Source organism: Parafrankia sp. BMG5.11 (genome assembly GCF_004337455.1).
Genome location: NZ_SJXI01000068.1, coordinates 1 through 57,671, shown reverse-complemented (window position 1 = coordinate 57,671; position 57,671 = coordinate 1). Strand labels below are relative to the sequence as shown.

Below are 57,671 nucleotides of genomic sequence, written 5' to 3'. Positions count from 1 at the left end.
CAGCGACTCGCCGAGGGTCACCCACAGCACCCCGCCGCCGAACCGGCGGGCGATCCGCGTGCTGCCGCACACGGCCGCGGCCAGCGTCGTCTTTCCGAAGCCGCCGGCGCCCGCGAGCACGACGGGGCGCGGGACGACCTCGGCGCCGACCGGGGGGTCCGAGGGGGCCGCGGCGTCCGGGGCGCTCGCGGGCGGCAGCAGCCGGCGCAGCACGGCCTCGGTGAGCTCCGGGCGCTCCACCAGCCCCCGGACGGCCGGCACCATCCAGGGGCGGCGCAGCCATCCACCGCCAGGGCCCAGACCCGGGACGAGGACGGGCCGCGGGCCCGGGGGGGCCGGGGGGACGTCGCCGAACCCGGGCAGCGTGCGGGTCGCCCGCCGCTCGCTGTCCCGCAGCTTGACCAGGGCGTCGAGCACGGCGGTCTCCAGCCGGCCGTCCCGGAACCCGGCGACGATGGTGCCGCCGTCCCGCAGCCGCGCCCGGAAGGCCTCCTGCCGCTCGCCGTAGGCGGGGTCGACGAACTCGCGGAAGGGGACCTCCGCGTCGTCCTCGAGGAGGAACACCAGGCGGGGCATGCCCGCCTCGGTGGCCGCCTGGAACTCGAGCTCGGTGTAGGAAAGGTGCGGCAGCTCCCGGACGGGCGACCCGTAGCGGAACCCGATGAGACCGATGTAGACGTCGCTCTCCTGGACCTGCCGGACGCAGAACTCGGCCGGGTTGTCGGCGCGCGCGCCGAAGTACTCCATGTCGACGACACGGTCACCGGCCAGCGCGACGGCGCGCTCGGCGGCGGCCACGAACGACCGGTCCCGCGGGAAACGCCGCAGCTCGGCGGTGTGGCTGAGGAAGATCACCCGGCGACGGTCCGGGCCGCGCGGGTCGCCCGCCCACGGGGCGACCACCCCCGCGGGCCACATCCCGGACTCGCCCCGCAGCTCGACCCGACCCCCCGCCACCACGTCCGGCGCGGCGGGCACGGCGAGGCTGCCGGGCGGTTCGGACGGCAGCCCCTCCGGCACAGACACATCCGGCAAATTACCGGATCACCTCCGGCAGGGCGCGCAGACGCTTCGCCGACGCCGCCCAGGTCGGCGCCGGTCGTCACCCGAAACCACGCGGGTGCCGGAAGAACTCCGTCGATCAGGTAATAAGGACCAGTGGACATCACCCCGGCCGCCGAACCCGCCGCCGCGCCCGCGCTCGCGCCGGACGCCGTACCGGTCGTCCCCGACCTCGACCACGAGGCCATGACGGCCGCGCGCCACCGGCAGGGCCTGCTCACCAAACCGCCGGGCGCCCTGGGCCGCCTCGAGGACCTGTCGGTCTGGATCGCCGGCGCGCAGGGCACCTGCCCGCCGCGGCCGTTGCGCCGGGTCCGGGTGGTGGTCATCGCCGGGGACCACGGCATCGCCACGGCCGGCGTGTCCGCGTTCCCGTCCGAGGTGACCGCGCAGATGGTCGCGAACTTCGCCGCCGGCGGCGCGGCCGTCAACGTGCTGGCCCGCCAGGTCGGCGCGTCGGTGCGGGTGGTGGACGTCGCCGTCGACACCCCCGTGCCCACCACGGCGGGCGGGGCGGACGGCAGCGCGTCTCCCGAGCGGTACCGGGTCCGGCGCGGGAGCGGGCGGATCGACCGGACCGACGCACTCACCGCCGCCGAGGTCGACGCCGCCTTCGCCGTCGGCCGGCTGATCGCCGACGAGGAGATCGACGCCGGCGCCGACCTGCTCGTCCCCGGCGAGATGGGCATCGGCAACACCACGCCCGCCGCCGCCGTGGTGGGCACGCTGCTCGACCGCGAGCCGATCGAGGTCGTCGGCCGCGGCACCGGCATCGACGACGAGCGCTGGATGCTCAAGACGGCCGCGATCCGGGACGCGATGCGCCGCGCCCGGCCGTACGCCGGCAACGCGCGCTCCGTTCTGCGGGTCGCCGGTGGGGCGGATCTCGCCGCGCTCGCCGGCCTCCTCGTCCAGGCCGGGGTGCGGCGCACGCCCGTCGTGCTCGACGGCGTGATCGTCTGCGCGGCGGCGCTGGCCGCCGAGATGATCGCGCCCGGGGCGAAGCGGTGGTGGGTGGCGGGGACCCGTTCCACCGAGCCGGCGCAGCGCCTCGTCCTCGACCACCTCGGGCTGGAGCCGCTCCTGGACGCCGGCCTGCGGCTCGGGGAGGGCACCGGCGCGCTGCTGGCCGTCCCGATGCTGACGGCCGCGCAGGCCACGCTGGCCGAGATGGCGACGTTCGACCAGGCCGGGGTGAGCGCCAAAGAGCCGGCCGCGCCCGACACCGCCGACACCACAGACACCGAGCCGGGTGACCCCGAGCCAGGGGCCCCCGCCAGCTACGAGCCGCCCGCGGTCGACCCGGCCGCCCCCGGGCCGACCGGTTCCGGCATGCCCGGACTCGACCTGGGGATGCTCGGCCTGATCACGCCGGACTCCACCCAGACCGGGCCCACACCTGCCGAACCGGCCGCTGACAGGCCGGGCGCCGATGGGCCGGGCGCGGGCGGCACTGCCGGCAGCGCGCCGTGACCGTCTGATGATCGAGGCGCGCGCGGCCTTCACCCTGCTCACCGTGTTGCCCGTCCGCGGCCCGGAACGCCTGGACCGGACGGTCGCCGGGCGCGCCATGGCCCTCGCCCCGCTGGTCGGCCTGGTGCTCGGATTCGTCAGCGCGCTGCTGGTGGTGACGACGCGCATCGTCACGAAGGTCCCGCACGAGCGCCCCCAGACCATGCTGCCCGCCGTGCTCGGGGTGGCGCTGCTGGCCCTGCTCACCCGCGGCCTGCACCTCGACGGCCTGGCCGACGTGGGGGACGCGTTCGGCGTCCGCGGCGGGCGGGAGCGGGCGCTGGCCGTGATGCGGGAGTCGACGATCGGCGCGTTCGGGGCGATCACCGTCCTGTTCGTCGTCCTCGTCCAGGTGAGCGCGCTCAGCGTCGCGATCACCGCCCACCGGGGGACCGTCTCGATCCTCGTCGCGGCGATGGCCGGCCGCCTCGCGGCCACGCTGTCCTGCGTCGAGGGCATCCCCTCCGCCCGACCGGACGGGCTCGGCGCCCTGGTCGCCGGCTCCGTGCGGCGCCGGGACGCGGTGCTGGCCACGGTGGGCGTCCTCGTCGTCGCGGGACTGGCCGGCCGGCTCGACTACGACGGCGGCGACACCGGCCGGGCCGTCCGCGCGATCATCGCCGTCGCCGTGGGGGTCGCCGTCTCCACCGCGCTACGGCGCTGGCTGGTGCGCCGCTTCGGCGGCATCACGGGGGACACCCTCGGCGCCACGATCGAGATCACGTCCATGGTGACCCTGCTGACGATGGCGTCGACTATCCCGAATCCGGTCCTGCGCTCCCTCGGCCTCGACTAGTACCAAGTCGGACGTAGCTCAGCATCACGGCCGGGTGGAGTTCCGCGGACTTGTGCCGCGGCCCGCAGCTGGTCGGCACCTTGGTGCCAGTGCGACGAAAGCCCGTAGCGATCATCCGGATCGGGCGGCCGCGGAACCGGACCCGAAGTTACCCACCGGTAGATATCGGTGCCCTGACTCCCGGAGGACCTTTCGGGGCCCGCCCAGCAGGATTCGCGCCTCGCGGTACCACTCGCGAAGCGTTGTCCGCCGTGGCCCCTGCGTGACTCACTGGTCGCCACCACCGACGCACAGTCGGCGAGCATCGCCGCGCAGAGTACCGGGCGCGGGCCGAGGAGGACCTGTGAGACTCCGTCCCAGCCATGTTCGGGAACCGATCCCCAACGCAGTCGGGGCCGGGAGCGGGCCGCCCTCCCGGCGGCGCGCGGCGCGCGCGCCGATGGCGGTGGTGCTCACGGGCCTCGCGCTGCTGGCGTTACCGGCCTGCTGGACCGTGCCGGGCGGCGGCCCGGGCGGACCTCCGCCTGACATCGCGGCCGACCTGTCGCAGGAGCTGACCGGTGGGAACGGCCCGTTCATCGGCGCCGCCGTCACGGTGGACCTGGCCCAGGCCGGCTACGTCGAGCACGAGTACGCGGCGGCCGGGACGGCGTCGTCCTACCGCGCCGTGGGCGGGCTCCCCCAGGACGGCCGATGGACGTTCGAACCCGACGGGAGCGCCTCGTACCGCACCCGGGTCCTCGTACGCCGGCCGGCTCAGGCCGCGGAGTTCAGCGGCACTGTGATCGTCGAATGGCTGAACGTCAGCGGCGGGGTGGACGCCGACCCCGAGTGGGCCAACCTGCACGAGGAGATCACCCGGCAGGGCCATGTCTGGGTCGGCGTGTCCGCGCAGCAGATCGGCGTGATCGGCGGCCAGGTTCTCGTGCAGGCCCCCGGCCCCGGCTCGGAGCTCGCCGGCAAGGGACTGAAGGCGATCGATCCGGCCCGGTACGGCTCGCTGGCGCACCCCGGCGACGGGTTCTCGTTCGACATCCTGTCCCAGGTCGCCCGCGGCCTCCGGGCCGGCGCCGCGCTCGACGGCCTGCAGCCGCGGCGGCTGGTCGCCGCGGGCGAGTCCCAGTCGGCGTTCGCGATGGTCACGTACTACAACGGCGTCCAGCCGATCACCGCCGCCTTCGACGGCTTCTACGTGCACAGCCGGGGCGCCTCCGCGCTGCCCCTGGTCGGGCCCGGCCAGGGGGCGGACCTCACCGGCGCGCTGCTCAGCTCCCCGACGACGTTCCGCACCGACCAGACGGCACCCGTGTTCGACGTGCAGACCGAGTCGGACCTGACCGGCATCCTCAACTCCAGCAAGGCCCGGCAGCCCGACAGCGACCGCTTCCGGCTGTGGGAGGTCGCCGGCACCTCACACGCCGACGCGCACCTGCTCGGCGCCAACGCGGCCTCGATCGACTGCGGCGTCCCGATCAACAACGGTCCCCTGCACCTGGTCGCGAAGGCTGCCCTGCGGGGGCTCACCGACTGGCTGGAGACCGGCCGGGCACCGGTCACCGGGCCGCGCGTCGAGCTGACGGAAGGCCTGCTGCCGGGCGTGCGCCGTGACGCGGACGGCATCGCCCTCGGTGGTGTCCGCACACCGCCCGTCGACGTTCCCATCGACGTGCTCTCGGGTGATCCCGGGCCGAAGCTGTCGACGATCTGCCTGCTGCTCGGCTCGACCACGCCACTTCCCGCCGACCGCGTCGCCGAGCTGTACCCGACCCGCGCGGCCTACCAGCAGCGTTACGGCACCAGCGCCGACAAGACCGTCGAGGCCGGATTCGTCCTGCGCGAGGACCGCGCCGCCCTGCTGGACTTCGCCGAGCCGGAACGCGTGACCGGCTGACACCGCTCGTCACCCGCTGAGGCGGGCCGCCGGGCGCCCGGGAGTCCGGCCGCCCGGCGGCTCGCGTCGGCGCGGCCCGCCGGCGTCATCGGGGAGAGGCGGAGACGAACGGCGGGCGGACGACCGTCATCGTCGAGACGCGGCCGCGCACGTCCACGGCCACCTCGTCGCCGGCGGTCACGGAGCGGTCGAGCAGGGCAAGGCCGATGCCCTGCCGCAGGGTCGGGGAGAACGTGCCGCTGGTGACCTCGCCGAGCTCGGCACCGTCCGGGCCGCTCACCCGCATGTGCGGGCGCGGGATGCCGCGGTCGTTCGAGCGCAGCCCCCACAGTGACCGCGCCGGGCCCGCCGCGCGCTCGGCGAGCAGCGCCTCGCGGCCCCAGAACGCCGGCTTGTCCCAGCCGACGGCCCACCCCGACCGGGCCTGCACCGGGCTGATGGACAGGGAGAGATCCTGGCCGTGCAGCGGGTAGCCCATCTCGGTGCGCAGGGTGTCCCGGGCGCCGAGGCCACACGGCAGGCCACCGAGGCCGGTCACCACCGTCAGCAGCTCGTCCCAGAACGGCACCGCGTCCGCCCAGCGCGGCAGGAGCTCGAAGCCCGCCTCGCCGGTGTAGCCGGAGCGGCAGACGATGACGGGCCGCCCCTTCCACTCGGCGTCGGCGAAGCTCATGTAGGCACCGTCGGCGGGCAGGCCGAGCTTGCGCAGCACCTCCGGCGCGGCGGGGCCCTGCACCGCGAGCACCGCGAACTCGGTGTGCAGGTCGGTGACGGCGACGCCGGCGGGCGCCTGCGCGGCGAGCCGCCGGACGACCTCGGCGGTGTTGGCCGCGTTGGGCACGAGGAACACGTTGTCGGCGGCGTAGTAGTAAGCGATCAGGTCGTCGACGACGCCGCCGGTCTCGTCGCAGCACAGCGTGTACTGCGCCTGGCCGGGGCCGACCCGCCTCAGGTCGTTGGTCAGGCAGGTGTTGACGAACTCGGCCGCGCCGGGGCCGGCGACCCGGGCCTTGCCCAGGTGGCTGACGTCGAAGATCCCCACCGCGCCGCGGACGGCCGCGTGCTCGGCGAGCACGCCCCGGCCGGCGTACTCGATCGGCATCTCCCACCCGCCGAAGGCGGCCGTCTTGGCGCCCAGCTCGACGTGCCGTTCGTGCAGCGGGGACCGACGCAGCTCTCCCATACCGGCAGCGTAGCCGCCCGGGACGTCACTTCGGCACGCCGGCGGCGGCCCGGACGGGACCACGTGGCCACGGGCCGGCGGGATGACGGCGCGGTGACGGGGCGATTTCCCGCTGTCCCCTCCGGCCACCGGCAGCCCACCGCCTCGGTGCCACACCAGGCCACAGGTCCCGGGGCCCAATACGCTCGAAGCATGACCGTCACCTCTGCCGCCTCCGCAGCCCTCACCGACCTCGACGTCGACGCCGTCGTGATCGGAATGGCCAAGGGCGACGACGGTCCGGTGCCCCTCGGCGGGACCGGCGCCCTCGACGCGGCGCTCGGCGGCCGGCTGGCCCGGATCCTCTCCGACCTCGGCGCGACCGGAGCCACCGGCGACATCGTCCGCTTCGCCACGCTCGGGACGCTGAAGGCCCCGACCGTGCTCGCGGTCGGCGTCGGGGAGCACGCCGCGTTCACCGCCGGTACCGCCGGAGCGGGTGAGGAAGCGGGCGGTGCCAGCGCCGACACCGACACCGAGACGCTGCGCCGCGCGGCCGGCGCCGCCGTCCGCGCGCTCGCCGGCACCGCCCGGGTCGCCTCGACGCTCGCGCTCGCCACCGGGCGGCCCACCGCGTCCACGCTGCGCGCGGCGGCCGAGGGCTCGCTGCTGGGCGCCTACGCGTTCGACAGCCTGCGCACCTCGCCGAACGGGCCTGCACCCGTGCGCGAGCTGGTCCTGACGGTCGAGGACCCGTCCGACCTGGCGGCGGCCGAGGCCGCACTGGAGCGTGCGACGATCATCGGTGAGGCCGTCACGCTGGTGCGGGACCTGGTGAACACCCCGCCGAGCCACCTCTCGCCGGCCCGGCTGGCCGAGATCGCGGTGGAGCGTGGCGACGCGGCCGGCGTCGAGGTGACGGTGCTCGACGAGGAGGCGCTCGCCGAGGGCGGCTACGGAGGCCTGCTCGGTGTCGGCCAGGGCTCGGCCAACCCGCCGCGGCTGATCCGGCTGCGCTACCAGGGTGCCGCCGGCACCGGGGCGGCCAGGGGCGAGCCGGCCGGCACCGACCTCGCCCTGGTGGGCAAGGGCATCACGTTCGACTCCGGCGGCCTGTCGCTGAAGCCGCCGGTGTCCATGGAGTGGATGAAGAGCGACATGGCCGGCGCGGCCTCCGTGCTCGCGGCCGTCGTCGCGGCCGCACGGCTGGGCCTGGCGCTCAACGTGACCGGCTGGATGCCGTGCGCGGAGAACATGCCCTCCGGCGACGCCATCCGGCCCTCCGACGTGATCACGCTGCGCGGCGGCAAGCGGGTCGAGGTGCTCAACACCGACGCCGAGGGGCGGCTCGTGCTCGGCGACGCGCTGGCCCGCGCGTCCGAGGACACTCCGGCGCTCGTCGTTGACGTCGCCACCCTCACCGGCGCGCAGATCGTCGCGCTGGGCACCCGCACGAGCGGGGTGATGGGCCGCTCCGAGGCGACCGACGCGGTGGTCGCCGCCGCCGGGCGCGCCGGCGAGACGGTATGGCCGATGCCGATGCCGCCGGAGCTGCGCAAGAGCCTCGACTCGGTGGTCGCCGACCTGGCGAACGTGGCGCCGGGCGGGAACCGCGACGCGGGCATGCTGCTCGCCGCCCACTTCCTCGCCGCCTTCGTGCCCGAGGAGATCCCCTGGGCGCACGTCGACATCGCCGGCCCGTCCTGGAACGGCGGCGAGCCCTACGGCTACACGCCCAGAGGCGGTACCGGGGCCATCGTGCGCACCCTCGTCCAGCTCGCCGAGGACAGGGCCGCCACCACCCCGTGACGTGCGGCGCCACCGCCGCGCGCCGCCGCGCGAGAGGCCGGGTGAGAGGCCGGGTGACACGAACGGACGTCGCGTGATGCGGCACAGTCGGCGCAGTCTGTCCAGTCCAACCGCCTCGTCGTGAAAGACTGGGCGGGCCGGAGCGTGTCACCCGGCGGGACGCCCGTCCCGCGGTCGGGTGCCGCCCCGGCGGGGCTCACCGGCCTGGACGACGACCACGCTCCTCCCCGCCGCCAGGCCGTGACCCCACCCGTCCGCAAGTCGACGAAGAAGGGACCCCTCGCGTGGCGGACACAGCGGCCGGTCCCGTCGACCTGGTCGTCCTCGGGGGTGGCAGCGGCGGGTACGCCGCCGCGCTGCGCGCCGCCGAGCTCGGCCTGCGGGTCGTCCTGATCGAGAAGGACAAGCTCGGCGGCACCTGCCTGCACCGCGGCTGCATCCCGACGAAGGCGCTGCTGCACGCGGCGGAGGTCGTCGACACCGTCGCCGCCAGCGAGACCTTCGGCATCCGGGCCACCCTGGACGGCATCGACATGGCCGGGGTCGGCGCATACCGCGACTCGGTGGTCGACGGCCTGTACAAGGGCCTGAGCGGACTGGTCCGGGCCCGGGGCATCGAGGTCGTCACGGGCACCGGCCGGCTGGTGTCCCCGACCGCGGTGACCGTCGGCGACCGGGTGGTCGAGGCCCGGCACGTGCTGCTCGCCACCGGCTCGGCCGCGCGAACGCTGCCCGGCCTCGACCTCGACCACCGGACGGTCATCGACAGCGGGGACGCGCTGGCGCTGGAGCACGTCCCGGGGTCGGTGGTGGTGCTCGGCGGCGGGGCGATCGGCTGCGAGTTCGCGTCGGTCTGGCGTTCGTTCGGCGCCGAGGTGACCATCGTCGAGGCGCTGGGCCATCTCGTCCCGGCCGAGGACGAGGCCAGCTCGAAGCTGCTCGAACGCGCGTTCCGCGCCCGGGGCATCGCCCTGCGCCTCGGGGTGCCTCTCGCGGGCGCGAAGACCACCGACCAGGGCGTGACCGTCGTCCTGGAGGACGGGTCCACCGTCGACGCCGAGCTCCTGCTCGTCGCGGTCGGGCGCGGCCCGGTTTCCGCCGGCCTCGGCCTGGACGAGGTCGGCGTCTCGACGGACCGCGGCCATGTCCTCGTCGACACGCACCTGCGGACGAACATCCCCACGGTCTCGGCCCTCGGGGACGTCCGGCCCGGGCCACAACTGGCCCACGTCGCGTTCGCCGAGGGCATCCTCGCGGCCGAGCTGCTCGCCGGGCTCGACCCGGTACCGGTCGACTACGACAACGTCCCGCGGGTCACCTACTCCCATCCCGAGGTGGCGTCCGTGGGTCTGACCGCGGCCGCCGCCCGGGAACGCCACGGGGAGATCAACACCGCCACGTACCACCTGGCGGGCAACGGAAAGGCACGGATCCTGCGCTCCGCGGGCGCGGTGACCGTGGTCTCGGCTGCGGACGGCCCGGTCGTCGGCGTCCACATGGTGGGCGACCGGGTCGGCGAGCTCATCGCCGAGGCCCAGCTCATCACCAACTGGGAGGCATACCCCGCCGACGTGGCCCAGCTCCTCCACCCGCACCCGACCCTCTCCGAGGCGCTCGGCGAGGCGCACCTCGCTCTCGCCGGCAAGCCACTGCACGTCCACAGCTAGGCACGTCCACAGCTAGCCCGCGGTGCCCGCGTCCGCCCCGCCCGGCCCGACCGGGTGTGGTGGGGAGGGCGCCGGGCGCGACGAAGGAGTCGTTGTCAGCATGTCAGTATCCGTCACGATGCCCCGCCTCGGGGAGAGCGTCTCCGAGGGGACGGTCACCCGCTGGCTGAAGAAGGAAGGCGAGCGGGTCGAGGCCGACGAGCCGCTCCTCGAGGTCAGCACCGACAAGGTCGACACCGAGATCCCCGCGCCGGCCTCCGGCGTGCTCGGCTCGATCAAGGTCGCCGAGGACGAGACCGTCGAGGTCGGCGTCGAGCTGGCTGTCATCGAGGACGGCGCCGCGGGTGCCGGCGCGGCGGCCGCGCCCGCCGAGGCCCCCGCCGCGGCCCCGGAGCCTCCGCCGGCACCCGCCGCCGCCGCGCCGCCCCCGCCGCCTGCTCCCCCCGCTCCGCCGGCGCCGGCGCCGGCGCCCGCTCCCGCGGCGGCACCGCCTCCGCCGCCGGCTCCCGTCACGCCGGTGCCCGCGCAGGCCCCGGTCGCCGCCCCGGACGCCGCCGCCGACGGTCTCGGCCGGTACGTGACGCCGCTGGTCCGCAAGATGGCCGCGGAGCTGGGCGTCGACCTCGGCTCGGTCACCGGCAGCGGCCCGGGTGGACGCATCACCAAGCAGGACATCCAGGACGCGGCGAAGTCCCGCGGCTCCGCGCCGGCCGCGGCTCCCAGCGCCCCCGCCGCTCCGGCTGTGCCGGCCGCTCCCGCCCCGGCGCAGGCGCCCACGGCGCCCGCGGCCGCCCGGCCGGCTCCCGCCGCCGCGCCGACCGCGTCCACCGCGCCCCGTGGCCGCACCGAGAAGCTGACCCGGCTGCGCTCGCTGGTCGCCCGTCGGATGGTCGAGTCGCTGCAGGTCAGCGCGCAGCTCACCACCGTCGTGGAGGCCGACGTCACGCGGATCGCGAAGCTGCGCGAGCGGGCCAAGGCGAACTTCCAGGCCCGCGAGGGCGTGAAGCTGTCGTTCCTGCCGTTCTTCGCGGTGGCCGCGTGCGAGGCACTGCGCGAGCACCCGGGGATCAACTCCAGCATCGACCTGGAGGCGGGCACGGTCACCTACCACGACTCGGAGAACCTCGGCATCGCCGTCGACACCGACCGTGGCCTGGTCGTCCCGGTGATCCACAACGCCAGCGACCTGAACCTCAGCGGGATGGCCCGCAAGATCGACGAGCTGGCCGCGCGGACCCGCGCCAACCAGGTGTCCCCGGACGACCTGGGCGGCGGCACTTTCACGCTGACCAACACCGGCAGCCGCGGCGCCCTGTTCGACACCCCGATCATCAACCAGCCGCAGGTGGCGATCCTGGGCACCGGGTCGGTCGTGAAGCGCCCGGCCGTCGTCACCGATCCCGAGCTCGGCGAGGTGATCGCCATCCGGTCGAAGGTCTACCTGGCCCTCACCTACGACCACCGGATCGTGGATGGCGCCGACGCGGCCCGGTTCCTCACCGCGATCGCCAGCCGTCTCGAGGAAGGCGCCTTCGAGGCCGAGCTCGGGCTGTAGCCACGAGTTCGGCGCTGTAGGCACCAGCAAGGCAGGCAGGCAGGGCCGGCGGCGGTCGGGCGGGTCCACGGGCCCACCCGGCCGCCGCTGTCGTTCGCGGGGAGACACGCCGGGCCTGGTGCGGGAGAACGTGCCGCGCCGGCGCCCGAAACCCGGCCGACCCGTCCGCCCCGCCTGCCCGGTCCGGCGGCCGGCGCGGTCCGGCGGCGCAGGTGGCCGCGGCCGGCTAGGGTGACGTCCGGGCCCCGGGGTCGCCGTGCCACGGACTCCAGGTCCAGGAGGGTCGGATGGGGGTCCCGGACGCATGAAGGTCGCCGTCACCGGCTCGTCCGGGCTGATCGGTTCGGCGTTGCTGCCCGCGCTGCGCGGGGACGGCCACGAGGTCGTCACCCTCGTCCGGCGCCCGCCGCGCGACCCGTCCGAGATCCGCTGGGACCCGGCGGCCGGCACGCTGGACGCCGCCGCCCTGGCCGGCGTGGACGGCGTCGTGAACCTGGCCGGCGCCGGCATCGGCGACCACCGGTGGACCGCCGCCTACAAGCAGACCCTTCGGAGCAGCCGCATCGACGGCACCCGCCTGCTCGCCGAGGCCCTCGCCGGCCTCGACCCGCGCCCGCGGGTCCTGCTCTCCGGCAGCGCCATCGGCTGGTACGGCACGAACGCCGGCTCGGCCGGCGCCGCGCTGGACGAGACGGCCCCGCCCGGCACCGGCTTCCTCGCCGAGCTCGCCCGTGACTGGGAGAACGCGACCACAGCGGCGCAGGAGGCCGGCATCCGGGTCGTCCGGGTGCGCACCGGCATCGTCCTCTCCGGGCGCGGTGGGACCCTCCAACGGCTGCTCCCGATCTTCCGGCGCGGAGCCGGCGGCCGGCTGGGCTCGGGGCGCCAGTGGCTCAGCTGGATCAGCCTGGCCGACACCGTCGACGCGCTGTGCTTCCTCCTGGAGGCCGACGGAGTACGCGGGCCGGTCAACCTGGTGGCGCCCACCCCGGTGACGAACGCGGAGTTCACGTCGGCGCTGGCGCGGACGCTACAGCGCCCGGCCTTCGCCCAGGTACCGCGCTTCGCACTACGCCTGGCCCTGGGCGAGTTCGCCGACGAGGGACCACTCGCCTCCCAGCGGCTCGCGCCGGCCACGCTGGTCGACGCCGGGTTCCGGTTCAACCACTCCGACCTCGCCACGGCACTGGCCGATGCCGTGCACCGCGACGCCTGAACCGGGCCGCCGGGTCCGGCCGCTCGCTCAGCTGGGGGCCGTCTTGACGCTCTCGGCCTGCCGCCAGCCCGCCTCGGTCCGCCACAGGGTGAGATCCTTCGTCTCCGGCGGGCTGGCCGGCTGTTGGGCCAGCACATCGCCCGCCTCGCCGACGAAGTCGTAGGCCCCCACGATCTCGGTGACCCGTAGGACCACCCGGTCGGCTTCCTCCTCACGAACCACGACGTCGACGATCTCGATCCGCACCGGCGTGGAGCGCCCGCGTCGCCGGACCATTTCCCGGATCGATGCCCGGTCCGACTCCAGGACGGCGCTGCCGGGCGCGTCCGCGAGGTCGAGGGCGGTCTCGTCCGCCCGCTCGAAGGCCTTGCTGCGGGCGGCGTTGAGCTCGTCGAGCACGGCTCGCCACACCTGTTCCGGGGTCTGCCCGCTGACGGGGCTCGCGGTCGGGTCCGCGCGGGCGGTGCTCCCGGTGGGCACGGGTTGACGGGTGGCGTCCGACCCGGAGTCATGGGCCAGCAGGAGCGCGGCGATGGCGACGATCACCAGACCGACGCCCGCGAGCACCGGGAACAACACGGGGTGCCGCCGCCGGCCGCCGGCCCGCTCCCCCGCTGCCCGGCGTGCCCTGGCCTCGCGCGGTGCCGGGGAGTGGGTGGTGCCCCGGGCGCGGGCGGGCGCCGCGGCCCGGCCGGCGCGGCGGCGGGTGCCGGCCCGGTCGTGGTTCACCGGTCGCAGCGAGCCCACCAGGTCGGCTGGTTCGGCCGGTGCGGTCCGCCCGTCATGCGGCGGCCGGATGCCCTCGGCGTCGGCCTCCCTGGGCGCCGGGCCGCCCGCGCCGGGCGGCGGTGGCTCCTCGTCCTCGTCCGGGATCACCTGACCGGTCGCGAGGTACAGACCGTAGGGATCATCCCGACCGGCGGGCCGCGGGGTTTCCGGTGGGCCGGCCGCGGAGCCCGGGTCGCCCTCTAAGCCCCGGTCGCCCGTGGCCGGGTCGCCCGGCCATGCCACGTCCTCGGCTGCCGACCACGGGTCCGGGTCGCCGCTGTCGCCGGCCTCGCCCCGGAGACTCTCGTCGGGATCCAGCAGGTCGCCCTGGTCGACCGGAGCGGCGTTCCCGCCGTCCGCGGGCCGGCCGGGCTCCGGGTCGACCTCGACAACCCCTGCTGCCCCGGGTGGCACGTCCGTCATCCGGACGGGAAGCGGCGTGGCGCTGCGGGCCAGCCCGGCCGCGAGCTCGGCGGCCGAGGGGCGGCGACGCGGGTCGTCCACCAGGGCCATCGCGACCGCGACGGCGACCGCGGCGGCGTCGGGCCCCGTCGCCTGGCGCATCGCGCCGAGCAGGAGGTCTGCGAGGTCGTGCACGTCCTCCGAGGCGGACACGCCCGGGTCGGTGAGGGCCGCGATGCCGGCGCCGGTGAGAACCGGCCGCCCGTTCGGCTCGAGGAGAATGTCCAGGGCGGTCAGCCCGCCGTGGTGCAGACCGGCCGCGTGCACCTCGGCCAGCGCCTGCGCCGCGGGTAGGCCGATGGTGACGACCTCGCCCGGGTCGAGCCGACCCCGCGCGCCGAGCAGCCGGGACAGGCTGACCGCCTCGTGCACCGGCTCGGTGGCGACGGCCAGGCCGTCGGGTGTGCGGATCACGTCCACCACGGAGGCCAGGTGCGGATGGCGGATGCCGAGCAGCAGCTGGGCCTCGTCGAAGGCCTCGGCGCGCAGCAGCGAGTCGGCCGGTAACCGAACGTAGCGGATGGTCACGTCCATGCCGAGCCGCTCGATCCGGCCGGCCCAGACCTCGCCGGCGCCGGCGTCGTATCGGCGGCCGTGCAGGAGGATTCCCGGCACGACGGGCTCGCCGCCGTGCCGCCCCAGCCGATCGCCGGAATCGTCGGTGAAGGTCACGAACGTCGACGCTAGGCGGATCCGACCACCTCTGCAGGACTCTTTCCCCTGCTGTGGATAACTTCCTCTCGAGCGGCGGCGGCGCGCCGCCGGGCGCGGACGGGCGCCCCGGGACGCCCCCGGGGCCGGTCAACCAGGAGTCATCTGTGCAGATCCTCGCGACGAGCGGCGGCTTCCGGCCCGACGGGCGGTGGGGCGCCCGGGTCGGACCACTGCTGGATCACGCGATCGAGCTCGCCGCCCCCGCCGGACGTCCCAGGCTGTGCCTGTTGCAGACCGCCCTGGGCGACGACCAGGCCGCCTACGCCCGCGGGTACGCGGCGCTGAGCCGGGACCGGCCGGACGTCGTGGTCTCCCACCTCGCGCTGTTCCCGATGCCCAACGTCGCCGACATCCGGGCCCACCTGCTCGCGCAGGACGTCGTCTGGGTCGGCGGCGGCAGCGTGGCCAACCTGCTGGCCGTGTGGCGGGCGCACGGCCTGGACCGGATCATGCGCGAGGTGTGGGAGGCCGGGGTCGTGCTGGGTGGGGTCTCCGCCGGCTCGCTGTGCTGGCACACCGGCGGCACCACCGACTCGTTCGGCCCCGACCTGTGCCCGGTGACGAACGGGCTGGGCCTGTTGCCGCACAGCAACACCCCGCACTACGACTCCGAGCCTGCGCGCCGGCCGCTCTACCAGCGCCTCGTCGCCGAGGGGACGCTGCCCGCCGGGTGGGCGACCGACGACGGCGCCGGCCTGCACTTCCGCGGCACCGAGCTCGTCGAGGCGGTGGCGGACCGGCCGGACGCCCACGCCTGGCGGGTCAAGCCGGGCCCGGCCGGGACGGCCGTCGAGACCCGGGTCCCGGCCAGGCTCCTCCCCGATCCGCGGACCGCGGCGGACCGGGCGCCGTAGCCGCGGCGATCCGGCTCCTGACAGCTCCCGACGGATCCCCATGTGGCCCTGCTGCCCCGGCCCGCGGGCGTACGCTCGGGACGTGGATGTCCTCCGGTTGGGTGTCGTTCCCTATCGCGAGGCCTGGGAGATGCAGCGGACCCTGGCCGATGACCGCCGCCACGGACGCGGCTCCGACACGCTGATCCTGCTGGAACACCCCGACGTCTACACGGCGGGCCGGCGGACGGGCGCGGGTGACCGCCCGGTCGACGGGACGGAGGTCGTCGACGTCGACCGCGGCGGCGGCATCACCTGGCACGGCCCGGGGCAGCTGGTCGGCTACCCGATCGTGCGGCTCCCGATGCCGCTGGACGTCGTGGCCTACGTACGGGCACTGGAGGCCGGCCTGATGGCGGCCTGCGCCGAGTTCGGTCTCGAGACCCGGCGGGTCGAGGGGCGCACGGGCGTGTGGACATCCGACGGCCTGCGCAAGCTCGCCGCCATCGGGGTCCGGGTGAGCTGGAAGGTCACCAACCACGGTTTCGCGCTGAACTGCGATCCCGCGCTCGCCGCGTTCGGTCGGATCGTCCCGTGCGGGATCTCGGACGCCGGCGTGACCAGCCTGAGCAGGGAGCTGGGCCGGCCGCTGCCGGTGGCCGAGGCCCGCCCGGTGGTCGAACGGCACATGCTCACCGCGCTCGCCGACTACCTGGCCACGGGCCTGGCCGCCGAGGCCGGCCGCCGGCCGGCAGGCGCGGAGGACAGCACGGGCAAGGTGGCCGGCACGGACACGGCGGGCACCGCGGGCAGGGCAGCCACGGCGGGAACGTCCGACACGGATCTGATCGGCGCGGGGCTCGCCGGCGGGAAGGTTCACCGATGACCGCGGTCGCTCCCGAAGGCCGGCCGCTGCTGCGGCTGGAGGCGCGCAACGCGCAGACGCCGATCGAGCGCAAGCCACCGTGGATCCGCACCCGGATGCGCACCGGTCCGGAGTACACCGACGTGCGCAACCTGGTCCGCGGGGCCGGCCTGCACACGGTGTGCGAGGAGGCCGGCTGCCCGAACATCTACGAGTGCTGGGAGGACCGCGAGGCCACCTTCCTGATCGGCGGGGACGTCTGCACCCGCCGCTGCGACTTCTGCCAGATCGACACCGGCCGCCCGGCCCCGCTGGACGTCGACGAGCCGCGCCGGGTGGCCGAGTCGGTCTCGACCATGGGCCTGCGCTACGCCACGGTGACCGGTGTCGCCCGCGACGACCTGCCCGACGGCGGGGCGTGGCTGTACGCCGAGACCGTCCGGCAGATCCACGCCGGGTCGCCGGGCACCGGGGTCGAGGTGCTGATCCCGGACTTCGGCGGCCGTCCCGAGCAGCTCGGCGAGGTCTTCGCCGCCGAGCCGGAGGTGCTCGCGCACAACGTGGAGACGGTTCCGCGGATCTTCCGCCGGATCCGGCCGGGGTTCCGCTACGAGCGCTCGCTGGACGTCCTGACCCAGGCCAGGGCGGCCGGCCTGGTGACCAAGTCGAACCTGATCCTCGGGCTCGGCGAGACCGACGACGAGGTCTCCGAGGCTATGACCGCGCTGCACGAGGCCGGCTGCGACCTGCTCACCGTCACGCAGTACCTGCGGCCGACCCCCCGACATCACCCGGTGGAGCGCTGGGTGCGACCCGAGGAGTTCGTGGAGTGGGAGCGGCGCGCCACCGGCATCGGCTTCGCCGGTGTGCTGTCCGGTCCGCTCGTCCGGTCGTCGTACCGCGCCGGACGCCTGTACCGCCAGGCAGTCACCGTACGTAGTAATACTGCCACTGTAGAGGCTGATCTGCCCGAAAGTGTGTCCGACGACTCTCACGCCAGGTGATGACTCGACTGGTGGCGACTACCGCGAGCGACTAAGCTCGGCTCTGCGTCACACGGCGGTCACGAGATTCGCCGTTGCGCAGGGGTCGTCGCCACCTTGCGGACATCGCGGCGACATCTGCGCCCTTCACACTCGGTGCTGTTCCGGCGGGAGCTCCTCCCGCCTCGGGCGCCACGACCGCGTCGGGAGGTCGTCGACACCGTGTTCCGCTCACTCCTCAGCGCACTCGAGGAACTGACTCTTCTCGTCCTGCCCCATGGCGGGCAGCGCACCGCGCGCCACAACGCCTGGCGCGCCGCCACCGACCTGCACGTCACCACCGGCTACCGCTGGGTCGACCAGATCTCCGTGTCCGCACTCGAACCCTCCCCCGCCCCGCCGCCCGCGCCGCCGGCCCGGGCCACGTTCCCCGTCCCCCGGATCTCGGCGCCACGGGTCTCGCCGGTGCGCTCACGGGCGGCGGCCGCCGCCCGTTCCTGACCTCCGTTACCGGAGCAGTCGCCAGGCACCCCGTTCGAGGCCGTAGGCTCGCGTCTATGGCGCTGCGGAAGAAGCCGGCCGGAGCCGGCGGGGAGCCGGTGCTCGCGGCCGCGGGTGGAAGCGGAACGACGGGTGGCGGGGCCGCCCGCCGGCCGGGTGGAACGGGTGCGGCCGAGTCACGCGCGGGCGCGCGCGGGGGTGCCCAGAAGGCTGGGGACCCGAAGGCGGGCGGGCCGACCGGCGGCGCCCCCAAGGGTGGATCCCCGAAGGCCGGTGGCAAGGCCCGCCGGGCCGGTAGGTCCGACCAGGCTGGCCAGAGCGGTCCGTCCGACCCGCCGGCCAAGGCCGGCCGGAACGCGCGGGCCGCTACACCGCCGCCGCCCGCTGGTGGTGGTGGTGGCGGCCAGCCTGGTGGGGCGCGCGCCAGGCTCGCGCAGATCCGCCTCGTATACAAGATCACCAAGCAGCGTGACCCGCGGGTGCTGTGGCTGAGCCTGCTCGGGCTCGCCGGCCCGATCGCGGTCGGCGTCATCCTCGGGGTCTTCGTCGGCCCGCTGTACGTGTGGCTGCCGATCGCGGTGCTGCTCGGGCTGGTCGTCGCGCTGAACGTGTTCAGCCGGCGCGTCCAGAAGACCGCGTACGCCGAGATGGAGGGCAAGCCGGGCGCCGCCGCCGGCGTCGTCGAGCGGATGCGCGGCGACTGGCGGCTCACCCCCGCCGTCGGCGTGAACCGGCATCAGGATGTGGTCCACCGCGTGGTCTGTCGGGCAGGCGTGATCCTGATCGCGGAGGGTCGCGGGCGCGGCCCGCGCGAGCTGCTCGTCGCGGAGAAGCGCCGCATCCGCAAGATCGTCGGCGAGGCGCCGCTGCTCGACTACGTCGTCGGGAACGGCGAGGGCGAGATCCCACTGCCGAAGCTGCAGAGCACGCTCATGCGGCTGCGCCGCGAGCTGCGCAAGCGCGATGTGGACGCCCTCGATCGCAGGCTGAAGGCCGTCAGCGCCCCGGCGCTGCCGATCCCCAAGGGCCCCATCCCGCGGAACATCCCCCGCGGCGGCCGGCTCCGCTGAGCCCGCACCCCGACTGACCGGGCCCCGACCGTCCGGGGCCCGGTTCGCCGGCCCCGGTGCTGCCGGGGTGCCGTCCCGCCGCCGGCACCGTCCCGCCACGGGGCGGCTGAACCGGCACGGCCGGCACCCCCCGGGCCTACCGGGCCGTCCGGTGGTGCGGCTCGGGGCTCCGCGCGGGCTCAGGTCGTCGGTGAGGTGACCGGGTCGCGCACGACCACCGTTCCGGCGGCGCGGTCGTGGGTGCCACGCAGGTCGCGGTCCCAGATGAAGATCGGGATGAACAGCGCCAGCAGCAGTGTCCGCACGACGATCCAGGGCCAGCTCTGGCGCGCCCCGTCGCGCACCCGGATGACCCGGATGCCCGCCAGCCGCATGCCGATGGTCTGCCCGACGACGGCGACCAGCAGGAGCTCCTCGAGCAGGAACGCTCCGTACACGGCCAAGCCGCGCGCATCCCCCGCGGCGCTGACGCCGACGAGGAACAGGACTCCCACCAGCAGGTTCGCTATCACCGCGTCGACGGCATAGGCGACAAGGCGGGGACCGAACCCCACCACCGAACCGGGGCCCTCCGCCGGGAGCCCGAGTCGGGCTCCGGGTGGTGTGTCCCGAGGCAGCCCGGGCCCTTCCAGCCAACCTCCGAGTGCGCGTCCCACGGCGCAAGCCTATGCGGCGATCCCGCGCCAACCGGGCGATGACGTACCGTCACGAACGCCGTTACGGTAACATCTCGGAAACAACCCGGTGATATCCCCGGTACGCCATGCGGTCACATCACGCAACCGACCGGAGCGTACCCTGTCAGTCCATGGATACCTGACAAACGCTGGAGGGTGGATGTTCACAAACGCCGACGACGTGCTCCGTTATATCCGGGACGAAGGCGTTCAGTTCATTGACGTACGATTCTGTGACCTTCCCGGGGTGATGCAGCACTTCACAATCCCCACGGAGGTTTTCTCCGAGTCGGTCTTCAGCGATGGGCTCATGTTCGACGGATCGTCGATCCGCGGATTCCAGGCGATTCATGAATCTGACATGCTGCTCCTTCCGGACCCTCGGACGGCGTTTGTCGACCCGTTCCGCGAGCACCCCACCCTCGCAATGACGTTCTTCATCCACGACCCGATCACCAAGGAGCAGTACTCGCGCGACCCGCGCAACATCGCCAAGAAGGCCGAGGCCTACCTGCGCGGCACGGGGATCGCCGACACCGCCTACTTCGGCCCCGAGGCCGAGTTCTACATCTTCGACGACGTCCGCTACGACTACAACCCCTACGGGTCGATGCACGCGGTCGACTCGGTGGAGGCCGCGTGGAACACCGCGCGGAAGGAGGAGGGCGGCAACCTCGGATACAAGCCCCGGTTCAAGGGCGGCTACTTCCCCGTGCCGCCGACGGACCACTTCACCGACCTGCGCTCGGAGATGACCCGGGTGCTCTTCGAGGTCGGCATCACCGTCGAGATGCAGCACCACGAGGTCGGCACCGCCGGCCAGGCCGAGATCGACATCAGGTACGACACGCTGCTCAAGACGGCCGACAACCTGATGCTCTACAAGTACGTGATCCGCAACGTGGCGCGCAGCCGCGGCAAGACCGTGACCTTCATGCCCAAGCCCCTCTTCGAGGACAACGGGTCCGGCATGCACACCCACCAGAGCCTGTGGAAGGACGGCGAGCCGCTCTTCTACAGCCCGAACGGGTACGGCGGCCTGTCCGACACCGCGCGCTACTACATCGGCGGACTGCTGCACCACGCGCCGGCCCTGCTCGCGTTCACCAACCCGACCACGAACTCCTACCGGCGGCTCGTGCCCGGCTACGAGGCCCCGGTGAACCTCGTCTACTCGGCGCGCAACCGCTCGGCGTGCTGCCGGATTCCGCTCGGCGGCGACTCGCCGAAGGCGAAGCGGGTCGAGTTCCGGGTGCCGGACCCGAGCTGCAACCCGTACCTGGCGTTCGCAGCGATGCTGATGGCCGGCCTGGACGGCGTGAAGAACAAGATCGACCCGCCGGACCCGATCGACAAGGACCTCTACGAGCTCCCGCCGGACGAGCTCGCCGCCGTTCCGCAGGTGCCCGGCTCACTCGAGAAGGTCCTCGACGCCCTCGAGGCCGACAACGAGTTCCTCCGTGAAGGAAACGTCTTCACCCCCGACCTCATCGAGACCTGGATCGACTACAAGCGGATGAACGAGGTCGACGCCATCCGGCTACGCCCGCACCCGTACGAGTTCAGCCTCTACTACGACATCTAGACCGCGATATCCCTCCCGGTCCGGAGCGGCGCCACCAACGGGGCGGGCGGACTCCCGCCACACCTGGCGAGAGCGGCGCCGGGGGCTTCTCGTATGACCTACGGCCCACCCCCGGCGCCACCCACCCGACAGCCGCTGCGACCTGCGGCTGACCCTTCCCCGAACACCGCCGGCGACGGTGGGCGGATATCAGCTGATGACGGACGGCCCGTGTCCACGAACCCGTGGGCACGGGCCGTCCGTCGTTACGGCAGCTTTTCCGGGGTGGTTCCCGCGAACCGGCGGGTATTCGCTTCCGCGCCGCGACTATGGCCGTGCAGCAACACCCCGGTGACCGAGAATTAACACCCCGGGAACTGATTGGAAACGAGGCCCGACGAAGCTCCGGACGAACCCTGCGTCAGTCGCGGCCGGGGTCGGCCCTCCCCCGGCCGATCACACAGTCGCTCCGTCACGTGCCACGTCAACCACGGGGAGTACGAGTGAGCTCCAAGTCGAAGAGCTATCAGGCCGAGTACATCTGGATCGACGGCACCGAGCCTGAGCCGTTGATGCGGAGCAAGACCCGCATCGTCAAGGGCGGCAAGGAGCCGGAGATCTGGGGCTTCGACGGCTCGAGCACGAACCAGGCCCCGGGTTCGAACTCCGACTGCGTCCTGCAGCCTGTCTTCACCTGCCCGGACCCGCTGCGCGGCGGCGACAACGTGCTCGTGCTGTGTGAGGTCCAGCTGACCGACTTCACCCCGCACCCGACGAACACCCGCGCCGCCGCCCGGGCGGTGGCCGAGAAGTACGCCGACATGTCACCGATGTTCGGCATCGAGCAGGAGTACACGTTCTTCCAGAACGGGCGTCCCCTCGGCTGGCCGGCGGCCGGGTACCCCGAGGCACAGGGCCCGTACTACTGCGGCGTCGGCGGCGAGAAGATGCCCGGCCGGGACATCGTCGAGAAGCACACCCAGGCGTGCCTGGACGCCGGCCTCGCGATCGAGGGCACCAACGCCGAGGTCATGATGGGCCAGTGGGAGTTCCAGATCGGCGTGCTGCCGACCCCCGCGATCGGCGACCACATCTGGGTCGGCCGCTGGCTGCTGCACCGGATCGCCGAGGACTTCGGCGCGTCGGTGTCGTTCGCCGCCAAGCCGATGGCCGGTGACTGGAACGGCGCCGGAGCGCACACCAACTTCTCCACCAAGCAGACCATGGAGAGCTGGGACGCCATCGTCGCCGTCTGCGAGGCGCTGGGCACCCGGGTGATGGAGCACGTCACCCACTACGGTGACGGCATCGAGCTGCGGCTGACCGGCAAGCACGAGACCGCCCCCTGGAACAAGTTCTCCTGGGGCGCCTCGGACCGCGGTGCGTCGATCCGGATCCCGTGGGCCGTCGAGAAGGCCAAGAAGGGCTGGATCGAGGACCGCCGGCCGAACGCCAACATGGACCCGTACGTGGTCTCCTCGCTGATCGTCGACACCTGCTGCAGCGCGCTGGCCGGCGACAAGCCGACCCTGTTCGTGCCGTCGCAGACCGCCGACGCGACCGCCAAGGTCTGACCGCCAGGCCGCGTGCGGCCTGGCGTCACACGACAGGTCCGTGGCCTCCGGCGACCCGCCGGGGGCTACGGACCTGATTGCCGAGATCAGCGCAGCCCGCTGACCGCGCCCACATCGCCCGCCGGCTGAAACGGAGCGATACGGACGACCGCCTCGTTGAAATCGAGGGTGGCACCGCAACCGGTGGGCACCGCGGGGGTGTCGACGATGAGTTCGATGGTTCTGCTTGGCACAAAGGACTTCCACTTGATCAGATCCCGGCTTCGGGCCGCGTCCAGATCAAGATCGTCCTCTGTCACGAGGCCAGCGGCGCCCGCGAAGACTGCGTAGTGGACCTGTAGGCCGCCGCAGCGCCCCTGGTCCCCGGTCAGCTCTGGTAGAGCGCTGAACGCATGGGCGACAGCCCCGTCAGAGACAGTGAAGATCGTCTCGGCGCGGATGCGCCCAGGAGTCAGGTCGTAGGCCAAGTCGTACGAGACGCCTTCGAACAGCCCCACAACGGCCGAGGCTCGAAGGCGATCCACACGGTCTCCCGTTCGGGCCATCGCCTGCAGGTGCTCCTGCGGAGTACGCGGACCGACCGTCTCGAAGGCGATCATTCTCGCCATAGCGATGATCAGGACGGCGGCCCGCAGGCCCGCTCTGGCTCGCCAGCCGAGACGCGGTGGGCGGGCAGGCCCCGGTCCGGGCACGGCCGTCGACGGCTGCATAACCCCGCGACCTGTCGGCGGTGGCGCTGACGATTGCCGCGCGGCCGAGACCACGTTGGCCGCGGCCGTTCGCCGGGCCAGTTCCCGGGTGAGCATTTCAACCTGATGGCGCAGGACTTCTTTCTGTCCGTACGCCTCTCGGGCGCGACTCTCAGCGGTTTCGGCCCGGCGGGTGGCCTCGACCTGGCGGGTGAGAGCCGTGACGATCTCGCCCCGCTGACGCTCGACGACGGCTTCCAGCTCGATGAGGCGATGACGTAGTCCGTCTGCGATCGCCTCCGCAGCCGCCTCAAGGGCCTGTGCCGGCGCCCCGGCAGTGTCCTCGGGTAACCGGGTGGGTGCGTCTGCCCTCGGCGCTGGCAGCAACCCGCTTACGGCCCCCGGCCGGCGGCGAGCCGGGTCCGGTCGGAGATCCGCCTCGGTACTGCCCGCATCCCCGGTGCCCGCCAGGTCGTAATGCCCCTGTCGCAGCTGGTCGACCGCGCGCCGTACGGCGGCGAGCTGACGGGCGAACCCACCGGCCGCCAGCACCTCCTCGACAAGTTTTTCCTCGTCCGGTCTCAGCGGCCATCTTCGTCTCGCCCGTGAACCTACAGACCAGTGGACGTATTCGACACGCGCAATCCACAGGACCTTCTCTCGGACCGGTTCCGGCTGAAGGAGAAGATAACGCTCGGCATCTTCCCAGCGAAGCGGAACCTCTCCTCTGAATTGCCTGTTCGCCCGGGTCCTGCCGGCCGGCGTCTGGTCCAGCGAACATTTGTACAGCGGCGTCCCAAAACATTTTTTGAGCAGGTGGAAGAAATCCAGAAGCTCCCTGTGGTCCGGCTCGACGCCCACGGCGACCCGCGGAACACGACCGCCCTTGGAGGCCCTGCCGTCACGCACGTTCCGACTCCTTGACCATCTCGTTGCAACAGGTCAGAAGCACTGCAGGGCAGCCGGTCTCCGGGTTCCTCCGCATCGCTGACACCGCGGTAACAACCCCTTGCAACATCGTCGCAACTCCCGTCTCAATTCGAGTTTCGTCGCCACAGAAACGCATCTTCACGTCCGCTAGTTGTTTCTATTGCCAGGAGCGTTCCCGGACAGTCTTATGGATGCCGGCATACCGACGGTACGCGGGTACCTAAGAGAGGGAACAGCATGCCCCATCCCAACCGTGACTACACGCAGCTGAGCGCGCCGCTCGCTCCAATGGCACTCACGGCGCTCGCCACGCATTTCCTCGGAGTCAGCCCCGAGACGGCGGCGATCGCCAGCTACGCCCTTTGTCTGTGCGTGTCCGCTTCCTGCGTCCCTGGTCGCCCGACCAGTTCCTCAAGACGTCCCCGCCGCCGGAACGCGCCGCGGGCCCGCGGCGGCCGCCACCGGCTCCGTCGCCGTCGCCGTCGCCGCCCCCGCGGAGCCAGTCAGCCGTGAGCGATGTGCTGCTCGCGGGCGAAGACGTCCTCCACCACCGAGCGGGCGCGGGCAGCGGCGCGGCGGTAGTCACCGGGCAGTTCGCCCACCGCCTCCGCCGGGTAGCCCAGCGCGCGGGCGACCCGCTCGAGACCGGGCGGGCCAGCCGGGAGCAGGTCCCCGGCCTGGCCGGAGGTGAGCATGATCCCGTTGCGGACCCGGGACGCGAGCGTCCAGGCGGCGTCCAGGGCGGCGAGCTCGCCCGCGGTGACCAGGCCCGCGCGGGCCGCGGCGCGCAGGGCGTCCCGGGTGGCGGTGGTACGCAGGTCCGGCAGCCGCCAGGCGTGGCCGAGCTGGAGGATCTGCACCGTCCACTCGACGTCGGTCAGCCCGCCCGGGCCGAACTTCACGTGCAGGGCGCGGTCGGCGCCGCGGGGGATGCGTTCCCGTTCCATCCGCCCGCGCAGCCGCACGGTCTCGGCGATCGTGCCGGCGGGCAGCCCGCGCGGATGGCGGACCCGGTCGACGAGCCGGCAGAAGCGGCCCGCGAGCTCCGCGTCGCCGGCCAGCGGCTGGGCGCGCAGCAGGGCCTGAGCCTCCCACGCCAGCGACCACCGGTCGTAGTACGACGCGTAGCCCTCCAGCGTGCGGGACAGCGGCCCGCTGCGTCCCTCCGGGCGCAGCGCGGCGTCGAGCGTGAGCCGCGGGTCCGGCCCTGGCAGCGCGAGCAGGCGGTGCAGCTCACCGATGATCTCGGCGGCGAGCCGGGCCGCGCGCGCCTCGCCGACCCCGGGCTCCGCCTCGTGGACGAAGAGCACGTCGGCGTCGCTGCCGTAGGACAGCTCCCCACCGCCGAGCCGGCCCATCGCGACGACGGCCAGCCGGACGGGCAGCCCGTCCGAGCCACCGCTGACGCCGGCGACCTGGCGGCGCGCGGTCAGCAGGGCGGCCTCGATCGTGGCCGCGGCGGCGTCCGAGAGGGCCCGGCCGACCGCGCCGACGTCGAGCAGGCCCAGCAGGTCCGCGCAGGCCACCCGGACCAGTTCCACCCGGCGCACCGCCCGGGCCCGACCGACCGCGTCCTCGGCGTCGGGGTTGCGGTGCGCGACCGCGAGCAGAGTGCGTACCAGCGCCTCCCGCGGCACCGGGCGCAGCTCCTCCTCGGTGCGCAGCAGCCGCACCGACTCCGGCGCCCGGGCCATCAGGTCGGCGACGTAGCGGCTGGTGGCCAGCACCCGGGCGAGTCGGTCGGCGGCGCCGGCGGAGTCCCGCAGCAGCCGCAGGTACCAGGGGGTGCGCCCGAGCGCCTCGCTGACCTGCCGGTACGCCAGCAGCCCGGCGTCGGGCTCAGGGGCGTCGGCGAACGCGGGCAGCATCGCCGGCAGCAGGTGCCGCTGGATGGCCGCCGTGCGGCTCACGCCGTTCGTCAGCGCCTCGATGTGACGCAGGGAGCGGGCCGGGTTGGCGAAGCCGAGCGCGGCCAGCCGGTCGGCGGCCTCCTGCGGGGTCAGCCGCATCTCCTCCGCGGACAGCCGGGCCACGGCCTCCAGCAGCGGCTGGTAGAAGAGCTTCTCGTGCAGGGAACGGACGAAGCGGGCCACCCGGCGGTGCTCCGCCTCCAGCTCGGTGGCGCCCGGCAGGCCCATGCACCGGGCCAGCCAGCGCAGCTCCCCGGGATCGCGCGGCAGCGTGTGCAGCCGGCGCAGCCGCTGTAGTTGCAGCCGGTGCTCGGCCGCGCGCAGGAACCGGTAGGCGTCGGCGAGCCCGGCGGCGTCGCGGCGGCCGACGTACCCGCCGCGCGCCAGCCCGTCGAGGGCGTCCAGGGTGGACGCGACCTGGAGCTTGGCGTCCGCCCGGCCGTGCACCAGTTGCAGCAGCTGCACCGCGAACTCGACGTCGCGCAGCCCGCCGGGGCCGAGCTTGAGGTTGCGGTCGGCCTCGGAGCGTGACAGCGAACGCTCCACCCGCCGCCGCATGGCCCGGATGTCGGCGACGAACCCGGGGCGGGAGGCCGCCGTCCACACCATCGGGGCGACCATCGCGGCGAACCGCCGGCCGAGCTCGGTGTCACCGGCGATCGGGCGGGCCTTGAGCAGGGCCTGGAACTCCCAGGTCCGGGCCCAGCGCCGGTAGTAGGCCCGATGGCTGTCGAGGGTGCGCACCAGCGCGCCGTGCCGCCCCTCCGGGCGGAGGTTGACGTCCACCTGGAACAGCTCGCCGGCCGCGGTCGGCGTGCCGCAGACCCGGACGACCCCCTCGGCGAGCCGCGTCGCGGTGCGCAGCACCGCCTCCAGACCCGGCGCCGCCTCCGGCATCCGCGCCTGCACAGTCTCAGTCCCAGCCGCCGTCTCAGTCCCAGCCGCCGCCTTCGGCGTCAGTACCGGCTCGGCCACGAACAGGACGTCGACGTCGCTGACGTAGTTCAACTCGCACCCGCCGCACTTGCCCATCCCGATCACGGCGAGGCGGACGGGGACGTCGCCAGGCCCGAGCCCGGCGCGGGCCACGGCGAGGGCGGCGTCGAGGGCGGCCCCGGCGAGGGCGGCGAGCTCGGCGGTGGCGTCGTCGAGGGTCACCGCCCCGGTGAGGTCCCGCGCGGCCAGGACGAGCAGGGCGCGCCGGTAGGCCAGGCGCAGCGCGTCCAGCACGTCCGGGCCGGCGCCGCGGGCGCGGGGCTCGACGGCGCCCGGGTCCGCGCCGACGGCCCGCAGCAGCCTGCCGCGGGCCGCCACCGGATCGACCGGGCCGGTCATCGCCTCGTCGGAGTCCAGGATCGCCCAGTCCCCGGGGTGCGCGACGAGATGATCACCCAGTGCGGAGCTCGCGCCCAGCACCGCGACCAGCCGGCGGCGCAGGCCCGCCCGGCTGGCGAGCGCGGTCAGCAGCCGCGCGCCCGCCAGCGTGTCCTGGGCGTCCGGCGTGTCCTGGGCGTTCAATGCGTCCAGCAGCCGGTCGAGGCAACGCAGCGCCCGGTCGGGATCGGCGGCGGCAGCGAGCTCGCCGACGACGGCGCTCACCGCGAACCCGCCCGCGCCGTCATCCACCGGCAGCAGCCCGATCCGCCGCATGGTCGCGGCGACCCGCTCGACGTCGGAGAAGCCGAGCCGGGCAAGCTGCGCGGCGGCCGTGTGGCGCCGCCGGTCAGCGGCCGGGACGGTCATCTGACGGGAACGGTCAGCCGGCCGGGCGCGGTCACCCGGTGGGGTACGGACGTCTGGTGGGGCATGGGCGCGTCTTCCGGAGGAGCGGCGGCCCGCGGCCGCCGGCTCCTCACAGGGTCGGGAGGTACCGGTCGATCTCGAACGGCGTGACCTGCCTGCGGTACTCGATCCACTCCGAGCGCTTGTTGCGCAGGAAGAAGTCGAACAGCTCGTCACCGAGGGTCTCCCGGACGAGCGAGGACGTCTCCATGGTCGCGATCGCCTCGGCGAGGGACCCGGGCAGCGCGGTGATGCCGCGCTCCCGGCGCTGCGCGTCCGTCAGCGTCCACACGTCGTCGGCCGCCGGTGCCGGGAGGTCGTACCCGCCCTGTACCCCGCGCAGGCCGGCGGCGAGCATCAGCGCGAAGGTCAGGTACGGGTTGCAGGCGCTGTCCGGTGACCGGAACTCGACCCGGGCCGCGTTGGACTTGTTGAGCTTGTACAGCGGCACCCGGATGAGCGCCGAGCGGTTGTTGTGGCCCCAGCAGACGTAGGCGGGCGCCTCCATCAGCTCACCGGCACGCTGGTCGCCGACCAGCCGCTTGTAGGAGTTCACCCACTGGTTGGTGACCGCGGTGATCTCGGCCGCGTGCACCAGCAGCCCGGCGATGAACGCCTTGGCCACCTTGGAGAGCTGGTACTCGTCGGTCGGGTCGTGGAAGGCGTTGCGGTCGCCCTCGAACAGGCTCATGTGGGTGTGCATGCCGGACCCGGCCTGGTCGCTGAACGGCTTGGGCATGAACGTCGCGTAGATGCCCTGGCGCAGCGCCACCTCCTTCATCACCTGCCGGAAGGTCATGATGTTGTCGGCGATGGTGAGCGCGTCGGCGTAGCGCAGGTCGATCTCCTGCTGGCCCGGCGCGACCTCGTGGTGGCTGAACTCCACCGAGATCCCGAGCCGCTCCAGCACGCCGATGGCCTGCTGGCGGAAGTCGTGGCTGATGTCGTTCGGGGTCAGGTCGAAGTAGCCCGACTCGTCCACCGGCGGCGGCATCGGGCCACCGCGCGTCGGCGGGTGCTTGAGCAGGAAGAACTCGATCTCGGGGTGGGTGTAGAAGGTGAACCCGGCGTCGGCCGCCCTCGCCAGCGTGCGGCGCAGCACCCAGCGGGAGTCCGCGACCGCGGGCGTCCCGTCCGGCATGACCAGGTCACAGAACATGCGGGCGGTCATCGGGTGCTCGCCGCGCCACGGCAGCACCTGGAAGGTCGACGGGTCGGGCCGGGCGAGCATGTCCGCCTCGTGCACCCGCGCGAAGCCCTCGATCGCGGAGCCGTCGAAGCCGATGCCCTCGGCGAGCGCGCCCTCCAGCTCGGCCGGCGCGATCTCGACCGACTTCAGCACCCCCAGGACGTCGGTGAACCAGAGCCGGACGAACCGGATGTCGCGTTCCTCGAGGGTGCGAAGAACGAATTCCTGTTGTTTGTCCATGAGCCCTCCGCGCTGAGGTGTGGACTCGTCGGCACGGCTCCCCGAGTCAACTTCCGGTGATCTTCCCCCGGATGCGCCGCCGCCCGATACTCCGAGCCGGGGCGCGGCGCCCCCGGGTACTTTGACCCGAGAGTAGCGACTGATCCGACCCGACGCGCCTGACGTTACAGCGAAGTTGCGCCGCCGCAACCGCTCGTACCCACCCCCGCCGCGACACCGCCGGGCCGGGGCATCGCGGCCTACGCTGCCTGTATGGCCCAGTTGCGGATCGCCCTCGCCCAGGTGGACACCACCGTCGGAGACCTGGACGGCAACGCGGAGCTGGTCAGCTCCTGGACCAAGCAGGCACTCGCCCGCAGCGCGCACCTGGTCGTGTTCGGCGAGATGACGCTGACCGGCTACCCGGCCGAGGATCTCGTCCTGCGCCGCTCCTTCGTGGCCGCCTCCGCCGCCGCCCTCGAGCGCCTGGCGGTCCGGCTCGCAGAGGAGGGCGCCGGCGAGATCGCCGTCGTCGTCGGCTACCTCGACGCCTCCCCGACCCCGGCGCCGGCGGTCGGACGTCCGGCCGGGGAGCCGCAGAACTGCGTCGCCGTGCTGTGGCAGGGCAGGGTCGCGGCCCGCTCGGCCAAGCACCACCTGCCCAACTACGGGGTGTTCGACGAGTTCCGCTACTTCGTGCCGGGCACCACGTTCCCGGTGTTCCGGCTGCACGGCGTCGACGTCGGCCTGACCGTCTGCGAGGACCTCTGGCAGGAGGGCGGCCCGGTCGCGGTGGCCCGCGAGGTCGGGGTCGGGCTGCTGCTGTGTATCAACGGGTCACCGTACGAGCAGGGCAAGTCCTACCACCGGGACGAGCTGTGCGCGCGCCGCGCCCGCGAGGCCGGCGCGACGCTGGCGTACGTCAACCTGGTCGGCGGCCAGGACGAGCTGGTCTTCGACGGCGACTCGCTGGTCGTCGACGCCGGCGGCGAGGTCCTCGCCCGGGCGCCGGTCTTCGCCGAGACCCTGCTCACCGTCGATCTCGATCTGCCCGAAGGCGCCGGCACCGGCGTGGGCCCGGAGACGGGCCCGGACGGGCCGGTGGACGCCGGCGACGGCACCACGATGGCCGTCAGCCGCGTCGTGCTCGCCGCCGATCCGCTGCCGGCCTGGGAGCCGCGCCCGGCGACGGTCGCCGACCGGCCCGACCCCGCCGGCGAGCTGTACGCCGCCGTCGTCACCGGGACCCGCGACTACGTCCGCAAGAACGGCTTCCGCTCGGTGGCGCTCGGGCTCTCCGGCGGCATCGACTCGGCCCTGGTGGCCACGATCGCGGTGGACGCCCTGGGCCCGGACGCCGTGCACACCGTGGCCATGCCGTCGGCGCACTCGTCCCAGGGCTCGCTGGACGACGCCGCCGAGCTCGCCCGCCGGCAGCGGACCCGGCACAGCGTCGTCCCCATCGAGCCGACCGTGGCCGCCTTCCACGCCGCGCTCGCGGCCGCGGGCGGCCTGCACGGGCTGGCCGCGGAGAACCTGCAGGCGCGGGTCCGTGGGACGCTGCTGATGGCGCTGTCGAACGAGCACGGCCACCTGGTTCTGACGACGGGGAACAAGAGCGAGCTGGCCACCGGCTTCTCCACCCTCTACGGCGACAGCGCCGGCGGGTTCGCCCCGATCAAGGACGTCTCGAAGACCAACGTGTGGGCGCTGGCCCGCTGGCGCAACGCGCGGGCGGTCGCCCGCGGCGAGGTCCCGCCCATCCCGGAGGAGATCATCGTCAAGCCGCCGTCGGCGGAGCTCGCCCCCGGCCAGCTCGACTCCGACCGCCTCCCGGACTATTCGGTCCTCGACGCCGTGCTCGACGACTACGTCAGCCACGACCTCGGCCGGGCCGAGCTGACGGCGGCGGGCCACGCCCCGGCGACGGTCGACCGGGTGATCCGCCTGGTCGACCTCGCCGAGTACAAGCGCCGGCAGAACCCGCCCGGGCCGAAGGTGACGTCCAAGGCGTTCGGCCGCGACCGCCGGCTGCCGATCACCTCTCGCTGGCGCGAGCGCGACCACTCTGCGGGCTGACCGCCGGGCGGCCCCGCCCGCGGACGGCCTGACCGCGGGCGGGGTGGGCCGTGCTCAGACCTGGATACGACGCTCGACGGCGTCGAGGATCTCCGCGACGGCCTCGTCCACCGGCACGCCGTTGCGCTGCGTGCCGTCCCGGAAGCGGAAGGACACCGCGCCCTTGGCGACGTCCTCGTCGCCGGCGAGCAGCATGAAGGGCACCTTCTGCTTCTGGGCGGTGCGGATCTTCTTCTGCATCCGGTCGTCGGAGGAGTCGACCTCGACGCGGATGCCCCGCTGCCGCAGCTTCGCCGCCACGTCGGTCAGATACGGCACGTGCTCGTCGGTGATCGGGATGCCCACCACCTGCACGGGAGCCAGCCACGGCGGCAGCGCGCCGGCGTAGTGCTCCAGCAGGATCGCGAAGAACCGCTCGATCGTCCCGAACAGCGCCCGGTGGATCATGAACGGGCGCTGGCGGGTGCCGTCCGCCGCCTGGTAGGTCATGTCGAAGCGCTGCGGGAGCTGGAAGTCGACCTGGATGGTGGACAGCTGCCAGGTGCGCCCGATCGCGTCCCGGGCCTGCACGGAGATCTTCGGCCCGTAGAACGCGCCGCCGCCCTCGTCCATGACGAGCTCGAGGTCCTGCTTGGAGGCGGCCTCACGCAGCAGCTCGGTCGCCTCCTCCCACTCCTCGTCGCTGCCGATCGCCTTGCCCGGCGGACGGGTCGACAGCTCGAGGTAGAAGTCCTCCAGGCCGTAGTCGCGCAGCAGGCCGAGCACGAACTTCAGGACGGTGTCGAGCTCGGTGGGCAGCTGCTCGCGGGCGCAGAACAGGTGCGCGTCGTCCTGGGTGAGGCCGCGGACCCGGGTCAGGCCGTGCACGACCCCGGACTTCTCGTACCGGTAGACGGTGCCGAACTCGAACAGCCGCAGCGGCAGCTCCCGGTACGACCGGCCGCGCGACCGGAAGATCAGGATGTGCATCGGGCAGTTCATCGGCTTGAGGTAGTAGTCCGCCCCACCGTCGAGCTGCATGGGCGGGTACATGCCGTCGGCGAACCAGTCGAGGTGCCCGGAGATCTCGTAGAGATCCGACTTGGTGATGTGCGGGGTGTTGACGAACTCGTACCCGGCCTCGATGTGCCGGCGCCGCGAGTAGTCCTCCATCACGGTGCGGATCGCGCCGCCCTTGGGGTGGAACACGGCCAGGCCGGGCCCGATCTCGGTCGGGAACGAGAACAGGTCGAGCTCGGCGCCCAGCCGGCGGTGGTCGCGCTTCTCCGCCTCGGCCAGCCGGTGCTGGTAGGCCTTGAGCGCGTCGCGGGACTCCCAGGCAGTGCCGTAGATGCGCTGCAGCTGCGGGTTGCGCTCGCTGCCCCGCCAGTACGCCGCCGCCGAGCGCTGGACCGCGAACGCGGGGATGTGCCGGGTGGTGGGCACGTGCGGCCCGCGGCACAGGTCCTTCCAGCACAGCTCGCCGGACTTCGGGTCGAGGTTGTCGTAGATGGTGAGCTCGCCCTCGCCCACCTCGACCCCGGCCTCGGCGTCGTCGCCCGCGCTGGACTTCAGCCCGATCAGCTCGATCTTGTACGGCTCGTCGGCGAGCTCGGCGCGCGCCTCGTCCTCGGAGACGACCCGCCGGGCGAAGCGCTGACCGGCCTTGATGATCTCCTGGGCGCGCTTCTCGACGGCCTTGAGATCCTCCGGGGTGAACGGGCGCTCGACGTCGAAGTCGTAGTAGAAGCCGTCCTGGATCGGCGGGCCGATGCCGAGCCGGGCCTTGGGGAACAGGTTCTGCACCGCCTGTGCCACCACGTGGGCGCAGGAGTGGCGGACGATGGCCCGCCCGTCCGGCGAGTCGACGGTGATCGGCTCGACGACGTCACCGGCGGCGAGCGGATGGGAGAGGTCACGCTGGAGACCACCCACGCGGGCCGCGATCACCGACCGCTCCCCGTCGAAGAGCTCGGCGGCCGTAGTCCCCGTCCGCACCACCCGCTCCTCGGCCTGCTGACCTCGCTGGACGGTTACGCGGACGTCGGACACCGGTTTCTCCTGCTGCGTTGGACGAACGACCGGGGCGTGCCTGTGACCGCCCCTGATCACGGATCGGCTGGTTCTCGGGGATCTGCGAATCTCGGGTTCTCTGGTTGTCGGGCCGGCTGGGCCGCGTGCCGGCCTCGAACCGCCGGTACCGGGCGCGTGGCCGCGATGCGGGCCAGGTCGTGCGGTTGCCAGGTCGTCCCGACCGCCGATGCTACTCGCGCGCTCCGGGCACCCCAACGGAATTACACGCACAGTGACACATCGGCCCTCGCCGGGCAGGCGGGCCGGCGACCACCCGGTGGGCGGACGGCTGCCGCCGGTGGGCGGGGACCGGTCAGCAGAGGCGGATACCACCCAGGGCGGTGTCCACGATCTGGCCGATCCGGGTGCCGCTGACCTCGTGGCTCCCGCTGGTGTACTGGCGGTAGGAGACCGGGCCGACGAGCATGTCCGTCACCAGGTCGATGTCCAGGTCGGCCAGGAGCTCACCGTCGGCCACCCCGCGCCGCAGGACGCTTGCCACCCGCTCCCGCGACGGGACGATCACCTGCTGGCGGTAGGTCTCGAACAACTCCGGGTGGGTCTCCTTCTCCGCCAGCAGGCGCGGCATGATCCGCCCCGACAGCGTCTGGATGCTGTGCCGGCGCACCGAGTTGAGCGCGGCGACGAGGTCGTCGCGCAGCGAGCCGGTGTCGTGCGGCTCGTAGGGCTCCGCCAGCGTCGCCAGCGCGTCGGCGACCAGGGCACCCTTCGTCGGCCAGCGCCGGTAGACGGTGCCCTTGCCCACCCCGGCCGCGGCCGCGACCGCCTCCATCGACAGCCCACCGAACCCGCTGGTGGCCAGCTCGGTCAGCGTCGCCTGGATGATCGCGGTGTCGCAGCGGGTGTCCCGCGGACGCCCCGGCGGGCGCACCACCCCTGAGGGCGCGGGCGCCGGCCGGCCCCCGGGCGCCGCCCCGCGCACGTGTGTGACGGCCATCAGACCGCCCGGCCCGACGGTGGTGGCGGCCCAGGCCGGTCGCCGTACTGGTCCATCCGCATGCCCTACGCCACCCGCGCCTTCGTCACGCCACCCACGGACCGTGGACCGTGGACCGTCCCAGTCGGGTCTGCCCGCCCGGTGCCCCTGGGCACCCAGCGGCCCGGGGCACCCGTGGCCCCGGGCATGGCGACCCGGGCACCCGGTGACTCCGGGCACACTGTGCCGGCACGTTTCCCCGCCCGCGGCTCACAAGATCGGACAGTACGTCCGCGCGATGCCACACGCATCCGTTTGCGATTGCAGCGCGCCTGTGCATGATGCGCCACCGCAGGTCAACACACCAGCTCCGACACTCCACACAAACAATGGAGACCATCCGGACACGCTCGGCATGCGCCGCCGCCGGGCCCAGGGAGGGCACGCGAGGGTGACAGCCCGGCCCCACCCCGTGGGCCGCGATGTCACCCTCGGGCCGGTGCCCCACGGCAGGGCTCCGCGCGAAGGCGGATCGGTGGCAGCATGGGGGCACGCCGGGACGCGATCCCGCGCCCGGACGGATCACCGGGAGATCGCATGACTTCATCGATCGGCAAGCCCCGCTCATCCAGCGGCCCCGCCACGCCCGGAACGGAGCCGGCGGCGACGCTCTACGGCGCGCCGACCACGCCCCGAACCGGTGGCCAGGCGCCCGCCACACCGACCACCATCCGGCCCGCCAGCCACAGCCGGACCACAGTCCGCGACATCCGCGCGGCCAAGGACCGCGGCCAGCGGTGGGCCATGCTCACCGCCTACGACGTGATCACCGCCGGGATCTTCGACGAGGCCGGCATCCCGGTCCTCCTCGTCGGGGACTCCGCGGCAAACACCGTCTACGGCTACGAGACCACCGTCCCGATCACCGTGGACGAGCTGGTCCCGCTGGTCCGCGCGGTGGTGCGCGGCGCGCCACACGCGATGGTCATCGCCGACCTGCCGTTCGGCTCCTACCAGGCGAGCCCCGAGCAGGCGCTGACGACCGCGACCCGCTTCCTCAAGGAGGGCGGGGCACACGCGGTCAAGCTCGAGGGCGGCGCGCGGGTGCTGCCCCAGGTCGAGGCGCTGGTGGCCGCCGGCATCCCGGTGATGGGCCACCTCGGCCTGACCCCGCAGAGCGTCCACGCCTTCGGCGGCTACCGGGTACAGGGCCGCGACGGCGCCGGTGAGGTCCTGCTCGCCGACGCGCTGGGCCTGCAGGAGGCGGGCGCGTTCGCCGTCGTGCTGGAGGTCGTCCCCGCCGACCTGGCCGCCCGGGTGACCAAGGAGCTGCTGATCTCCACGGTGGGGATCGGCGCCGGCGCCGACTGCGACGCGCAGGTCCTCGTCTGGCAGGACATGGCCGGCCTGACCGGCGGCCAGGCGCCCCGCTTCGTCAGGCGGTTCGCCGACCTGCGCACGGCGCTCACCGACGCCGCGGCCGCGTTCCGTGACGAGGTGTCGAGCGGCCTCTACCCGACTGTCGAGCACAGCTACTGACCTCCGGCGGGGCGGCGGGCCCGCACCCGGGGCCCACCGCCCCGCCGTTCGTCCCGCCGCCCATCCCGCTGTCCCGCGACGTTCGTCGGCCGCCGCCGTCCCGCCGTCCCGGTTTCGCCGTTAGGGCCGGGGGGCCGCGGCGAGCGCGGTGGACAGCTCCGCGCGGGCCTCGACCAGCGACGGCCCGTACCAGGTGAGGAGCCGACCGGAGACGCACACCGCGGGCGCGACGAACGCCTCCGGCCCGTCCGACGGGCTGAACGCGTACGGCTCGTCGGGCAGCACCACGAGATCATGTGCGGGCAGCGTGTCGAGATCCACCCGCGGGTAGCGCTCGTCCGCCCCGGCGAGGGCGTTGTCGACCCCGAGCCGGGCCAGCAGGTCACCGGCGAACGTGTCGCGGCCGAGCGCCATCCACGGCCGGCGCCAGATCGGGACGACGGCGCGCCGGCGCGGGCCGTCGCTCGGCGCCGCCCAGACCCGCTCCGCCGTCTCCAGCCAGCTGGGACGGGGCAGCAGGCAGGCCAGGCGCAGCAGGCGGTCGAGGCTGCGCAGGGCCGCGGGCACGGTGGTCGGCGCCGTCACCCAGACGGCGAGCCCGGCCGCCCGCAGCGCGTCCAGGTCCGGCTGCCGGTTCTCCTCGGCGTTGGCGCAGACGACGTCCGGCGCCAGCGCCACGATCGCCGCGATGTCCGGGTTCTTCGTGCCGCGCACCCGCGTCACGGCCAGGTCCGCCGGCCGGGAGCACCAGTCGGTGGCCCCCACCAGCAGGCCGGGCGCCGTCGCCGCGACGGACTCGGTCAGGCTCGGCACCAGGGAGACCACGCGCCGGACCACAGCGGGGACGTCCACCCGCTCACCCAGATCGTCGACCGGCACGGGGTGGACGCCCGCTCAGACGTCGGTGACGCGCAGGCCGGCGTGCGCCTTGTAGCGGCGGTTGACCGAGATGAGGTTGGCGGTGAACGCCTCGACCTGGCCGGCGTTGCGCAGCTTGCCGGCGTAGATGCCGCGCATCCCGGTGATCCGGTTCGCCAGCGCGATCACCGTGTCGGTCGCGGAGCGGTCGTCGCCGATGACCAGGATGTCGGTGTCGATCGACTCGACGGACTCGTCCATGAGCAGGACGGCCGACACGTGGTGGAAGGCGCCGACGACGGTGCTGTCCGCCAGCACGGCGGCGGCCTGCTGCGCGGCGCTGCCCTCGGCGACGGGCAGCGCGAACGCGCCACCCTTGTCGAAGCCCATCGGGTTCACGCAGTCGATCACGATCTTGCCGGCCAGCTGCTTGCGCAGGTCGGCCAGCAGCTCGCCGTGCCCCTCCCACGGGACGGCGACGATCACGACGTCGGCCCGCTCGGCGACGTCGGCGTTGTCGCCGCCGGAGATGTTCCGCCCGGACGCGGCCAGCTTCGCGGCCGCCTCCCGGCCGCGCTCGGCCGAGCGCGACCCGACGAGGACCTGGTGACCCGCCATCGCGAAGCGGACGGCGAGCCCGCCGCCCTGCGGCCCCGAACCGCCGAGGATGCCGATCACGAGCGAGGAGACGTCCGGAAGAGGCGTCGATGCTGAGCTCACCAGGCCATCCTGCCCGAAACCCGCTCCACGTGCCGACCACCGTCACACCCTGTGACTCCGCTCCCAGTTCGGGGTTCGCGACCCGACGAGCGCCGGCCCGCGGTGGGCTGCCAGGGAGAGGCGGGTTACCAGGGAGAGGCGGTGGGCGGACCGGGGAGCACGCGGTATCGGCATGAGGGGTTCCCCACCCGAGGGTTGCCGGTGACCTCGACCGTCAGATACCACGAAGGCCCCACGCAGCACACAGGGGCACACAACGGCCGACGGAAGGACATTTACCCCCACCCCCTCGCGGGGCCACCCACCCGATAGGGGACTATGAAGAAACAACGGGGTAGCTACGATCGTGATCATTGATGTGAGCTGGACTGATCCCCGGCTCGGGCAGGCGGCACCGACGCCTCCGGCGGAGCATCGCGATCGGCGAAGGAGCAGCACGAGTGGCGGATCTTCATCGAACTCTGACCACGACGCGGAGCACCGACGACCTGACGCAACGTGAGGATCCGTACGCTTCGGGGAGCCCCGGACGTGCGTTCGTCCCAGATGGGCCGTACCGTTCCCAATCACACGTAACAAGCAGATCTTCGGCAGGCAGATCTTACGAGTCAGGCGAGAGAGGTCGAGCAATGGCGGACGTGTCGGTTCGCTTCGCGATGACGAACGACAGCGAAGTGGTGCTGAACCTGTCGCTGCCGCAGGCACTGCGCCTGATGGAAGCGATCGCGCGCAAGGTGGGCGAGACTCTCGCCGAGCGCAGCAACCAGTCGGTGGGCGGGGTCGGCGGCGTCCCCTCGCCCGCGCCCTCCAACGGAATGCCGAGCCTGGGGCCGTACACGCCGTCCTGAAACGGCTCGCACCGTCCCGAACGAAGGCCGTCCTGAACAGGGACGCTCTGGCAGCAGGCCGGTCCGGAAGCAGGCCGGTCGACCTCACGGGTCGCCCGGGGTCATCGTCGCGCGCGTCGGTCACCCATGGGCGGCCGACCGTTCAAAGGGCACCCGACAACTCAGAGGGCATCCGACAACGGGGTGCCCGTCACGGGGTGCCGGCGGCAGGGCGCGGAGGAAAGACCTGGTCCGCACCGGGTGCCACCAGGCCGGCGTCCGCCGCGGCCAGGCCGGGGCCCGGCACGGCGCCGCCCGTGCCCGGCGCGGACGGATACCCGAACCCGGGCGAGCGTCGCAGGGCCCGCGGGTGGGACGACGCGTACACCTCACGCAGATGGTCCATCGTGACCAGCGTGTAGATCTGGGTCGTGCTGACCGAGGCATGCCCCAGCAGCTCCTGCACCACCCGGACATCCGCGCCGCCGTCGAGCAGGTGGGTCGCGAACGAGTGCCGCAGCACGTGCGGCGACGCTCCGGGAACGCCGGCCGCGTTCGCCGCCGCGCGCAGCGCCGACCACGCGCTCTGCCGGGACAGCCGGTTCCCCCGGCGCGAGACGAAGACCGCCGCCCCCGAACACTCGGTGACCAGATGCGGCCGTCCGCGCCGCAGGTAGCGTTCCAGCGCGGTCACCGCGTACCGGCCGAGCGGGACGACCCTGTCCCGCCCGCCCTTGCCCCGCAGCCGCACCGCGGACCGGTCCAGGTCGAGATCGTCCAGGTCCAGCCCGACGGCCTCGGAGATCCGCGCGCCCGTCCCGTAGAGCAGTTCGAGCAGGGCCGCGGAGCGCAGCCGCCGGGCCAGCTCCGCCGGGTCGCCGCCGGAGACCTCCGCGTACTCCGGGCCGCCGGCCACCGCGGCGGCGATGACCGCGCTCACCTGGTCGACGGTGAGCGCCCGCGGCAGCCGCCTGGGCGGCACCGGCGGCCGGACCGGACGGGCCACGTCCTCGCTGACGTCGCCCTCCTGCGCGGCGAACCGGTGCAGCGACCGGACCGCGACCAGCATCCGGGCCACCGACGCCGGGGCGAGCGGCGGATGGGTCTCGTCGCCCTCCCGCAGGGCGGCGGCGAACTCCGCGATCTGCGCCTCCCCCACCGCCGCCAGCGAGGTGATCCCGCCGGCCGCCAGGTGCTCGCGGTAGCGGCGCAGGTCACGGCGGTAGGCCAGCACCGAGTTCCGGGCCAGCCCGCGCTCGCCGTCGACGTGGTCCAGGTAACGCTCGATGACCTGGACCGGGCCGGCCGGATCGCCCGGCGGCCCACCCCGGCGGGCGTCGCCGCCTTCCACCGTGGTCATCATCGAACTGATATTAGGACGTGGCTGCGACGGTTCGCCGTTGCCCGTCCCACGGCGCCGTCGAGCGTCTATCGTGACAGCTTGTGCGGACGGGCATTGTATTGTCACGTTTCGCCGCACGTCGGGGGTACACCATCGCCACCACCTCGATAGCCGGCCCGGTTCGCGCCGGATCGGCCCGCGCGGCCTCGGTCTGCGCGGCCTCGCTCCTGGCGGGGTCGGTCCTCGCCGGCTGCGGAGGCGCGGGCCCCTCGGGTGGGGCACCGCCGCCCGCACGTCCCGGCTCCGCCACGGTCGGCGGCCCGGTGAGCCCCGGCCCCGCCGGCGGCCCGGGCACCGCGGCGGCCACCGGCACCTCGGCACCGACCACCACCACCGGCGGGCCGGCCGGCGGTGCGGCCGACCCGTCCGACGACTCCCCCGCCGCGGCCGGCCGGGTCGTCGAGGCCTACTACCGCGAGATCAACGCCGCCGCCCGCGGCGGGCGGGTCGCCGACGTCTCGGCGACCGCGCTGCCGGGCTGCCAGACCTGCACCCTGGACGTCGGCATGACCCGCCGCCTCGACCAGCTCGGGCTGCGCGCGGCCCAGGAGCCCTACGAGATCACCGGGCTGGCCGCCGGCGAACGCATCGGCACCGTCGTCGACGTTCGCTTCATCGCCACGACCCGACAGGTCCACCTGCTCGACCCGGCGGGCCGCGACGCCGGCACGGAACCGGCCGTGCCCACCCGCACCGCGACGGCCCGCCTCGCGCTGACCGGCCCCGGCTGGCGCGTCCAGACCATCACCTACGCCGCGGGGTAGCCGTGAGTCACCGCCGCGGCCACCTGGCCGCCCTCGCCGCACTGGTCGCGGCCGCGCTGCTCGCCCTCGGCGGAGCCGGTCCCGGCCCGCTGTCCGCGCCGGGATCTCCCGCCTGGGCCGCCCCCGTGCCCGGTCCGGAGACGGCGGCGCAGGTCCCGTGCACCGGAGCGCGGTGGGGCAGCTGCGACACCCGGGCCACGGACAACGGCTACCAGTACCGCTACCGCGGCGGGTACCTCGAGCGGGTACCGCTCGGCGGCGCCACCGGCGGGGGTGGTGGCGGCGGCTGTGGCGACGACTGTCCGCCCGACCCGGACGCGCTGTGCGCGCTGCTGACCGGCGTCGGCCCCGCCCCGGAGATGACCGCGGCGGAACGCGCCGAGTACGACGCGCTCGTCGCGAACTGCGGCCCGGTGCTCTACGACCCCGACGGCATCGCCGTCGCCGACATCGCCGCGCAGCTCGCCGACTACCTGCGCGAGGAGCTGCTGCCCACCCCGGACGTAGTGATCCAGCCGGTCGGGAACAGCTTCGCGAACCTACCGACGATCATGCACACGGCGGTGCCCGACGCGTTCACCTTCGACGTCGCCGAACCCGTCCTGGCCACGATCAGCGCGAACCCGCACTACGTCTGGGACTTCGGCGACGGCGAGACCGGCCCGGACGCGCCCGGCCGCCCCTACGACCCGGCGATCTCCCCCCGCGACCACCCGGACGCCTACGTCGCCCACGCCTACCACCGCCCGGGCACCTACCAGGTGACCCTCACCGTGACCTGGGACGGCTTCTTCACCGTGCCCGGGGTGGCGCAGGCGTTCCCGCTGGCGGACGTCGTCCTCGCCGCGGCCGAGCCAATCACCATCGAGGAGGCCGGCGGCGTGCTCGTCGACAACGACTGAGCCCCGTACACCGGTACTGTCGACGGGCGCCGATCAGCCGCTCGCGGCGGGCCGGGCCGACCATTCCGAGCCGAGCGGGCGCAACCGCTCGTACCCGTCCACCCGGGCGCGGTAGGTCGCCAGCAGGCCGATCACCGCCATCCCGTTGGTGATCTCGCCACGCATCACCCGGTCCACCGCCTCCGACAGGTCGACGCGGGTGATGTCCATCTCGGCCTCCTCGTGGACGCCGACATGCCGCTCGGCCGCCGGGATCTCCACCAGGTCACGGGCCAGGAACAGCCGGAAGGCCTCGTCGGTCATCCCCGGCGAGGCGTAGACGTCGACGAGCAGGTCGAGACGGCCCGGCCGCAGGCCCGCCTCCTCGGCGAGCTCCCGTGCGGCCGCGACGGACGCCGGCTCGCCGGGGACGTCGAGGATGCCCGCGGGCAGCTCCCACAGCTGGCCGCCCACCGGGTGCCGGTACTGGCGGACCATCACCACCCGCTCCTGGTCGTCCAGGGCGACGACGCCGACCGCGCCCGGGTGCACCACCACGTCCCGCTGGGACGTGTCACCGTCGGGCATCCGCACCATGTCACGGCGAACGGCGATGACCCGCCCGCGGTAGGCGACGGAGCTGTCCGCCACCTCGTAGGTGTGCACGGCACCGCTCATGGGGAAACCAGCTCTCCGTCGCTCACACCGGCCGCCGCGGCCGGCCCCGTGGACCCACCGGGCAATGCGGCACCCACGGCACCACCGGTACCCGCGGCACCGCTGGCACCGGCGGTCGTGCCGGCGCCGGTCGCCACGCTCTGCTCCGCACGGCCCCGGCGGGCCCGCCCACCGGCCGACCGGGCACCGTTGCCCGCCCGCGCACCGGCCGCGTCACCGTCACCCGACCCGATCATGTCACCATCGGCGGGCCCGCCACCCGCGACGCCGCCGCCCCCGACGCCACCGTCCGGGATGTCGACGGGCAGCCGGCCCCGGCGCCGGTCGGCGTGGGCCACGGCGGCGGCGGCGAGCCCGCGGAACAGCGGGTGCGCGCGCGTCGGCCGCGACCGGAACTCCGGGTGCGCCTGCGTCCCCACGTAGAACGGGTGGACGTCGGCCGGCAGCTCGACGACCTCGACCAGGCGGCCGTCCGGCGAGGTGCCGGAGAACACCAGCCCGGCGGCAGTCAGCCGCTCCCGGTAGGAGTTGTTGACCTCGTAGCGGTGCCGGTGGCGCTCGAGCACCTCCGGCTCGCCGTACTCCCGGCGGGCGACGGTCCCCGCGCCCAGCGCGCACGGGTACAGGCCGAGCCGCATCGTGCCGCCCATGTCCCGCTTGCCGGCGACCACGTCGTGCTGGTCGGCCATCGTGGAGATCACCGGGTGGGCGGTCTCCGGGTCGAACTCGGTGGAGTTCGACCCGGCCAGCCCGGCCAGCGAACGGCCGGCCTCGATCACCATGCACTGCAGGCCCAGGCAGATCCCCAGCGTGGGAATGCCATGCTCGCGGGCGTGCCGCAGCACCTCGATCTTGCCCTCGATGCCGCGGATCCCGAACCCGCCCGGAACGATGATCCCGTCCACGCCTTCCAGCGCGTGCGCGGCGGCGGCGGGCGAGGTGAACTCGTCCGACCCGATCCAGCGGATGTCCGCGCGGGCGTCGACGGCGAACGCGCCGGCGCGCAGCGCCTCGGTCACCGACAGGTAGGCGTCGGGCAGGTCGACGTACTTGCCGACGATCGCCACCGTGGCGGTGTTCGAGGGATGGTGCACCCGGCGGAGCAGGGTGTCCCACTCCGTCCAGTCGACGTCCCGGAAGCTGAGGCCGAGCCGGCGCACGACGTAGGCGTCGAGGCCCTCCTTGTGCAGCACCTTCGGGATGTCGTAGATCGAGCCGGCGTCCGGTGCGCCGACGACCGCCTCGTCGTCGACGTCGCACATCATGGCGATCTTACGCTTGAGCGCGTCGGGCAGCGGCCGGTCGGAGCGGCAGACCACCGCGTCCGGCTGCAGGCCGATGCTGCGCAGCGCCGCGACCGAGTGCTGGGTCGGCTTGGTCTTCAGCTCACCCGACGGCGCGAGGTACGGGACGAGGCTGACGTGCACCGTCAGCGCGTTGTCCCGGCCGACCTCGTGCCGGACCTGGCGGATCGCCTCCAGGTAGGGCAGCGACTCGATGTCGCCGACGGTGCCACCCACCTCGGTGATCACCACGTCCACCGAATCGGTGGCCAGCCGGCGGATCCGGCCCTTGATCTCGTCGGTGATGTGCGGGACGACCTGCACCGTCTCACCGAGGTACCCGCCGCGCCGCTCGCGGGCGATGACCGCCGAGTACACCTGCCCGGTGGTCACGTTCGCGCTGCCGTCGAGGTCGACGTCGAGGAAGCGTTCGTAGTGCCCGATGTCCAGGTCGGTCTCGGCGCCGTCATTGGTGACGAACACCTCGCCGTGCTGGAACGGGTTCATCGTTCCCGGATCAACGTTCAGATACGGGTCGAGCTTCTGCATCGTGACCCGCAGACCGCGGGCCTTGAGTAGACGGCCGAGGCTGGACGCCGTCAGTCCCTTACCGAGACTGGACGCCACACCTCCCGTCACGAACACGTGCTTGGTCACATGCGCCTGCGCCACGCGGAACCCCCGTGGTCACGCCGCCGGTCCGGCCCCGGCGCCTCCACGGGTCTTCACGGTAACACCGTGCCGAGCAGGCCAACGCCCCGCCCCGCCGCCGGCCACCCGGCTCGCCGGGGCCGGGCGGTCACGGCTGGGCGAGGGCGGCCTTGTCGGCGGCGGCGGCGGCGAGCAGCTCCTCGGCGTGGCCGCGGGCCAGCGAGCTCTCCTCCTGGCCGGCCAGCATCCGCGACAGCTCCCGGACCCGCCCGGGGCCGTCGAGCGCCACCACGCCGCTGCGGGTCACCGAACCGTCATCGGCCTTGCGCACGACCAGGTGCCGGTCGGCGAACGCGGCGACCTGCGGCAGATGGGTGATGCAGATGACCTGGTGGGTGCGGGCGAGCCGGGCGAGGCGGCGGCCGATCTCGACCGCGGCGCGCCCGCCCACTCCGGCGTCGACCTCGTCGAAGACCATCGTCGCCCCGGCGTCGGCCGCCGCGAGCACCACCTCGATCGCCAGCATCACCCGGGAGAGCTCGCCGCCCGAGGCGCCCTTCTCGACCGGCCGGGCCGGCGCGCCCGGGTGCGGAACCAGGCGAAGCTCGACGTCGTCGATCCCGCTCGGCCCGTAGGCCAGCGTCCGGCCGCCGACAGGCAGACCGTTCGGGTCGTCGCGGTGCCCGACCGCCGCCTCCACCCGGGCCCGCGGCATGGCGAGGCCGGCCAGCTCGGCGGCGACCGCCGCGCCGAACCGCTCGGCGGCGGCGGAGCGCGCCGCGCTGATCCGCTCGGCCAGGCCGGCGAGCTCCGCGGTCAGCTCGGCGCGCTCGGCGGCCAGCGCGCCTGTCTGGTCGCCGTCGGCGTCGAGCTCGAGCAGGCGACGCCCGGCGGTGTCGGCCCACCGCAGCACGCCGTCGACGTCCGTGCCGTGCGCGCGGGCCAGTGCGGTCAGCGCCGCCTTGCGTTCCTGCGCCTGAGCGAGCCGCTCCGGGTCGGACTCCACCCCGGCGGCGTAGGAGGCCAGGTCGGCGGCCACGTCGGTCAGCAGGCTCGACAGCTCCGTCAACCGGCCCGCCAGTTCCTCCAGTGCCGGGTCGAGCGCGGCGTCGCCGGCCACGATCCGGCGGGCGGAGCCGACCAGCTCGGCGGCGGCGGGGACGTCCTCACCGGTCGCGGGGTCGCTGACCAGCGCGCCGTGCGCCGAACGCGCCACCCGCAGCAGGGTCTCGGAATGTTCCAGCCGGCGCAGCTCCGCGTCGAGCGCGACATCCTCGCCGGGCTGCGGCGCGACCCGTTCGACGTCGGCCAGGCCGAGCCGGAGCAGCTCCGCCTCCTGCGCCCGCTCCCGCGACCGCCCGGTGATGTCGGCCAGCCGGGCGCGGACCTTCGCCAGCCGCGCGTACACCTGCCCGTACCGGACGAGCGGCTCGGCGACGGAGGCGCCGGCGAACCGGTCGAGCGCGTCGCGCTGGGTCGCGGGACGGCGCAGCCGCTGCGCCTCGGACTGCCCGTGCACGGCGATCACGTTCTCGGTGATCTCCGCGAGGACACTCGCGGGCACCGAACGCCCCGCGAGCTGGGCCCGCGAGCGGCCCTCGGCGCTCAGCGTGCGGCCCATGATGATGACGTCCTCGTCGACGTCGCCGTCGAGCTCGCGGACACGCTTGGCGAGCCCGGAGTCGGCCGGCACGACGAGCCGGGCCTCGACGAAGGCACGCCCGGCCAGCGGGGAGACCAGCGCGTAGTCGGCGCGGCCCCCGGTCAGCAGGCCGAGCCCCTGCACGATCATGGTCTTGCCGGCGCCGGTCTCGCCGCTGACCACCGTCAGCCCCGGCGCCAGGTCGAGGACGGCGTCATCGATGACCCCGAGGCCACGGATGCGAATCTCCTCGAGCACGCCCCGAACTCTAGCGTCACCCCCACCACGGACGGCACCCGGAAATCGGGGAGATCGGAGCCGTGCCACCGATTCCGGTCACGTCACCACGCCGGCCCCGCTCGCCCCGCCACTTCTCCGCCCGCCGCGTCCTCCCAGCTCAGCGGGCCGAAACCCCGGCAGCCCCGGCCGGCTCAGCGCCCCGAGCGGCCGCGCCACCCCACCACCGGCAGGTCGAACTTGGCCACCAGCCGATCGGTGAACGGACGTGGCCTGATTACCGCCAGCCGCACCGGGCGCCGGCCCCGCACCACCTCCACCCGCGACAGCTCGGGGACGTCGACCAGTCGCCGCCCGTCGCAGTAGAGCACCGCCGGGACGTCCGGCAGCACCTCGATGGCCACGGTCGACGTCGGGGTGAGCACCAGCGGCCGGGCGAACAGCGCGTGCGCGCTGATCGGCACCACCAGCAGCGACTCCACCCCCGGCCACATCACCGGGCCGCCCGCCGAGAACGCGTACGCGGTCGACCCGGTCGGCGTCGAGCAGATCACGCCGTCACAGCCCCAGCGCGACAGCGGCCGCCCGTCGATCTCCAGGACACACTCGAGCATCCGGGCCCGCCCGGCCTTCTCCAGCGACATCTCGTTGAGCGCCCAGCCGGTGTAGATGAGCTCGCCACGGTGGCGCACCGTCACGTCGACGGTCATCCGCTCCTCGACCGAGTACTCCTTGCGGACGACGTGCTCGACGGTGGCCTCCAGCGCGTCGGGCTCCGCCTCGGCCAGGAAGCCCACGTGCCCGAGGTTGACCCCGAGCAGCGGGATGTCCGCCGAGCGGGCGAACTCGGCGCCGCGCAGCAGGCTGCCGTCACCACCGAGCACGAGCACCAGCTCGGCGCCGACCGCGGCGTCGGTGTCCCCCGTGACCACGTTCGGCGCCGACAGGTCGAGCAGCTCGGCCTCGTCCCGCAGGACCCGCGGGGAGACACCGGCGGCCACGAGCATCTCCAGCACGCGCTGCGCGCTCTCCCGTACAACGGAACGGCGCGGGTGGCTGACGACGAGTACCTCGCGGGTCATCGGCCGGTCCTTTCGCCGTCGGCTCGGGCGTCCTGGCCGGCGTCCTGGGACGACGGCGGCGGCGCTGGGGCGGGGGCCGCCGTGCTCGCGGGCCCCGCCTCGATCGCAGCGGTGATCATCGCCTCGACCTCGCCGGAGGTCGGGCGGACGTCCGCGCGCAGCCAGGCGAGGTACTCGACGTTGCCGGCGGGTCCCGGCAGCGGGCTGGCCGCCACGCCGCGCGCCCCCAGCCCGAGCCCCTCGGCGGCGGTCACGACGGTGCGCACCGCCCGGGCGTGCAGGGCCACATCACGGACCACACCACCGGAGCCGAGAAGCTCCCGGCCCACCTCGAACTGCGGCTTGACCAGCAGGACGAAGTCGGCGTCCGGCGCGGCGCACGCGCGCAGCGCGGGCAGCACCAGGACCAGCGAGATGAACGAGAGGTCGCCCACGACCAGCTCCACCGGCTCGCCGACCTGCTCGGGCGTGAGGTTGCGGACGTTCGTCCGGTCCAGCACGCGCACCCGCGGATCGGAGCGCAGCCGCCAGACAAGCTGCCCGTATCCGACGTCGACGGCCACGACCCGCGCCGCGCCGTACCTGAGGAGCACGTCGGTGAACCCGCCGGTCGACGCACCGGCGTCGAGGCACCGCCGCCCGGCGACCACGAGCGCCGGCGGCCCCGCCACCGCCGCGGGCGAACCAGGCCGAGCCGGCACATCAGGCTGGCCGGGCCCGCCAGACAGGCCGGGCGTCCCGGGCGCCGGGACGCCGAACGCCTCGAACGCGCCGACCAGCTTGTGCGCTCCCCGGGAGGCATAGCCGGGGTCGTCGTCCACGGCGAGCACGATCGACGTCGCCCCGTCGACGACCGTCGCCGGCTTCGTCGCGGTGACGCCGCCGACCCGCACGCGGCCCGCGGCGATCGCCTCGACCGCCCGTTCCCGGGAGGAGACGAGCCGGCGACGGACAAGCTCCGCGTCCAGACGGATCCTGCGGGCCACCGGTGATCCCGCCCGTCTCACCGAGGTGCCCGGGCGCCGCCCGGGCCGGGGCCCGGAGCAGGACGCGGACCGGGGCCCGGAGCAGCGCGCGGCCCGGGATCCGGGCCGGCGGTCGGACCGGGCGACGGCGCCGCGCCCGGGCCGCGCGACGAGCCGCCCGCGAGATCCTCTAACGATTCCTCCAGCAGCCGGTGCACGTCCTCGAACGTCTCCAGGTGCTCGGCGGCCGGCCGACCGGGGAGCGTGGCGAGCCGCGCGAGCGCCGCGCTCAGCTCGGCGGACAGTTCGTCGGTGTTCACCGAACCAGCCTCTCGCATTCCGGGGGGCGTCCGTGCCCGGCCGCGGCATCACCTGGCGGGCACGTGGCTGCCCTCACATCCGCCGGCGTCCCGCCGGGGGCGGCACGCACACGCTAGTGTCGCTGACGGCCGGATCCGCCGTACCCGGAGGATCCATTACGGCACGGACGACGGGTGCTGCGGGCGCAGGAGGTGACCGTCCAGCATGGCGGACAGACTGCAGTGCGAGGCAGCACTGCGAGCCCTCGCCGACCGGCTCGACGAGCTCACACGCGAGCGCCGGCCGCCGCGTACCCCGGACCGGGTGATCGTGTGCCGGATCCCGGACCTGCGGACCACGTTCTCCGGCCAGCTCCGCGACGGCTGCCTGCGCGACATCGGCGAGGGCGAGCTGCCGGGGGCCCAGATCACCCTCACCCTGAGCAGCGACGACCTGCTCGCCGTGACCGACGGCACCCTTTCGGTGACGACGGCGTGGGCCAGCGGCCGGCTCAAGGTCGACGCGAGCGTCCGCGACCTCCTGCGGGTCCGCTCCCTGCTCTGACCGTGCCGGCTCCGGCTGGGCCGGCTCCGGCTGGGCCCTGCTTCTGATGGGCTCCTGTCCCGACCGGGCCCGCGGGTCGCCGGGACGTCGTCAGCGCGCGGCCGGCGCGCGCAGGTCCTCGCAGCCCGGCGGCCGATCAGTGGCCAGGGCCTCGACCGGACGGCCCTCGTCCGCTGCCGCCCAGACCAGCGCGCACGCGGCCCGCAGCGCGTCCAGCCCGTCGTCCGGCCCGGCGTCCAGCCCGTCGCTCCCGGGGTCGGCCTGGTGCCAGCGCAGGGTGCCGCCGTTCAGGTCGCACGTCCACCCGCCGCACCGGGATGAGCCGTCCCGGGCGAGCGCGGCGGGCTGGGGGCGCAGCAGCCCGCGCAGGTCGGCGGCGAGGAAGGTCGGCCGGTGCCGCGCGGGCGCGCCGAGCAGCTCCGCGGGCCCGGTGACACCGGTGAACACCAGCAGAGTCGGCGTGCCGGCGCGGAAACCCGCCTCGATGTCGGTGTCCAGCCGGTCGCCGACGATGATCGGATCACACGCGCCGCTGCGCCGCACCGACTCCGCGTGCATCGCGAACTCCGGTTTCCCGGTCACCTCTGGCTCCGCGCCCGTCGCGGCCCGGACGAAGGCCACCAGCGCCCCGTTACCGGGCGCCAGGCCACGCTCCGTCGGCACCGTCAGGTCGGTGTTGCTCGCGACCCACCACGCCCCCGCCCGGATCGCCAGCACCGCCTCGGCCAGCCGGGCATAGTTGATCTCCGGATCGAAGCCCTGGACCACGGCGGCCGGCTCGTCCGCGGCCGACCCGGTCGGGACCAGGCCCTCCGCGCGCACCGCCTCCCGGAGCCCGACACCTCCGGCGACCAGGACCACCGCCCCGGCCGGTAGCCGTTCGGCGAGCACGTGCGCCGCCGCCTGCGCCGAGGTGACGACCTCCGACGGTTCGGCTGGCACGCCGAAACCCGTCAGCCGCGCGGCGACGGTCTCCGGGGTCCGCAGCGCGTTGTTCGTCACGTAGACGGTGCGCATCCCCTGCCGGCCCGCGGCCTCGATGGCCGCCGCGGCGTGCGGCACAGCCCGCTCGCCGCGGTTCACCACCCCGTCGAGATCCATCAGCGCGACGTCGAACATCGCCGCCAGTGGACGGCTCATGCCGGCGAGCACGGACCGCGCCGTGCCCGCCGCCTCTCGGGGGACCGTCACGCGCGGTTCAGAGCGGCCCGCGCCCCGCGCAGGGCGACCCCGTAGTGCGCCAGATCGGGCCGCATCGCCACCGCGAGCGCAAGATGCTCGACGGCGGAGCGCAGGTCGCCGGTGCGGCGCGCGGCCATCCCGAGGCCGAACTGGGCGTAGTCGTCGGTCGGATGGCGGTCGACGATCCAGGCGAAGGTCCGCAGGGCGTCGTCGTACTGCCCGGCCTCGAACTGCGCCCGGCCCAGCGCCTCCCGCACACTCGGGGACGCCGGCTCCGCCGCGACGGCATGCGCGAGGAGCTGCACCGCCGCGTTCGCGTCACCGTGCCCGAGCAGCGCCATCCCGCGGGTGTACCAGTCGTAGACCTCGCCGGCCGGCGAGCGGACCGACTCGGCCTGCCGCCGCTCACCGCCACTACCGCCGCCGCCGACGACGCCATTGCCATTGCCATCAGCGTTGCCATTGCCGTCAGCGTTGCCATTGCCGTCAGCGTTGCCATTGCCGTTCGGAACGCCGAATTCCTCCGTCATGGCACCTCCACGTCGTCCGGACCGCCACGGCCGTGGCCACCGCGGCGGCGGCATCAGCACCACCGGGACGCCGCACCGGGCCGCGCCGGGCAGTCACCGGTCGCGGCCGAAGCCCGACCGGCACCGCCCATGACCGGCACCGGCGACCGGCCGTCATCCGGCCGGCCCCCCGGCCGACGTCCTCGGCGACCCAGGTGGGGTGGAGGCGTCCCACCCTCCCATCCAGTTTCGCCGCAAGCGGCGTCCACATGCCTCAACATCGGAATAACGGCCTGTCTTCCGCGGCGTGACCTGGCCGGCAGGCGGGGGCGACCGGGCAGCCCCAGCACCTACGATGCGCCTCATGGTTGCCCCTGACGCCGCCGTGCCCGTTCCAGCCGGGCTCGTCCTCGCGCCGTTCCGCGCGGCGCGGTTCACCGCCGCCGGCCCGGATCTCGCCGCGCTGACCTCCCCGCCCTACGACGTCATCGACGAGGACGGCCGCACCGCCCTCGAGGCGGCCGCGGAGCACAACGTCGTCCGGCTGATCCTGCCGCGGGACCTCTCCCCCGCCGAGTCCCCCGGCGAGCCGGACAGCCGGTACGACCGGGCGGCGCGCACCCTGCGGGAATGGCTGGACGCCGGGATCCTCGCCCGGGACGAGGCCCCCGCGCTCTACGTCTACGAGCAGGAGCAGGACGGCCACCTCCAGCGCGGACTCGTCGGCGCCCTCGCCCTGGCCGACCCGGACGCGGGCATCGTCCTGCCCCACGAGAACACCATGGCCGGCCCGGTCTCCGACCGGCTCGCGCTGACTCGGGCGACCGCCGCGAACCTGGAACCGATCTTCCTGCTCTACGACGGCGGCGGCCCGGCCAGCCAGGTCGTCGCCGCCGCGGTGACCACCCCGCCGATCGTGGACGCCCACACCGACGACGGGGTGACCCACCGGATCTGGGCGATCGACGACCCCGCCCAGCTGGAGACCATCGCGGCGGATCTCCTCCCCCGCCGCGCGGTCATCGCCGACGGCCACCACCGGTACGCCACATACCGCCATTACCAGGCGGAACGGCACGCCGCGGGCGACGGTGCCGGCGCCTGGGACTTCGGGCTCACCTTCCTGGTGGACGCGACCGCCAACGGCCCGCAGGTGCACGCGATCCACCGCGCCGTGCTGGGACTCACCCTCGCCGACGCCGTAGCGCGGGCCGAGGGCGCCTTCACCGTCCGCCGGCTGACCGAGGCCGCCGGCGCCGGCGCTGGCGCCGGCGCACCGGTCGACCCCGCGGCGCTGCTCGACGAGCTCGCCAAGGCGGGCCACGACGGCCACGCCTTCGTGATCAGCGACGACTCGGACGCCTATCTGCTGACGGCGCCCGCCGCCGATCTCCTCGCTCGCGCGCTGCCCGCCGACCGGTCGGCGGCGTTCCGCGGCCTCGACGTGACCGTCGCGCACCTGGCGCTGATCACGAACGTGTGGGGCCTGGAGGACAGGGTCGGCGTCGTCGACTACTACCACGACGCCCCCGCCGCGCTCGCCGCCGCACGCGCCACCGGCGGTGTCGCGCTGCTACTCAACCCGACCCCGGTCGCCGACGTGACCGCCGTCGCCGGGGCCGCGGAGCGGATGCCCCGGAAGTCGACCCTGTTCACCCCGAAGCCACGCACCGGCCTGCTGATACGCCCGTTGGACTGACTCCGCTCAGGCGCCTGTCCTTGGCGCCTGTCCTTGGCGCCTGTCCTAATGAGTTCTGGGAGTAAGCCATCCGGCAGACTCCGAGCGGTAGCCGCCGGCAGGTGAGCACTCGTGTGTCCTGGACTTCGAGTCCTGACGAAAGACAGTGCCCCTGCCGGTCAGGCCGGGAGAGTTGATCGCTGATGGGATGTCGTGCCCGCCGCGTGCGGCGTGAGCACTGTGTTCATCAGGTCGCTGATAGTTCTCCCGCTGGCTGCTCACGGTGATCGGCATGGAGGGCGGGAGAGGCGTTGCGACTGTTCGTCGGGGACGACTGGGCGGAAGACCACCACGACGTGGAGGTGATGGATGCCTCGGGCCGCCGGCTGGGCAAGGCCCGGCTGCCCGAGGGCGTGGCGGGGATGACCCGGCTGCACGCGATGATCGGCGAGCAGGTCGGGGACGACCCCGATGCGGTCGAGGTGCTGGTCGGGATCGAGACCGACCGGGGCCCGTGGGCGCGGGCACTGGTCGCCGCCGGCTACCAGGTGTTCGCGATCAATCCGTTGCAGGCGTCCCGCTACCGTGAACGGCACGCCGTGTCCGGAGCCAAGAGCGACGCCGCCGACGCGCACGTGCTCGCGGACATGGTCCGCACCGACTCCCACCAGTTGCGGCCAGTGGCCGGGGACACCGCCCTGGTCGAGGCGGTCAGGGTCGTGACCCGCACCCACAAGACACTGATCTGGGAACGGACCCGGCACACCCAGCGGCTGCGGCACGCGTTGCTCGACTACTTCCCCGCCGCGCTGGCCGCTTTCGACGACCTGGACGCCGCCGACACCCTGGAACTGCTGGCCAAGGCGCCCACCCCGGCCGAGGCGGCCCGGCTGACGGCCAGCCAGATCGCCGCGGCGCTCAAACGCGCCCGCCGCCGCGACGTGGCCGCCAAGACCGCGGCGATCCAGGCCGCGTTGCGGGCCGAGCACCTCGGCCAGCCCGACGTCGTGACCACCGCCTACGCCGCTTCGACCCGCGCCCTGGTCGCGGTCCTGGCCGTACTGGACGAGCAGGTCAAGACTCTCGAGGAGCGGGTCGAAGCCCATTTTGGCCGGCACCCGGCCGCTAAGACCGTCCTCAGCCAGCCGGGGCTGGGGCCGGTCCTCGGCGCCCGGGTGCTCGCGGAGTTCGGCGACGACCCCGACCGCTACGCCACCGCCAAAGCCCGCAAGAACTACGCCGGCACCTCCCCGATCACGCGAGCCTCCGGGAAGAAGAGGACCGTCGCGGCCCGCTTCGTCCACAACGACCGGCTCGTCGACGCCCTCATGACCCAGGCGTTCTGCAGCCTGCGCGTGTCCCCGGGCGCCCGTGCCTACTACGACCGGCAACGAGAACGCGGAGCCAACCACAACGCGGCCCTGCGCCAGCTCGCCAACCGACTCGTCGGCATCCTGCACGGCTGCCTCAAGACCGGCACCCTCTACGACGAGACGACAGCCTGGTCGCATCACGTCGAACAGATCGCGGCTTGACACTTCAGCTCCTGGGATGTCTTTCGGGCCTTCGAGGGGCTCGGGTGCTCGAAGGCCCGGTCTCTCTCGGGCGCTCAGCAGTTCGAGCGCCCGAGAGAGTGGCGGTGCCCCGGGGTCAGTCCTCGGATGTCCGGTGCGCTCCGGCCTGGTCCGCACCGCCCGGGGCGTCCGAGAAAATGATCTCTGGAATCGGCGGGGTGTCGGCGGTCACCTCCGCGGCAGGCACCGCGCTCGTGTCCTCGGCCGCGGAGAAGCCGACCTCGATGGGCTCCACGGCCGCGGCGGGCTCCGCCGGCGCCGGCTGCTCGACCGGTGCCGCCGGCTCGCCGTCGACGGTCACATCGACCGCTGCCCCGGCGTCACTGGCACCACCCGTGTCGCCATGGTCGGCGGCCTCAGCTTCCGCGTCCGCGTCCGCGTCCGCGTCACCGGCATCGTCGGCGTCGGCGTCGGCGTCGGCGTCGGCGTCGGCCAGCGCGGCGTCATCTGCCACGGCGTCAACGGCCGCACCTGTGCCGGAGGCGATCAGGCCGTCAGGGTCCGGTTCGTCTACGGCCGCGCCGTCGTGGGTCCCGGCGGCGGGCCCGTCGTCTTCGAGTCTCTCGTCACCGAGCAGCTCGTCCTCGAGCCGATCGCTCTCCGGCCCGTCGTCCTCGGCGCCGCCGTCCTCGTTGTCGATCTCGGTCTCGTCATCGGTCTCGTCATCGATGGTGAGCTCGTAGACGCGCTCGGCCGCGTCGGTCGTGTCCTCGTCGATGCCGGCCGTGGCTGTGAACCAGCGCAGCGCCTCCATCGTGCGACCGGCCGCCAGCAGCGCCTCGGCGTAGGCGTACCAGAGACGGGGCGTCCACGGCTTCGGCTCCGTTCTGGCGGTCACCTCGTCGCGCAGCAGCACCGCGGCCGCCTCCGGCTGACCCATGTCGCGCCGGGCACCGGACACGACGATCAGGAGCTCGGCCCGGCCGGCGGCGTCCAGCGCCGCGACACCCGGGTCCGAGAGGTAGTCGATCGCGCGTTCGGGCCGACCGAGGCCACGTTCGGCGTCAGCCATCAGCGGGAGGTTGTGGGACGAGCCGTCGATGCGGCGGGCCGCGCGCAGCTCCAGCAGCGCGGAGGCGAACTCGCCGGCGTGGTAGGCCGCGACTCCCACGGCCTCCCGCACCGCGGCCATCCTGGGCAGCCGGGCCGCCGCGGCACGCGCGTGAGCCAGCGCCTGCACCGGGTCGGTGTCGACGAGCAGCGCGGTCGCGACGAGGTGCCGGGCGATCGTCTCGGCCAGCGGCGCGGGCACGCTGCGCAGGTCACGGCGAATGTCGCGATCAAGCAACTCGGCCTTGGCCTCGTCCGGCAGCGCAGGTGCGGGCGGCCTGCGGCGCGCCGTGACGTCGTCCCTGTTCGGCCGGCCGGCCGGCCCCGCGGAGGATCGACCCCCGGCTCCGCCGGCCGGACGCGTACCGGGGCCCGAACGGCTGGGCCCGCCACTCACCCCGCCACGGCCGGCCCGAGGTCCCCCGCTCGATCCCGAGCGGGTGTCCGGACCACGGCGACCCGCGTAGGAGCCCCCTGCGCCGGCACGGTTCGCGTCGAACCGGCTCCCACCGGATCGATCCGGCCGAGCCGGCCGTTCCTGGTACGTACGTGCCTGATACGGACGTCCCGTGTCCGCGCGGCCCTGACCGGAGCGGCCCACGTCCGGGCGGCCCCGGTCCGGGCCCCCCTGGCCCGCACGGCCCTCGTCCGGGCGGCCCTGGCCCGCACGGGCCTCATAGGAGCGGGTCTGGTCGGGACGGGCCCGATCCGCACCGGTGCCCGGAGCGTCCGGTCGGTCCGTGCGCTCCGCCCGATCTACCCGGTCCGTGCCGGACGCGGGCTGCTCACGGTGCGTCGGCCGCGTGTAGGGCCGTGCGGACGAGCCCCCGCTGGGCGGGCCACTCCGACGGCTGTCACCGCGATCGGACCCGGCGCCACGATCAGACCGGTAACCACGGTCGGACCCGGCGCCGCGATCGGGCCGGTAACCACGATCAGGTCCGGAGGCGCGATCAGACCGGTGACCACGGTCGTACCCGGAGCCGTTGGAGGTCCGGGCATCGCCGGTCGCACCGCTTTGCCAGGGCCGCGACCCGGCCGACGGGGGACGCCGGTCGACACCCGGGCCGCGGCCGGCCGCCGTCCCGTCGGACCTGCCCGGGCCGTCACGTCGAATCCCACTACGCGGACCTGCCGCGCCCCGTGTCGCCGCGTCCCCCGAGGAAGGTCGCCACTGGCCCGAGCCCTGCTCCCGTGAGCGCCGCTCGAACCGGTTCTCGCCCGAACCGCCGTTCCCGGGGCCCGCGGAACCGTCACGCCCACCGCCGACCGGCCGCCCGGCACCGTACGGACGCCCGGAGGAGCCTCGCGCCGTCTGGCCCGACGTCGGTCGTCCACCGGACGGTCGTCCACCGCCGTCTCCGTAGCTGCGCTGTCCACCGCGGTCGGGTGACGAACCGGCTCGAGAGCCGCCGCCGGCCCAGCCGCCGCCATCCCGCCGAGCATCACCGCGGCCACGCTCGTCACGACCTCCGCCGTGGCGGGGCCCGTCATGCCGAGGCCCATCGTGACGAGGGCCGTCATGGCGGGACCCGTCGTGTCGGGGGCCGTCGTGACGGGGGCCGTCGTGACGGGGTGTGGTGCCGCGGGCCGCGTCATAGGGCGGCCTGTCACTCTGCCTGGGGCGGTCTCCCGCCTCGCGGGACGGGCTCCCCGACCACTGCCGGCCCCGCGAATCCGAGGCCGGCGTGCTCCGGCCGGAGCCCTCCCAGCGGCGGGCCGGCCGGCCCCCCTCGGACCGGCCCTGCCCTTCCGGCCGACCGTGCGCTCCCGGCCGGCCCGCACCTCCGGACCAACGGTCTCCAGCAGGCCGCCCGCCGCTCGCTTCGCGCGGACCACCCTCACGCGACGAGGCGGGACGACCCCACCGCTCGCCGCCGGGTCCACCGGAACCGCCAGCGCCACCACGCCCCTGGCCTGTGCCAGCGGGACGCCAGGCGGCCTTCGGACGTCCGGCGCCCTGGCCGGGACCTCCCTGCCGGGACGGACCGCCGGCGCGCCCGGTGCCCTGCCGTGCGGGGGCACCACGACCACCAGCCCCCGCCGCCGAGGCGCCAGCCGGCGCGGGGCCTCGCCCACCGTCCGCACGCCGGACGAACCCCGTCCGGCCCGCATCGCCTCTGGTGACCCGACCGGAGCGCCGTGCATCGCCACCGGCATCCCGCCCGGACGAGCCGGACGAGGACGGCCCACGCCGGGCACCCGGCGCGTCACGGCGGCCCTCGGTGCGCCGCGCACCGCCACCGCCGGTGGCAGCACGGCCGGCCCTGGACGGCGGTTGGGACCTCGTCGACTCGTCGTTCGGCATAACCGACAGCATTCCCTTCGTTCCGGGGCGCCGGAACGCGGCCTCCCCAGGTGGATCTGATTCTGCGCGCGACCGACGTCCGCCGCCCGGCCGGCGCCCGCGGACCTCGCCGGCCATCGGGGTCTGACGCGGGGTCTCGCAAGTCTGACTCCAGCCGCCGGCCGGTCCAGCACAACCATGGCGGGTGAATGAGTCTATGGACTCACTCAGGCGCCACGCTTTGCCCTGTCCGGCCCGGCAGAGGACTGGTTTGGCGCTCAGGGTCCCGAGCCGTGGGGGTCAGGCCCTCCAAACCTCAGGACCCCGGACCTCGGGGTTCTGACCTCCGAGGTCCGGGCCCGAAGTTCGAAGGTTGGCGGCTCGACGTTCGAGGTTCAGGCTCCGGGCTTCGAAGGGGCAGGCGCCCAGGGCACCGAGCGGACTCTGTTCGGGACTCTCCGCTCCCCGAGCCCTGCCGAGACCAGCCAGCGGGCCTGGAGCAGCCTCCGCCGTCGGCCGGGAAAAGGTCC

The 57,671-nt window shown here is 74.1% G+C and carries 44 protein-coding genes (1 of these 44 running past the window's edge); 23 read left to right on the top strand and 21 right to left on the bottom strand.

What is annotated here, in order from left to right; genetic code table 11:
- Positions 1 to 1,020, bottom strand: the beginning of a protein-coding gene (locus tag E0504_RS37310; protein WP_243657792.1) for a DUF4062 domain-containing protein. 3,240 nt of this gene lie to the left of the window's left edge; the window shows 1,020 of its 4,260 coding nt (coding positions 1-1,020); it begins with the start codon at positions 1,018 to 1,020; the stop codon falls past the left edge of the window.
- A 138-nt stretch (positions 1,021 to 1,158) separates the two neighbouring features.
- Here E0504_RS37310 and cobT point away from each other — a divergent pair, with 138 nt between their 5' ends.
- The 3 genes from cobT to E0504_RS37295 all read left to right on the top strand — a co-directional run bounded on the left by cobT (position 1,159) and on the right by E0504_RS37295 (position 5,261).
- The gene (cobT, locus tag E0504_RS37305) at positions 1,159 to 2,535 is read left to right on the top strand and encodes a nicotinate-nucleotide--dimethylbenzimidazole phosphoribosyltransferase (RefSeq protein WP_235015066.1); all 1,377 of its coding nucleotides are present in this window, start codon (positions 1,159 to 1,161) and stop codon (positions 2,533 to 2,535) included.
- A gap of 7 nt (positions 2,536 to 2,542) precedes the next feature.
- The gene (gene cobS / locus E0504_RS37300) at positions 2,543 to 3,370 is read left to right on the top strand and encodes an adenosylcobinamide-GDP ribazoletransferase (protein ID WP_071065398.1); all 828 of its coding nucleotides are present in this window, start codon (positions 2,543 to 2,545) and stop codon (positions 3,368 to 3,370) included.
- 439 nt (positions 3,371 to 3,809) lie between these two features.
- A complete protein-coding gene (locus E0504_RS37295; protein ID WP_131626786.1) occupies positions 3,810 to 5,261 on the top strand; it encodes an alpha/beta hydrolase domain-containing protein in 1,452 nt (483 codons plus the stop codon).
- A gap of 85 nt (positions 5,262 to 5,346) precedes the next feature.
- Here E0504_RS37295 and gcvT read toward each other — a convergent pair whose 3' ends face one another.
- Positions 5,347 to 6,444, bottom strand: a complete 1,098-nt coding sequence (gene gcvT / locus E0504_RS37290) for a glycine cleavage system aminomethyltransferase GcvT (RefSeq protein ID WP_112108420.1) — start codon at positions 6,442 to 6,444, stop codon at positions 5,347 to 5,349.
- A 192-nt stretch (positions 6,445 to 6,636) separates the two neighbouring features.
- On the opposite strand from gcvT, the gene E0504_RS37285 reads away from it, so the two are divergent.
- From E0504_RS37285 to E0504_RS37270, 4 genes are all read left to right on the top strand, one after another.
- Positions 6,637 to 8,232: a leucyl aminopeptidase gene (locus E0504_RS37285; RefSeq protein WP_131626781.1), complete on the top strand. Its 1,596-nt coding sequence runs from the start codon at positions 6,637 to 6,639 to the stop codon at positions 8,230 to 8,232.
- Positions 8,233 to 8,516: 284 nt separating this feature from the next.
- The gene (gene lpdA / locus E0504_RS37280; RefSeq protein WP_071065371.1) at positions 8,517 to 9,899 is read left to right on the top strand and encodes a dihydrolipoyl dehydrogenase; all 1,383 of its coding nucleotides are present in this window, start codon (positions 8,517 to 8,519) and stop codon (positions 9,897 to 9,899) included.
- Between the two features lie 100 nt (positions 9,900 to 9,999).
- Positions 10,000 to 11,454 carry a 2-oxoglutarate dehydrogenase, E2 component, dihydrolipoamide succinyltransferase gene (gene sucB / locus E0504_RS37275; protein WP_131626780.1) on the top strand — a complete coding sequence of 485 codons (1,455 nt, stop codon included), beginning with the start codon at positions 10,000 to 10,002 and terminating at the stop codon, positions 11,452 to 11,454.
- 304 nt (positions 11,455 to 11,758) lie between these two features.
- On the top strand, positions 11,759 to 12,670 hold the full coding sequence (locus E0504_RS37270; RefSeq protein WP_112105677.1) for a TIGR01777 family oxidoreductase: 912 nt from the start codon (positions 11,759 to 11,761) through the stop codon (positions 12,668 to 12,670).
- 27 nt (positions 12,671 to 12,697) lie between these two features.
- Here the strand turns inward: E0504_RS37270 and E0504_RS37265 are convergent, their stop codons facing one another.
- Positions 12,698 to 14,572, bottom strand: coding sequence for a protein kinase (locus E0504_RS37265; RefSeq protein ID WP_165938731.1), 1,875 nt, complete (start codon positions 14,570 to 14,572; stop codon positions 12,698 to 12,700).
- A gap of 146 nt (positions 14,573 to 14,718) precedes the next feature.
- Here E0504_RS37265 and E0504_RS37260 point away from each other — a divergent pair, with 146 nt between their 5' ends.
- The 5 genes from E0504_RS37260 (at position 14,719) to E0504_RS37240 (ending at position 18,866) form a co-directional block, all read left to right on the top strand.
- Positions 14,719 to 15,468, top strand: coding sequence for a peptidase E (locus E0504_RS37260; protein ID WP_200835233.1), 750 nt, complete (start codon positions 14,719 to 14,721; stop codon positions 15,466 to 15,468).
- Between the two features lie 40 nt (positions 15,469 to 15,508).
- Entirely contained in the window at positions 15,509 to 16,333 is an 825-nt protein-coding gene (gene lipB / locus E0504_RS37255) for a lipoyl(octanoyl) transferase LipB (RefSeq protein WP_071065375.1), read from the top strand.
- Positions 16,330 to 17,316 carry a lipoyl synthase gene (gene lipA / locus E0504_RS37250; RefSeq protein WP_112105679.1) on the top strand — a complete coding sequence of 329 codons (987 nt, stop codon included), beginning with the start codon at positions 16,330 to 16,332 and terminating at the stop codon, positions 17,314 to 17,316. Before lipB ends, lipA begins: the two co-directional genes overlap by 4 nt.
- Before the next feature lie 201 nt (positions 17,317 to 17,517).
- Entirely contained in the window at positions 17,518 to 17,796 is a 279-nt protein-coding gene (locus tag E0504_RS37245; RefSeq protein ID WP_131626779.1) for a hypothetical protein, read from the top strand.
- A gap of 56 nt (positions 17,797 to 17,852) precedes the next feature.
- A complete protein-coding gene (locus tag E0504_RS37240) occupies positions 17,853 to 18,866 on the top strand; it encodes a DUF4191 domain-containing protein (RefSeq protein WP_131626778.1) in 1,014 nt (337 codons plus the stop codon).
- Between the two features lie 179 nt (positions 18,867 to 19,045).
- Here the strand turns inward: E0504_RS37240 and E0504_RS37235 are convergent, their stop codons facing one another.
- Entirely contained in the window at positions 19,046 to 19,420 is a 375-nt protein-coding gene (locus tag E0504_RS37235) for an RDD family protein (protein WP_071065401.1), read from the bottom strand.
- Positions 19,421 to 19,703: 283 nt separating this feature from the next.
- Here E0504_RS37235 and glnA point away from each other — a divergent pair, with 283 nt between their 5' ends.
- Both glnA and glnII read left to right on the top strand, forming a co-directional pair.
- Complete coding sequence (gene glnA, locus E0504_RS37230; RefSeq protein WP_112106829.1) at positions 19,704 to 21,128, top strand: type I glutamate--ammonia ligase; 1,425 nt, start codon at positions 19,704 to 19,706, stop codon at positions 21,126 to 21,128.
- A 482-nt stretch (positions 21,129 to 21,610) separates the two neighbouring features.
- Positions 21,611 to 22,681, top strand: a complete 1,071-nt coding sequence (glnII, locus tag E0504_RS37225; RefSeq protein WP_071065378.1) for a glutamine synthetase GlnII — start codon at positions 21,611 to 21,613, stop codon at positions 22,679 to 22,681.
- Between the two features lie 86 nt (positions 22,682 to 22,767).
- On the opposite strand, the gene E0504_RS37220 is transcribed toward glnII, so the two are convergent.
- The gene (locus tag E0504_RS37220; protein WP_131626777.1) at positions 22,768 to 23,280 is read right to left on the bottom strand and encodes a hypothetical protein; all 513 of its coding nucleotides are present in this window, start codon (positions 23,278 to 23,280) and stop codon (positions 22,768 to 22,770) included.
- Between the two features lie 216 nt (positions 23,281 to 23,496).
- Between E0504_RS37220 and E0504_RS50750 the strand changes: the two genes are divergently transcribed.
- The gene (locus E0504_RS50750; RefSeq protein ID WP_165938730.1) at positions 23,497 to 23,652 is read left to right on the top strand and encodes a hypothetical protein; all 156 of its coding nucleotides are present in this window, start codon (positions 23,497 to 23,499) and stop codon (positions 23,650 to 23,652) included.
- Between the two features lie 1,151 nt (positions 23,653 to 24,803).
- Here the strand turns inward: E0504_RS50750 and E0504_RS37215 are convergent.
- Positions 24,804 to 27,953: a bifunctional [glutamine synthetase] adenylyltransferase/[glutamine synthetase]-adenylyl-L-tyrosine phosphorylase gene (locus E0504_RS37215; RefSeq protein WP_112106826.1), complete on the bottom strand. Its 3,150-nt coding sequence runs from the start codon at positions 27,951 to 27,953 to the stop codon at positions 24,804 to 24,806.
- 109 nt (positions 27,954 to 28,062) lie between these two features.
- Positions 28,063 to 29,421, bottom strand: a complete 1,359-nt coding sequence (locus E0504_RS37210) for a glutamine synthetase family protein (RefSeq protein WP_071065381.1) — start codon at positions 29,419 to 29,421, stop codon at positions 28,063 to 28,065.
- Positions 29,422 to 29,673: 252 nt separating this feature from the next.
- Here E0504_RS37210 and E0504_RS37205 point away from each other — a divergent pair, with 252 nt between their 5' ends.
- On the top strand, positions 29,674 to 31,479 hold the full coding sequence (locus E0504_RS37205) for an NAD+ synthase (RefSeq protein ID WP_112106825.1): 1,806 nt from the start codon (positions 29,674 to 29,676) through the stop codon (positions 31,477 to 31,479).
- 54 nt (positions 31,480 to 31,533) lie between these two features.
- On the opposite strand, the gene thrS is transcribed toward E0504_RS37205, so the two are convergent.
- Positions 31,534 to 33,510 (bottom strand): threonine--tRNA ligase, encoded by a 1,977-nt coding sequence (gene thrS / locus E0504_RS37200; protein WP_112106824.1) that lies wholly within the window; start codon positions 33,508 to 33,510, stop codon positions 31,534 to 31,536.
- A gap of 334 nt (positions 33,511 to 33,844) precedes the next feature.
- On the bottom strand, positions 33,845 to 34,489 hold the full coding sequence (locus E0504_RS37195) for a TetR-like C-terminal domain-containing protein (protein WP_235014099.1): 645 nt from the start codon (positions 34,487 to 34,489) through the stop codon (positions 33,845 to 33,847).
- Positions 34,490 to 35,065: 576 nt separating this feature from the next.
- Here E0504_RS37195 and panB point away from each other — a divergent pair.
- The gene (gene panB, locus E0504_RS37190; RefSeq protein WP_131626776.1) at positions 35,066 to 36,007 is read left to right on the top strand and encodes a 3-methyl-2-oxobutanoate hydroxymethyltransferase; all 942 of its coding nucleotides are present in this window, start codon (positions 35,066 to 35,068) and stop codon (positions 36,005 to 36,007) included.
- 120 nt (positions 36,008 to 36,127) lie between these two features.
- On the opposite strand, the gene E0504_RS37185 is transcribed toward panB, so the two are convergent.
- Both E0504_RS37185 and npdG read right to left on the bottom strand, forming a co-directional pair.
- The gene (locus tag E0504_RS37185) at positions 36,128 to 36,886 is read right to left on the bottom strand and encodes a helical backbone metal receptor (protein ID WP_235014098.1); all 759 of its coding nucleotides are present in this window, start codon (positions 36,884 to 36,886) and stop codon (positions 36,128 to 36,130) included.
- A gap of 15 nt (positions 36,887 to 36,901) precedes the next feature.
- Positions 36,902 to 37,585: an NADPH-dependent F420 reductase gene (gene npdG, locus E0504_RS37180; protein WP_200835320.1), complete on the bottom strand. Its 684-nt coding sequence runs from the start codon at positions 37,583 to 37,585 to the stop codon at positions 36,902 to 36,904.
- 629 nt (positions 37,586 to 38,214) lie between these two features.
- Here npdG and E0504_RS37175 point away from each other — a divergent pair.
- Positions 38,215 to 38,433, top strand: a complete 219-nt coding sequence (locus E0504_RS37175; RefSeq protein ID WP_006542192.1) for a hypothetical protein — start codon at positions 38,215 to 38,217, stop codon at positions 38,431 to 38,433.
- A gap of 190 nt (positions 38,434 to 38,623) precedes the next feature.
- Here E0504_RS37175 and E0504_RS37170 read toward each other — a convergent pair whose 3' ends face one another.
- Positions 38,624 to 39,775: a tyrosine recombinase gene (locus tag E0504_RS37170; protein WP_112106820.1), complete on the bottom strand. Its 1,152-nt coding sequence runs from the start codon at positions 39,773 to 39,775 to the stop codon at positions 38,624 to 38,626.
- Between the two features lie 98 nt (positions 39,776 to 39,873).
- Here E0504_RS37170 and E0504_RS37165 point away from each other — a divergent pair, with 98 nt between their 5' ends.
- A complete protein-coding gene (locus tag E0504_RS37165) occupies positions 39,874 to 40,578 on the top strand; it encodes a hypothetical protein (RefSeq protein WP_243657791.1) in 705 nt (234 codons plus the stop codon).
- A gap of 2 nt (positions 40,579 to 40,580) precedes the next feature.
- Complete coding sequence (locus E0504_RS37160) at positions 40,581 to 41,480, top strand: PKD domain-containing protein (protein ID WP_071065388.1); 900 nt, start codon at positions 40,581 to 40,583, stop codon at positions 41,478 to 41,480.
- A 33-nt stretch (positions 41,481 to 41,513) separates the two neighbouring features.
- Here the strand turns inward: E0504_RS37160 and E0504_RS37155 are convergent, their stop codons facing one another.
- The 6 genes from E0504_RS37155 to E0504_RS37130 all read right to left on the bottom strand — a co-directional run bounded on the left by E0504_RS37155 (position 41,514) and on the right by E0504_RS37130 (position 48,317).
- Positions 41,514 to 42,137, bottom strand: a complete 624-nt coding sequence (locus tag E0504_RS37155; RefSeq protein WP_071065389.1) for an NUDIX domain-containing protein — start codon at positions 42,135 to 42,137, stop codon at positions 41,514 to 41,516.
- Entirely contained in the window at positions 42,134 to 44,092 is a 1,959-nt protein-coding gene (locus E0504_RS37150; protein WP_112106819.1) for a CTP synthase, read from the bottom strand. Before E0504_RS37150 ends, E0504_RS37155 begins: the two co-directional genes overlap by 4 nt.
- Positions 44,093 to 44,219: 127 nt before the next feature.
- Positions 44,220 to 45,971 (bottom strand): DNA repair protein RecN, encoded by a 1,752-nt coding sequence (gene recN / locus E0504_RS37145; protein ID WP_071065391.1) that lies wholly within the window; start codon positions 45,969 to 45,971, stop codon positions 44,220 to 44,222.
- A 173-nt stretch (positions 45,972 to 46,144) separates the two neighbouring features.
- The gene (locus E0504_RS37140) at positions 46,145 to 47,032 is read right to left on the bottom strand and encodes an NAD kinase (protein ID WP_071065392.1); all 888 of its coding nucleotides are present in this window, start codon (positions 47,030 to 47,032) and stop codon (positions 46,145 to 46,147) included.
- Positions 47,029 to 48,018: a TlyA family RNA methyltransferase gene (locus tag E0504_RS37135; protein ID WP_071065393.1), complete on the bottom strand. Its 990-nt coding sequence runs from the start codon at positions 48,016 to 48,018 to the stop codon at positions 47,029 to 47,031. The genes E0504_RS37140 and E0504_RS37135 overlap by 4 nt, the downstream gene beginning before the upstream one ends.
- Positions 48,019 to 48,035: 17 nt before the next feature.
- Complete coding sequence (locus E0504_RS37130; protein ID WP_131626775.1) at positions 48,036 to 48,317, bottom strand: hypothetical protein; 282 nt, start codon at positions 48,315 to 48,317, stop codon at positions 48,036 to 48,038.
- A gap of 205 nt (positions 48,318 to 48,522) precedes the next feature.
- On the opposite strand from E0504_RS37130, the gene E0504_RS37125 reads away from it, so the two are divergent.
- Positions 48,523 to 48,861 (top strand): SCP2 sterol-binding domain-containing protein, encoded by a 339-nt coding sequence (locus E0504_RS37125; RefSeq protein WP_020459360.1) that lies wholly within the window; start codon positions 48,523 to 48,525, stop codon positions 48,859 to 48,861.
- 90 nt (positions 48,862 to 48,951) lie between these two features.
- Here E0504_RS37125 and E0504_RS37120 read toward each other — a convergent pair whose 3' ends face one another.
- Together E0504_RS37120 and E0504_RS37115 are read right to left on the bottom strand one after the other, a co-directional pair.
- Positions 48,952 to 50,052: an HAD-IIA family hydrolase gene (locus E0504_RS37120; protein ID WP_112106818.1), complete on the bottom strand. Its 1,101-nt coding sequence runs from the start codon at positions 50,050 to 50,052 to the stop codon at positions 48,952 to 48,954.
- The gene (locus tag E0504_RS37115; RefSeq protein WP_131626774.1) at positions 50,049 to 50,573 is read right to left on the bottom strand and encodes a M48 family metallopeptidase; all 525 of its coding nucleotides are present in this window, start codon (positions 50,571 to 50,573) and stop codon (positions 50,049 to 50,051) included. Before E0504_RS37115 ends, E0504_RS37120 begins: the two co-directional genes overlap by 4 nt.
- A 334-nt stretch (positions 50,574 to 50,907) precedes the next feature.
- Here E0504_RS37115 and E0504_RS37110 point away from each other — a divergent pair, with 334 nt between their 5' ends.
- Complete coding sequence (locus tag E0504_RS37110) at positions 50,908 to 52,251, top strand: DUF1015 domain-containing protein (RefSeq protein ID WP_131626773.1); 1,344 nt, start codon at positions 50,908 to 50,910, stop codon at positions 52,249 to 52,251.
- 344 nt (positions 52,252 to 52,595) lie between these two features.
- Positions 52,596 to 53,765 (top strand): IS110 family transposase, encoded by a 1,170-nt coding sequence (locus E0504_RS37105; protein WP_235014100.1) that lies wholly within the window; start codon positions 52,596 to 52,598, stop codon positions 53,763 to 53,765.
- 115 nt (positions 53,766 to 53,880) lie between these two features.
- On the opposite strand, the gene E0504_RS37100 is transcribed toward E0504_RS37105, so the two are convergent.
- Positions 53,881 to 55,092, bottom strand: a complete 1,212-nt coding sequence (locus E0504_RS37100; protein WP_243657790.1) for a hypothetical protein — start codon at positions 55,090 to 55,092, stop codon at positions 53,881 to 53,883.
- Between the last annotated feature and the right edge of the window lie 2,579 nt (positions 55,093 to 57,671).

Excerpts from the sequence above, each read along its gene's own strand:
- cobS (WP_071065398.1), top strand. The coding sequence starts at position 2,543 with ATGATCGAGGCGCGCGCGGCCTTCACCCTGCTCACCGTGTTGCCCGTC.
- E0504_RS37295 (WP_131626786.1), top strand. The coding sequence starts at position 3,810 with ATGGCGGTGGTGCTCACGGGCCTCGCGCTGCTGGCGTTACCGGCCTGC.
- gcvT (WP_112108420.1), bottom strand. The coding sequence starts at position 6,444 with ATGGGAGAGCTGCGTCGGTCCCCGCTGCACGAACGGCACGTCGAGCTG.
- E0504_RS37285 (WP_131626781.1), top strand. The coding sequence starts at position 6,637 with ATGACCGTCACCTCTGCCGCCTCCGCAGCCCTCACCGACCTCGACGTC.
- sucB (WP_131626780.1), top strand. The coding sequence starts at position 10,000 with ATGTCAGTATCCGTCACGATGCCCCGCCTCGGGGAGAGCGTCTCCGAG.
- E0504_RS37270 (WP_112105677.1), top strand. The coding sequence starts at position 11,759 with ATGAAGGTCGCCGTCACCGGCTCGTCCGGGCTGATCGGTTCGGCGTTG.
- lipB (WP_071065375.1), top strand. The coding sequence starts at position 15,509 with ATGTGGCCCTGCTGCCCCGGCCCGCGGGCGTACGCTCGGGACGTGGAT.
- lipA (WP_112105679.1), top strand. The coding sequence starts at position 16,330 with ATGACCGCGGTCGCTCCCGAAGGCCGGCCGCTGCTGCGGCTGGAGGCG.
- E0504_RS37240 (WP_131626778.1), top strand. The coding sequence starts at position 17,853 with ATGGCGCTGCGGAAGAAGCCGGCCGGAGCCGGCGGGGAGCCGGTGCTC.
- glnA (WP_112106829.1), top strand. The coding sequence starts at position 19,704 with ATGTTCACAAACGCCGACGACGTGCTCCGTTATATCCGGGACGAAGGC.
- E0504_RS37220 (WP_131626777.1), bottom strand. The coding sequence starts at position 23,280 with ATGATCGCCTTCGAGACGGTCGGTCCGCGTACTCCGCAGGAGCACCTG.
- E0504_RS50750 (WP_165938730.1), top strand. The coding sequence starts at position 23,497 with ATGGCGCAGGACTTCTTTCTGTCCGTACGCCTCTCGGGCGCGACTCTC.
- E0504_RS37215 (WP_112106826.1), bottom strand. The coding sequence starts at position 27,953 with ATGACCGTCCCGGCCGCTGACCGGCGGCGCCACACGGCCGCCGCGCAG.
- E0504_RS37210 (WP_071065381.1), bottom strand. The coding sequence starts at position 29,421 with ATGGACAAACAACAGGAATTCGTTCTTCGCACCCTCGAGGAACGCGAC.
- E0504_RS37205 (WP_112106825.1), top strand. The coding sequence starts at position 29,674 with ATGGCCCAGTTGCGGATCGCCCTCGCCCAGGTGGACACCACCGTCGGA.
- E0504_RS37195 (WP_235014099.1), bottom strand. The coding sequence starts at position 34,489 with ATGGCCGTCACACACGTGCGCGGGGCGGCGCCCGGGGGCCGGCCGGCG.
- panB (WP_131626776.1), top strand. The coding sequence starts at position 35,066 with ATGACTTCATCGATCGGCAAGCCCCGCTCATCCAGCGGCCCCGCCACG.
- E0504_RS37175 (WP_006542192.1), top strand. The coding sequence starts at position 38,215 with ATGGCGGACGTGTCGGTTCGCTTCGCGATGACGAACGACAGCGAAGTG.
- E0504_RS37170 (WP_112106820.1), bottom strand. The coding sequence starts at position 39,775 with ATGATGACCACGGTGGAAGGCGGCGACGCCCGCCGGGGTGGGCCGCCG.
- E0504_RS37155 (WP_071065389.1), bottom strand. The coding sequence starts at position 42,137 with ATGAGCGGTGCCGTGCACACCTACGAGGTGGCGGACAGCTCCGTCGCC.
- E0504_RS37140 (WP_071065392.1), bottom strand. The coding sequence starts at position 47,032 with ATGACCCGCGAGGTACTCGTCGTCAGCCACCCGCGCCGTTCCGTTGTA.
- E0504_RS37125 (WP_020459360.1), top strand. The coding sequence starts at position 48,523 with ATGGCGGACAGACTGCAGTGCGAGGCAGCACTGCGAGCCCTCGCCGAC.
- E0504_RS37115 (WP_131626774.1), bottom strand. The coding sequence starts at position 50,573 with ATGACGGAGGAATTCGGCGTTCCGAACGGCAATGGCAACGCTGACGGC.
- E0504_RS37110 (WP_131626773.1), top strand. The coding sequence starts at position 50,908 with ATGCGCCTCATGGTTGCCCCTGACGCCGCCGTGCCCGTTCCAGCCGGG.
- E0504_RS37105 (WP_235014100.1), top strand. The coding sequence starts at position 52,596 with ATGGATGCCTCGGGCCGCCGGCTGGGCAAGGCCCGGCTGCCCGAGGGC.